The 57,671-nt window shown below is 64.4% G+C and carries 49 protein-coding genes and 1 pseudogene (1 of these 50 running past the window's edge); 15 read left to right on the plus strand and 35 right to left on the minus strand.

From position 1 onward, the window contains the following. Window positions 1-145 precede the first annotated feature (145 nt). The gene (locus PHA8399_RS02505; RefSeq protein ID WP_058284640.1) at window positions 146-1,405 is read right to left on the minus strand and encodes a urate hydroxylase PuuD; all 1,260 of its coding nucleotides are present in this window, start codon (window positions 1,403-1,405) and stop codon (window positions 146-148) included. A gap of 104 nt (window positions 1,406-1,509) precedes the next feature. On the opposite strand from PHA8399_RS02505, the gene PHA8399_RS02510 reads away from it, so the two are divergent. Then, window positions 1,510-2,418 (plus strand): LysR family transcriptional regulator, encoded by a 909-nt coding sequence (locus tag PHA8399_RS02510; protein WP_058284641.1) that lies wholly within the window; start codon window positions 1,510-1,512, stop codon window positions 2,416-2,418. Between the two features lie 79 nt (window positions 2,419-2,497). On the opposite strand, the gene uraH is transcribed toward PHA8399_RS02510, so the two are convergent. Further along, window positions 2,498-2,854, minus strand: a complete 357-nt coding sequence (uraH, locus tag PHA8399_RS02515) for a hydroxyisourate hydrolase (RefSeq protein WP_058284642.1) — start codon at window positions 2,852-2,854, stop codon at window positions 2,498-2,500. Window positions 2,855-3,003: 149 nt separating this feature from the next. Here uraH and puuE point away from each other — a divergent pair, with 149 nt between their 5' ends. From puuE to PHA8399_RS02530, 3 genes are all read left to right on the plus strand, one after another. Continuing rightward, the gene (gene puuE, locus PHA8399_RS02520) at window positions 3,004-4,419 is read left to right on the plus strand and encodes an allantoinase PuuE (RefSeq protein ID WP_058284643.1); all 1,416 of its coding nucleotides are present in this window, start codon (window positions 3,004-3,006) and stop codon (window positions 4,417-4,419) included. Further along, complete coding sequence (locus PHA8399_RS02525; protein ID WP_058284644.1) at window positions 4,416-4,907, plus strand: ureidoglycolate lyase; 492 nt, start codon at window positions 4,416-4,418, stop codon at window positions 4,905-4,907. Before puuE ends, PHA8399_RS02525 begins: the two co-directional genes overlap by 4 nt. A 69-nt stretch (window positions 4,908-4,976) precedes the next feature. Further along, window positions 4,977-6,413: a uracil-xanthine permease family protein gene (locus PHA8399_RS02530; protein ID WP_058284645.1), complete on the plus strand. Its 1,437-nt coding sequence runs from the start codon at window positions 4,977-4,979 to the stop codon at window positions 6,411-6,413. Window positions 6,414-6,470: 57 nt separating this feature from the next. Here the strand turns inward: PHA8399_RS02530 and PHA8399_RS02535 are convergent, their stop codons facing one another. From PHA8399_RS02535 to bhcA, 5 genes are all read right to left on the minus strand, one after another. Further along, on the minus strand, window positions 6,471-6,983 hold the full coding sequence (locus tag PHA8399_RS02535; protein WP_058284646.1) for an AmiS/UreI family transporter: 513 nt from the start codon (window positions 6,981-6,983) through the stop codon (window positions 6,471-6,473). 94 nt (window positions 6,984-7,077) lie between these two features. Continuing rightward, on the minus strand, window positions 7,078-8,043 hold the full coding sequence (bhcD, locus tag PHA8399_RS02540) for an iminosuccinate reductase BhcD (protein ID WP_058284647.1): 966 nt from the start codon (window positions 8,041-8,043) through the stop codon (window positions 7,078-7,080). A 72-nt stretch (window positions 8,044-8,115) separates the two neighbouring features. Further along, window positions 8,116-9,279, minus strand: a complete 1,164-nt coding sequence (gene bhcC, locus PHA8399_RS02545; RefSeq protein WP_058284648.1) for a 3-hydroxy-D-aspartate aldolase BhcC — start codon at window positions 9,277-9,279, stop codon at window positions 8,116-8,118. 16 nt (window positions 9,280-9,295) lie between these two features. After that, a complete protein-coding gene (bhcB, locus tag PHA8399_RS02550) occupies window positions 9,296-10,264 on the minus strand; it encodes a beta-hydroxyaspartate dehydratase BhcB (RefSeq protein WP_058284649.1) in 969 nt (322 codons plus the stop codon). Continuing rightward, window positions 10,264-11,454 carry an L-aspartate--glyoxylate aminotransferase BhcA gene (gene bhcA / locus PHA8399_RS02555; RefSeq protein ID WP_058284650.1) on the minus strand — a complete coding sequence of 397 codons (1,191 nt, stop codon included), beginning with the start codon at window positions 11,452-11,454 and terminating at the stop codon, window positions 10,264-10,266. The genes bhcB and bhcA overlap by 1 nt, the downstream gene beginning before the upstream one ends. Before the next feature lie 198 nt (window positions 11,455-11,652). Between bhcA and bhcR the strand changes: the two genes are divergently transcribed. Further along, the gene (gene bhcR / locus PHA8399_RS02560) at window positions 11,653-12,486 is read left to right on the plus strand and encodes an HTH-type transcriptional regulator BhcR (protein WP_058284651.1); all 834 of its coding nucleotides are present in this window, start codon (window positions 11,653-11,655) and stop codon (window positions 12,484-12,486) included. Between the two features lie 51 nt (window positions 12,487-12,537). Here the strand turns inward: bhcR and PHA8399_RS02565 are convergent, their stop codons facing one another. From PHA8399_RS02565 to PHA8399_RS02595, 7 genes are all read right to left on the minus strand, one after another. Beyond that, window positions 12,538-13,368, minus strand: coding sequence for a bifunctional allantoicase/(S)-ureidoglycine aminohydrolase (locus PHA8399_RS02565; RefSeq protein ID WP_058284652.1), 831 nt, complete (start codon window positions 13,366-13,368; stop codon window positions 12,538-12,540). A gap of 125 nt (window positions 13,369-13,493) precedes the next feature. Then, window positions 13,494-14,579: a molybdenum ABC transporter ATP-binding protein gene (gene modC / locus PHA8399_RS02570; RefSeq protein ID WP_058284718.1), complete on the minus strand. Its 1,086-nt coding sequence runs from the start codon at window positions 14,577-14,579 to the stop codon at window positions 13,494-13,496. Beyond that, complete coding sequence (gene modB, locus PHA8399_RS02575; RefSeq protein ID WP_082649442.1) at window positions 14,579-15,283, minus strand: molybdate ABC transporter permease subunit; 705 nt, start codon at window positions 15,281-15,283, stop codon at window positions 14,579-14,581. The genes modC and modB overlap by 1 nt, the downstream gene beginning before the upstream one ends. Next, window positions 15,280-15,993, minus strand: a complete 714-nt coding sequence (gene modA / locus PHA8399_RS02580; RefSeq protein ID WP_082649443.1) for a molybdate ABC transporter substrate-binding protein — start codon at window positions 15,991-15,993, stop codon at window positions 15,280-15,282. The genes modB and modA overlap by 4 nt, the downstream gene beginning before the upstream one ends. Before the next feature lie 195 nt (window positions 15,994-16,188). Next, the gene (locus PHA8399_RS02585; RefSeq protein WP_008558442.1) at window positions 16,189-16,752 is read right to left on the minus strand and encodes a chemotaxis protein CheD; all 564 of its coding nucleotides are present in this window, start codon (window positions 16,750-16,752) and stop codon (window positions 16,189-16,191) included. A gap of 26 nt (window positions 16,753-16,778) precedes the next feature. Then, window positions 16,779-17,723: a CheB methylesterase domain-containing protein gene (locus PHA8399_RS02590; protein ID WP_058284719.1), complete on the minus strand. Its 945-nt coding sequence runs from the start codon at window positions 17,721-17,723 to the stop codon at window positions 16,779-16,781. 167 nt (window positions 17,724-17,890) lie between these two features. Continuing rightward, window positions 17,891-20,272 (minus strand): methyl-accepting chemotaxis protein, encoded by a 2,382-nt coding sequence (locus tag PHA8399_RS02595; protein WP_058284655.1) that lies wholly within the window; start codon window positions 20,270-20,272, stop codon window positions 17,891-17,893. Between the two features lie 413 nt (window positions 20,273-20,685). On the opposite strand from PHA8399_RS02595, the gene PHA8399_RS02600 reads away from it, so the two are divergent. The 8 genes from PHA8399_RS02600 to PHA8399_RS02635 all read left to right on the plus strand — a co-directional run bounded on the left by PHA8399_RS02600 (window position 20,686) and on the right by PHA8399_RS02635 (window position 27,212). Next, window positions 20,686-20,973 carry an STAS domain-containing protein gene (locus PHA8399_RS02600; protein ID WP_058284656.1) on the plus strand — a complete coding sequence of 96 codons (288 nt, stop codon included), beginning with the start codon at window positions 20,686-20,688 and terminating at the stop codon, window positions 20,971-20,973. Then, window positions 20,970-21,344, plus strand: a complete 375-nt coding sequence (locus PHA8399_RS02605) for a response regulator (RefSeq protein ID WP_058284657.1) — start codon at window positions 20,970-20,972, stop codon at window positions 21,342-21,344. The genes PHA8399_RS02600 and PHA8399_RS02605 overlap by 4 nt, the downstream gene beginning before the upstream one ends. A 1-nt stretch (window position 21,345) precedes the next feature. Further along, entirely contained in the window at window positions 21,346-23,505 is a 2,160-nt protein-coding gene (locus tag PHA8399_RS02610; protein ID WP_058284658.1) for a chemotaxis protein CheA, read from the plus strand. Further along, a complete protein-coding gene (locus PHA8399_RS02615; protein ID WP_058284659.1) occupies window positions 23,495-23,977 on the plus strand; it encodes a chemotaxis protein CheW in 483 nt (160 codons plus the stop codon). The genes PHA8399_RS02610 and PHA8399_RS02615 overlap by 11 nt, the downstream gene beginning before the upstream one ends. Continuing rightward, window positions 23,974-24,837, plus strand: a complete 864-nt coding sequence (locus PHA8399_RS02620; RefSeq protein WP_058284660.1) for a CheR family methyltransferase — start codon at window positions 23,974-23,976, stop codon at window positions 24,835-24,837. Before PHA8399_RS02615 ends, PHA8399_RS02620 begins: the two co-directional genes overlap by 4 nt. Before the next feature lie 33 nt (window positions 24,838-24,870). Continuing rightward, a complete protein-coding gene (locus PHA8399_RS02625; RefSeq protein WP_058284661.1) occupies window positions 24,871-25,257 on the plus strand; it encodes a response regulator in 387 nt (128 codons plus the stop codon). 2 nt (window positions 25,258-25,259) lie between these two features. Continuing rightward, complete coding sequence (locus tag PHA8399_RS02630; RefSeq protein WP_058284662.1) at window positions 25,260-25,586, plus strand: DUF8776 family protein; 327 nt, start codon at window positions 25,260-25,262, stop codon at window positions 25,584-25,586. 126 nt (window positions 25,587-25,712) lie between these two features. Then, the gene (locus PHA8399_RS02635; protein WP_058284663.1) at window positions 25,713-27,212 is read left to right on the plus strand and encodes a caspase family protein; all 1,500 of its coding nucleotides are present in this window, start codon (window positions 25,713-25,715) and stop codon (window positions 27,210-27,212) included. Window positions 27,213-27,306: 94 nt separating this feature from the next. Here PHA8399_RS02635 and PHA8399_RS02640 read toward each other — a convergent pair whose 3' ends face one another. Then, window positions 27,307-28,149: a M15 family metallopeptidase gene (locus PHA8399_RS02640; protein ID WP_058284664.1), complete on the minus strand. Its 843-nt coding sequence runs from the start codon at window positions 28,147-28,149 to the stop codon at window positions 27,307-27,309. A 183-nt stretch (window positions 28,150-28,332) separates the two neighbouring features. On the opposite strand from PHA8399_RS02640, the gene PHA8399_RS02645 reads away from it, so the two are divergent. Both PHA8399_RS02645 and PHA8399_RS02650 read left to right on the plus strand, forming a co-directional pair. Then, window positions 28,333-28,908 (plus strand): OmpA family protein, encoded by a 576-nt coding sequence (locus PHA8399_RS02645; protein WP_058284665.1) that lies wholly within the window; start codon window positions 28,333-28,335, stop codon window positions 28,906-28,908. A gap of 44 nt (window positions 28,909-28,952) precedes the next feature. After that, window positions 28,953-31,118 (plus strand): serine/threonine protein kinase, encoded by a 2,166-nt coding sequence (locus PHA8399_RS02650; protein ID WP_058284666.1) that lies wholly within the window; start codon window positions 28,953-28,955, stop codon window positions 31,116-31,118. A gap of 36 nt (window positions 31,119-31,154) precedes the next feature. Here the strand turns inward: PHA8399_RS02650 and PHA8399_RS02655 are convergent, their stop codons facing one another. From PHA8399_RS02655 to tssC, 20 genes and pseudogenes are all read right to left on the minus strand, one after another. Continuing rightward, window positions 31,155-31,877 carry a PP2C family protein-serine/threonine phosphatase gene (locus PHA8399_RS02655; RefSeq protein WP_058284720.1) on the minus strand — a complete coding sequence of 241 codons (723 nt, stop codon included), beginning with the start codon at window positions 31,875-31,877 and terminating at the stop codon, window positions 31,155-31,157. Next, on the minus strand, window positions 31,877-32,545 hold the full coding sequence (gene tagF, locus PHA8399_RS02660; protein ID WP_058284667.1) for a type VI secretion system-associated protein TagF: 669 nt from the start codon (window positions 32,543-32,545) through the stop codon (window positions 31,877-31,879). Before tagF ends, PHA8399_RS02655 begins: the two co-directional genes overlap by 1 nt. Then, on the minus strand, window positions 32,545-36,117 hold the full coding sequence (gene tssM, locus PHA8399_RS02665) for a type VI secretion system membrane subunit TssM (protein ID WP_058284668.1): 3,573 nt from the start codon (window positions 36,115-36,117) through the stop codon (window positions 32,545-32,547). Before tssM ends, tagF begins: the two co-directional genes overlap by 1 nt. Continuing rightward, window positions 36,114-37,541 (minus strand): type VI secretion system protein TssL, long form, encoded by a 1,428-nt coding sequence (gene tssL, locus PHA8399_RS02670; protein WP_058284669.1) that lies wholly within the window; start codon window positions 37,539-37,541, stop codon window positions 36,114-36,116. Before tssL ends, tssM begins: the two co-directional genes overlap by 4 nt. 14 nt (window positions 37,542-37,555) lie before the next feature. Then, a complete protein-coding gene (tssK, locus tag PHA8399_RS02675) occupies window positions 37,556-38,896 on the minus strand; it encodes a type VI secretion system baseplate subunit TssK (protein ID WP_058284670.1) in 1,341 nt (446 codons plus the stop codon). 44 nt (window positions 38,897-38,940) lie between these two features. Beyond that, a complete protein-coding gene (gene tagH / locus PHA8399_RS02680; protein WP_058284671.1) occupies window positions 38,941-40,422 on the minus strand; it encodes a type VI secretion system-associated FHA domain protein TagH in 1,482 nt (493 codons plus the stop codon). 8 nt (window positions 40,423-40,430) lie between these two features. Further along, complete coding sequence (locus PHA8399_RS02685) at window positions 40,431-40,733, minus strand: PAAR domain-containing protein (protein WP_027233865.1); 303 nt, start codon at window positions 40,731-40,733, stop codon at window positions 40,431-40,433. A gap of 17 nt (window positions 40,734-40,750) precedes the next feature. Beyond that, a complete protein-coding gene (locus PHA8399_RS02690; protein ID WP_058284721.1) occupies window positions 40,751-41,359 on the minus strand; it encodes a DUF6931 family protein in 609 nt (202 codons plus the stop codon). A 9-nt stretch (window positions 41,360-41,368) separates the two neighbouring features. Beyond that, complete coding sequence (locus tag PHA8399_RS02695; protein ID WP_058284672.1) at window positions 41,369-43,480, minus strand: type VI secretion system Vgr family protein; 2,112 nt, start codon at window positions 43,478-43,480, stop codon at window positions 41,369-41,371. Window positions 43,481-43,544: 64 nt separating this feature from the next. Beyond that, window positions 43,545-46,976, minus strand: coding sequence for a type VI secretion system contractile sheath domain-containing protein (locus tag PHA8399_RS22905; RefSeq protein WP_342027512.1), 3,432 nt, complete (start codon window positions 46,974-46,976; stop codon window positions 43,545-43,547). 345 nt (window positions 46,977-47,321) lie between these two features. Further along, window positions 47,322-47,819, minus strand: a pseudogene (gene tssB / locus PHA8399_RS22760) (type VI secretion system contractile sheath small subunit); the annotation flags it as partial. Beyond that, window positions 47,812-48,642, minus strand: a complete 831-nt coding sequence (locus tag PHA8399_RS02705) for an ion transporter (protein ID WP_058284722.1) — start codon at window positions 48,640-48,642, stop codon at window positions 47,812-47,814. The gene PHA8399_RS02705 and the pseudogene tssB, both read right to left, overlap by 8 nt. Before the next feature lie 87 nt (window positions 48,643-48,729). After that, entirely contained in the window at window positions 48,730-49,965 is a 1,236-nt protein-coding gene (locus PHA8399_RS02710) for a hypothetical protein (RefSeq protein ID WP_058284673.1), read from the minus strand. Window positions 49,966-50,024: 59 nt separating this feature from the next. Further along, complete coding sequence (tssH, locus tag PHA8399_RS02715; RefSeq protein ID WP_058284674.1) at window positions 50,025-52,748, minus strand: type VI secretion system ATPase TssH; 2,724 nt, start codon at window positions 52,746-52,748, stop codon at window positions 50,025-50,027. Window position 52,749: 1 nt separating this feature from the next. Beyond that, on the minus strand, window positions 52,750-53,805 hold the full coding sequence (gene tssG / locus PHA8399_RS02720) for a type VI secretion system baseplate subunit TssG (RefSeq protein ID WP_058284675.1): 1,056 nt from the start codon (window positions 53,803-53,805) through the stop codon (window positions 52,750-52,752). Continuing rightward, a complete protein-coding gene (gene tssF, locus PHA8399_RS02725; RefSeq protein ID WP_058284676.1) occupies window positions 53,769-55,646 on the minus strand; it encodes a type VI secretion system baseplate subunit TssF in 1,878 nt (625 codons plus the stop codon). Before tssF ends, tssG begins: the two co-directional genes overlap by 37 nt. Before the next feature lies 1 nt (window position 55,647). Continuing rightward, window positions 55,648-56,145, minus strand: a complete 498-nt coding sequence (tssE, locus tag PHA8399_RS02730) for a type VI secretion system baseplate subunit TssE (protein WP_058284677.1) — start codon at window positions 56,143-56,145, stop codon at window positions 55,648-55,650. Then, window positions 56,138-56,941 (minus strand): type VI secretion system accessory protein TagJ, encoded by an 804-nt coding sequence (locus PHA8399_RS02735; RefSeq protein ID WP_058284678.1) that lies wholly within the window; start codon window positions 56,939-56,941, stop codon window positions 56,138-56,140. Before PHA8399_RS02735 ends, tssE begins: the two co-directional genes overlap by 8 nt. A 91-nt stretch (window positions 56,942-57,032) precedes the next feature. Continuing rightward, window positions 57,033-57,533, minus strand: coding sequence for an Hcp family type VI secretion system effector (locus PHA8399_RS02740; RefSeq protein ID WP_058284679.1), 501 nt, complete (start codon window positions 57,531-57,533; stop codon window positions 57,033-57,035). 68 nt (window positions 57,534-57,601) lie between these two features. Then, window positions 57,602-57,671 carry the final stretch of a type VI secretion system contractile sheath large subunit gene (gene tssC, locus PHA8399_RS02745; protein ID WP_058284680.1) on the minus strand. The gene runs 1,427 nt beyond the window's last position, so only the last 70 of its 1,497 coding nucleotides appear in the window; its start codon lies beyond the right edge, outside the window; its stop codon occupies window positions 57,602-57,604.

Genomic DNA, 57,671 nt, shown 5'->3' on the forward strand with positions numbered 1-57,671 from the left:
ATAACACACGGCGGCGCAGTTTGGTTCCAGCGTCTTGCAGCATCGGGGGTGCACAGGCGGTGCACGGATGGTGCACGCCGGGTGCCCGACAAAAATGGCCCCGCCACAGGGGGCGGGGCCATTGGGCTTGTCAGGCGGGTCTGCTTCAGTTCGCGGCCAGCGCGAAGGGCAGATCTTTGGAGGCGCTGCCGTACCAGCGGCGGATCAGGGCGCGCTCCTCGTTCTCCATGAAGGTGACGTTTGCGGGCGGCATCGCATGGGTGGCACCGGCCTGGAGGTAGATCTCCTTGGCGTATTTCGCCACATCCGCCGGGGTTTCCAGCAGCACGTTCTTGGGCGCGCGGCGGATGCCGTCATAGTAGGGCTCCCGCGCGTGGCACATGGCGCAGCGGCCCGGTACCACATTCATCACCTCCTCGAAGTGCTGGTTGCTGGCAAACACCTGTTCGGATTTGGTCAGTTCCCGCGCCTCGGACTCCTCAACGGTGTCCTGTTGCAGCGGCGCCTGGCTGAGGATCATGATGCCGATGAACAGGATGGCGGTCACCGGCCAGGTCCAGGTCGGGTTGCTGGTGCCTGCGTGGTTGCTGTTGAAGTAATGGCGGATGGTCACGCCCATCAGGAACACCAGCGCCGCGATCAGCCAGTTGTACTCGGTGGCGAAGGCCAGCGGGTAGTGGTTGGACAGCATCAGGAACACAACCGGCAGCGTCAGGTAGTTGTTGTGGGTCGAGCGCAGCTTGGCGATCTTGCCGTATTTTGCGTCCGGCGTGCGGCCTTCCTGCAGGTCTTTCACCACGATGCGCTGGTTCGGCATGATGATGAAAAACACGTTTGCCGTCATGATGGTCGCGGTGAAGGCGCCCAGATGCAGCATCACGGCGCGGCCGGTGAAGATCTGGTTGTAGCCCCAGCCCATGATGACCAGCAGGATGAACAGCAGCACCATCAGGAAGGTCGGCTTTTCCCCCAGCGGCGATTTGCACAAGGCATCATAGACCAGCCAGCCGATGCTGAGTGATGCGCCGGAGATCAGGATACCCTGCCACAGGGCCAGGTCAGCCTTGCTGGAGTCGATCAGGTACAGCTCTCCGCCCGCCCAGTAGACGATCATCAGCAGCCCCGCGCCTGACAGCCAGGTGGCGTAGCTCTCCCATTTGAACCAGATCAGATGATCCGGCATGTTCTCCGGCGCCACCAGGTATTTCTGGATGTGATAAAAACCGCCGCCGTGGACCTGCCATTCCTCGCCATGCGCGCCGACCGGCAGATGCGGAACCTTCCGCAGGCCAAGGTCCAGCGCGACGAAGTAGAAGGACGATCCGATCCAGGCAATGGCGGTGATGACGTGAAGCCAGCGGACCGCAAAGCCCAGCCAGTCCCACATGATCACAAGCTCTTCCATTGTTCTCTCCTCATAAGCTTTGACCCGAGACTAGAGCATGGTGTTATTTTCATGTATTAGGTAAAAAATCCAAGCTGTTTCAAAATAACACAAAGAATACGTGAATGGCCTATCTCGACAACATCCGCACCTTTGTCCGTGTCTATGAACTTGGCAACATGTCTGCCGCGGCGCGGGACATGCGGATCTCGGCCGCGGTGGCGTCGTCGCGGATTTCGCAGCTGGAGGATCACCTGAACGTGCGGCTGTTCCAGCGCACCACCCGGCTGCTCAATCCGACCGAACAGGGCAATCTGTTCTATCACGGGGCGGTCAAGATTTTGGAAGCGGTTGACGAGGCGGAGGCCGATATCAGCAGCGTCACCCAAACCCCGCGCGGAACGCTTTATGTGGCGGCGCCCTTGGGTCTGGGGCAGCACCTGATTGCGCCGGCGGTGCCGAAATTCAAGGAAGCCTATCCGCTGATCTCGATCCGGCTACGGCTGTCGGACCGCAAGCTGGACCTGGCGGCGGAGGGGCTGGATGCGGCGTTTTTCCTCGGCGTGCCGGAGGATTCAAACCTGCGCATCCGCAAGATCGCCGATTGCCCGCGGGTGCTGTGCGCGGCGCCGGAGTACATCAAGCGGCGCGGCCAGCCGAACAACAGCGAGGAGCTGAAGACGGACGCGCATGACTGCCTGAACCTGCGCTATCCCGGCGCGCCGGAGTTCCAATGGCCGCTGCGCAGCCAGGATGGGGTTAAGCGGGTGACGGTCACGGGGCCGTTTGAATCGGACCACGGCGACGTGCTGACCAGCTGGGCGCTGGACGGGCATGGGATCATCCTGAAGCCGGTGTTCGAAATATCGGAACACCTCGCCTCCGGCCGGCTGGTGCCGGTGCTGGCGGAGGAGCCGCCGATCCCGATCCAGATGGCGTGCCTTTATGTCCACCGCCGCCACCAGGACCCCAAGGTGCGGCTGTTCATGGATTTCATGGTGGATCACATTCAGGCGTCCCTCCCCCCAGAATGAAAAAGCCCGCCCCAGTTTCCTGAGGCGGGAACCGCCGGCAGATGCCAAGCGGGAGGAGAGGTTTCTTGGGGTGTGCGGCTCAGCTGCCGCGGTAGGTGGAATAGCCATAGGGCGACAGCAGCAGCGGCACGTGGTAGTGGCTGTCTGCCTCGCTCATGCCGAAACGCAGCGGCACCTCGTCCAGGAACAGCGGGTCCGCCCCAGCCTGGCCGGTGGCGCGCAGATAGCCGCCTGCGTGGAACACCAGCTCATAGGTGCCGGTGGCGAATTCGCCTTCGGGCAGGATCTGTTCGTCAGTGCGCCCGTCGTCATTGGTGGTCAGGCTGCGCAGATGGATGCGCTCTTTGCCTTCGATCCGGTACAGGTCGATCTTCAGCCCTTCCGCCGGGCAGCCGCGGGCGGTGTCCAGCACGTGGGTGGTCAGAAATCCGGCCATGACAGCCTCCTTTCAATTCCGTTTCCCTAGGTATGCTTGGTTCAGCCCGCCCCATACAGCGGGAAGAGTCAAAAAGTTCTTTCAAAAATATACTGAAAGCCGAAGCAGATTATCTGTTCTATACATAATAAAAAGACAGGAGACCTGACATGACGCGCTATCCTCGTGACCTGCGCGGATACGGTGCTGCCGCACCCGACCCGCAGTGGCCCAATGGGGCCAAAGCCGCCGTGCAATTTGTTCTGAACTATGAAGAAGGCGGCGAGAACTGCATCCTGCATGGGGATGCGGCCTCGGAAGCTTTCTTGTCCGACATTCCCGGTGCCGCGCAATGGCCGGGCCAGCGCCATTGGAACATGGAGTCGATCTATGAATACGGGAGCCGCGCCGGGTTCTGGCGGCTGCACCGGCTGTTCACCGGCGCGGGCATCCCGCTGACCATCTATGGCGTGGCGACCGCGCTGGCCCGCAGCCCTGAACAGGTGCAGGCGATGAAGGACGCGGGTTGGGAGATCGCCAGCCACGGCCTGAAGTGGGTCGAGCATAAGGACATGGCCGAGGAGGAGGAGCGCGCCGCAATTGCCGAAGCCGTGCGGCTGCATACCGAAGTGACCGGCACCCGCCCGCGCGGCTGGTACACCGGCCGCTGCAGCGCCAACACCGTGCGGCTGGTGGCCGAGGAAGGCGGGTTCGATTACATCTCCGACACCTATGACGACGACCTGCCCTATTGGCTGGAAACCGGCGGGCGCGATCAGCTGATCATCCCCTACACGCTGGAAGCCAACGACATGCGGTTCGCCAATTCGCCGGGCTGGATCACGGGCGAGCATTTCTTCCAGTATCTGAAGGATGCCTTCGACGTGATCTATGCCGAGGGCGAGGCAGGTGCTGCGAAGATGATGACCATCGGCCTGCATTGCCGTCTGGTCGGGCGTCCGGGCAAGATCGCCGGCCTTAAGCGCTTTATCGATTACATCCAGGGGTTCGAGGGCGTCTGGTGCCCGCGCCGGATCGACATTGCCGAGCATTGGGCCGAAACCCACCCGCCGGTGAAGCGCGAGCGCCCCAGCCAAATGCACCGCGAGGCGTTTGTCGCCAAGTTCGGCTCGATCTTCGAGCATTCGCCGTGGATCGCCGACCGCGCCTTTGATCTGGAGCTGGGCCCGGCGCATGACTGCGCTGCGGGCGTCCACAATGCACTGTGCCGGATCTTCCGCACCGCCAGCGAGGATGAGCGTCTGGGCGTTCTGACCGCGCACCCGGATCTGGCGGGCAAACTGGCCGCTGCGGGGCGGCTGACCGCCGAGAGCACCTCGGAACAGTCCAGTGCCGGCCTTGATATGCTGACCGATGAGGAGCGCGAGACCTTCACCCGGCTCAATACCGAGTACGTGGAGAAGCACGGCTTCCCCTTCATCATTGCGGTGCGCGACCATAACAAGGCGTCAATCATGGAGGCGTTCCACCGCCGCATCCACAACGACCGGGCGACCGAGTTCGATGAGGCCTGCCGCCAGGTTGAGCGCATTGCCCAGTTCCGCCTGCAGGACATGCTGCCGTGAGCGGCCGGCTGACAGCGAAGCCGCTGACCGCAGCGGCTTTTGCGCCCTATGGCGACGTGATCGAGGTTGCGGGCGCTCCGGACAAGATGATCAATCAGGGCATGTGCGGCCGTCACCACGACCGCGCGGTCCTGGATTTCGGCCCGGACGGCCGGGCCGGCATCAGCCTGTTTGACGCCAAGGCCCGCCACCTGCCGCATAAGGTGGACATGGTGGAGCGCCACCCCGAGGGCAGCCAGGCCTTTGTGCCAGTGAGCGGCGTGCCGATGCTGGTGGTGGTGGCGGATGACGACGGCGGTGTGCCGGTCAACCCGCAGGCTTTCATCAGCCAGCCGGGCCAGTCCATCAACCTGCACCGCGGCATCTGGCACGGGGTGCTCGCGCCCCTTGGCGCGCCCGGCCAATACATCGTTGTTGACCGGATCGGCACCTCACCCAATCTCGAAGAACACTGGTTCAAGGAGCCTTTTACCGTGGTCGCGGACTGACCACAGCCCGAAGCCGCCAGCAAAAACAAGAAGCGGCAAGATCCCCATGACCGACAGGAGATACCTTTCATGGCTGACACTTCCATCGGGACGCCGGCGCAGCTGCGCGACCCCAATTACACGCCGCCCCTGCATAAGGCGGTGCCGCTCGGCATCCAGCATGTGCTGGCGATGTTCGTCTCAAACGTGACGCCCGCCATCATCGTGGCCGGGGCCGCCGGTTTCGGTTTCGGCTCCAACTCGCCCGATTTCCCGGAACTGCTCTATCTCATTCAGATGTCGATGCTGTTTGCCGGCATCGCCACCCTGCTGCAGACCATCACCCTGGGTCCGGTTGGCGCCGCGCTGCCGATTGTGCAGGGCACCTCCTTTGCCTTTCTGCCGATCATGATCCCGCTGGTTGCGGGCAAGGGCGTGGACGGGCTGGCTGCGCTGTTCACCGGCGTCATTATTGGCGGTATCTTCCACGGGCTGCTGGGCACGGTGATCGGCAGGATCCGCTTTGCCCTGCCGCCGCTGGTGACGGGCCTGGTGGTGACGATGATCGGCCTCGCGCTGGTCAAGGTGGGCATCCAGTATGCCGCAGGCGGTGTGCCCGCCATCGGCACGCCGGAATACGGCTCCCTCCTCAACTGGTCTGCGGCGCTGGTGGTGATCCTTGTGACCCTGGGCCTCAAGTTCTTCACCCGGGGGATGCTGTCGGTTTCTGCCGTTCTGCTCGGACTGATCGCGGGCTACATCTATGCGCTGATGACCGGCATGCTGACGCTCGAGGCGGTCTCCGGCTCCTGGTCGCAAGCCGCGGGTTTTGCCCTGCCGCAGCCGTTCAAATACGGGGTGGAGTTTTCTGCCGCGGCCATCATCGGTTTCTGCCTGATGAGCTTTGTCTCTGCGGTGGAGACCGTCGGCGACGTCTCTGGCGTGACCAAGGGCGGCGCGGGCCGTGAGGCCACCGAGGAGGAGATCGCCGGTGCGACCTATGCCGATGGTATCGGCACCGCCATGGCGGGCTTTTTCGGTGCCTTCCCCAACACGTCGTTTTCCCAGAACGTCGGCCTGATCGCCATGACCGGGGTAATGAGCCGCCACGTTGTGACCTGCGGTGCCATCTTCCTGATTGTCTGCGGACTGGTGCCCAAGGTGGGCGCGGTGATCCGCACCGTGCCGATCGAGGTGCTGGGCGGCGGTGTCATCGTGATGTTCGGCATGGTGGTTGCGGCCGGTGTTTCGATGCTGTCGGATGTGGACTGGAACCGCCGCAACATGGTGATCTTTGCGATCTCCCTGTCCATCGGCCTGGGCCTGCAGCTGGAGCCCGGCGCGCTGCAGCACATGCCCGATACCGCGCGCATCCTGCTGACCAGCGGTCTGCTGCCGGCGGCCTTGATTGCCATCGTGCTGAACCTGGTGCTGCCGCAGGATCTGGCGGGAGAAGCGACCGAGGAAGTTTCTGGCGGGATGAGCGGCCACGGGCGCGGGTCGCTGCCGCATGAGGATCAAGCCTGAGGCAACCGCCTGTAGCTAAATCAACGGCCGGCCCGCAAAGGGCCGGCTTTTTTGCTCTCAGCCGGCCAGCCCGTGCAAGACCGCCAGCCCCGGAAGCCAGCCGGTGAAGATCCCGCACAGCAGTGTTGCCGCGGCAGTCAGCCGCGGGCTGCCGCGCCGGAGCGCGAGGTTCAGGAAGTAGAGGAACCACAGCCCGGACCAGGCCGCCCAGCAGCCCGCCAGCCAGACATCGAACAGACCATCCCCCTGCGCCAGCACCCGCAGCACCATGGGCGCGGCGGTCAGCGCCACAAAGCCGCTGAACCAGCCCAGCCCCGCGCCGCTGGACGCAAAGATGCGGTTATAAGCCACCCAGAGGTAGGTGGTGCCGAACAAGAGCGTCATGCCTGCATCCAGCAGGTCCGCCGGCTGCCGCGCGGCCAGCGCGATCAGCAGCACCACGGCAAAGAACACCAGCGCCGCAACGGCGTTGATCAGGATGATCTCGCGGTCCTCGATCCGGCCCATCTGCCAGACGCCGTTCAGGCACAGCACCACGCCGACCACCAGCAGGCTCAATCCCAGAAACATTCTTTCAGTCCCTCAATGAAAAACAGGAGAGAGGTACACCTCTCTCCTGCCGCTCCGCTATGCGGATATTCGCAGAATGTGTTTCTGGCTGTGCTTAGAAATCGACCTCGATGGCGATGCCCTTTTCGACTGCCACTTCCACGACGGAGGCCGCGACGGCCAGATCCTGCAGGCCGACGCCGGTGCCGTCGAACAGGGTGATCTGATCGTCCGAGGTGCGGCCAGGGTTGGTGCCGTTGATCACCGCGCCGAGCTGGGCGACATCAGACTCCTGGATCAAGCCCTGCGCCACCGCGTGCTGCGCCTCGCCGATGGTGATGGACTGCGCCACCTCGTCGGTGAACACAGTTGACTTGACCAGCAATGCGGCCTCGACCTCCTGCTTGCCCTTGGTGTCGGTGCCCATGCAGGCGACGTGGGTGCCGGGGCTGACGTGATCTGCCATCAGCGAAGGCGCAAAGGCCGAGGTGATGGAGATGATCACATCCGCGTCGCGCATGCCGGGGAGGTCCACCGCCTCAAACGGCACGCCCGCTTCCGCGGCGACCTTTTCGATGTTGGGCAGCATGTCCGGGTGGAAGTTCCAGCCGATGACCTTCTCGAAATTGCGTTGCTCCAACGCCGCGCGCAGCTGGAACTTGGCCTGGTGGCCGGCGCCGATCATGCCGATCACCTTGGCGTCCTGGCGGGCCAGATGCTTGATCGATACCGAGGAGGCCGCGGCGGTGCGCAGCGCGGTCAGCAGGTTGCCGCCCACCATCGCCTTCACCTTGCCGGTGTCCGGGTCGAACAGGAAGACGGTGGACTGGTGGTTGATCAGCCCGCGCTTTTCCAGGTTGTTCGGCCAGTAGCCGCCGGCCTTGAGGCCAAGTGTAAGACCAGCCCGGTCAAAGCCGCCCTTGAAGCCGTAGAGCGCATCCTCATGGCCGATCGCCTCGCGCACCACGGGGAAGTTGTAGGCATCCCCCGACGCCATGGCGGCAAAGACCTTCTCGACCGCATCGAACGAGGCTTCGCGGGTCACCAGGTCCGCAACCGCCTTTTCCGGAACGATATACATGTCTGTTTCTCCTCAGCAAAAAAGCCGGCGGAGGGCGGCATGCGCACCTCCGCCAGTTTGGGGATGGATCGGTTAGTAGGCTTTGCCGCGGGCCGAGACGGGCCAAACGGTTTCGACCTTGCCGTTGCGCACGCCGACGTACCAGTCATGCACGTTGGCGGTCGGGTCGCAGTGGCCCGGCACCAGGCGCAGCTTGTCGCCCACTTTCAGCGCGCCGTCAGGGTCCGAGACCACGCCGTGCTCGTCCGAGCATTTGATGTATTCCACGTCATCGCGGCCAAAGATGAAGGGCAGGCCGCTGTCGACCGACTGCGCCTTGAGGCCCGCGTCCACGATGGCCTTGTCGGCCTTGGCGTGGCTCATCACCTGGGTCAGCAGGAAGAAAGCGTTCTCCCACTCGCCCTGGTCGATCCGGTTGCCGTCCTTGTCCAGGATGCGGCCGTAGTCCGCGTCCATGAAGGCGTAGGAGCCGCACTGCAACTCGTTGTACACGCCCGAGTTCGATTCAAAGTAGTAGGAGCCGGTGCCGCCGCCGGAGACCAGCTCGCACGCGATGCCTTCGGCCTTCAGGCCTTCGACCGCATCGGCGACCTGGGCGATGGCAATGTCCAGCTTGGCCTTGCGGTCCTCGTAGCTGTCCATGTGCTGCATCGCGCCCTGATAGGCCTGAATGCCGGAGAACTTGAGGTTCTCTGCCGCGTTCACCGCCTTGGCGATCTCGACCACCGCCTCAGTCGTGGTCACGCCGCAGCGGCCGGCGCCGCAGTCGATCTCAACGAAGACTTCCAGCTCGGTGCCGTGCTTTTGCGCCGCTGCCGAAAGGTCAGCCACGTTGTCTAGGTCGTCAACGCAGACGATGGTGCGGGCACCCAGTTTGGGCAGGCGGGCCAGACGGTCGATCTTTTGCGGGTCGCGGACCTGGTTGGAGACCAAGATGTCCTTGATGCCGCCGCGGGCAAAGACCTCGGCCTCGGAGACCTTCTGGCAGCAGACGCCAACCGCGCCGCCCAGTTCTTCCTGCAGCTTCGCCACATCCACCGACTTGTGCATCTTGCCGTGCACCCGGTGGCGCATGCCATGCGCCTTGGCATAGTCGCCCATCTTCTTGATGTTGCGCTCCAGCGCGTCCAGGTCGAGGACCAGCGCCGGCGTCTGGATGTCAGCCTCGTCCATGCCCGGGACCGCCGGGACGTCATAGCCGACTTCGAGCTGATCAAAATTTGTCTGTGCGTTCATGGTTCTATTCCCCAGTTTAGCTGTTCATCCAAGGCAGTTTGTCGAGGTCGACATTGCCGCCGGTGACGATCAGGCCCACGCGTTTGCCCGCGAAGGCGTCCTTGTTTTTCAGAATGGTGGCGAGCGGCACCGCGGAGGACGGCTCCATCACGATGCGCAGGTGCTTCCAGATCAGCTTCATCGCGTCGATGATCTCGGCATCAGAGGCCGTGTAGATCTCGCTGACGTGGTTGCTGACGAAGTGCCAGGTCAGCTCCTTCAGCGGCACCAGCAGACCGTCGGCGATGGTCTTGGGCGCATCATCGGCGATGATGTAGCCTGCCTTGAAACTGCGGTAGGCGTCATCGGCCTGCTCCGGCTCTGCCGCGATCACCTTGGTTTCCGGTGCCAGTGTCGACAGCGTGAGGCAGGTGCCCGAGATCATGCCGCCGCCGCCGATCGGGGCCACGACTACGTCGAGGCCATCGGTCTGCTCCACGAATTCCTTGGCGCAGGTGCCCTGCCCCGCGATGACACGGTGGTCATTGTAGGGATGCACGAAATCGCCGCCGGTCTCGGCCTGCACCTTGGCAAAGGTCTCCTCGCGCGAACTGGTCGAGGGCTCGCATTCGGTGATCCGCCCGCCATAGCGGCGCACGGTGTCCTTCTTGGCCTGCGGCGCGGTGCGCGGCATGACCACGTTGCAGGGAATGCCGCGCAGCATTGCCGCGTAGGACAGGCAGGAGGCATGGTTGCCCGAGGAATGGGTGGCGACGCCCTTGGCGGCCTGCGCCTCGTCCAGCCCGAACACCGCGTTGGTTGCGCCGCGCACCTTGAAGGCGCCCGGCTCCTGGAAGTTCTCGCACTTGAAGAACAGCTCCGCGCCGGTCAGTTCGTTGAGATAATCCGAGGTGCGCACCGGTGTGCGGCGGATGTGGGGCCGGATGCGCTCATGCGCAGCCAGCATGTCCTCATAGGTCGGGATATACATCGCGTTATCCTTCATCAGGCGGCGGCCTTGGCGCTGCTGGCGCTGTTGCCGCGGTAGTAGTCCTGTGCCGCCGCCACGCCGGAGCCCAGTTTGATGTTCAGGCCCAGGTCGGCCATGACCATTTCGGCGGTCGCAATGCCGGACAGCGTCATCACGTCGGTCAGGCTGCCCAGATGGCCGATGCGGAACACCTTGCCCGCGACCTCACCCAGCCCGGTGCCAAAGGCGACGCCGTATTTCTCGGCCGCCAGGCTGACGAACGTGTTGGCGTCGAATCCGTCCGGCGTGCGGATCGCGCTGACGCTGTCTGAGTAGACCTCCGGCGACACCGCGCACAGCTCCAGCCCCCAGGCGCGGACCGCGGCGCGGACGCCCTCAGCAATCCGGTGGTGGCGGGCAAAGACATTCTCCAGCCCTTCGTCCAGCAGCATACCACAGGCCATGTTCAGACCGTTCAGCAGGCCAACGGAAGGCGTGTAGGGATAGGCGCTGTTGGCATAGCCATTCGCCATGTCCTTGATGTCAAAGAATGTGCGCGGCAGGGTCGCGGTCTCTGCCGCCTTCATCGCCTTGGGCGAGAAGCCAACGATGGCGAGGCCCGGCGGAAGCATGAAACCCTTTTGCGAGCCGGTGACGGCGATATCGACGCCCCACTCATCCATGCGGAAGTCCATTGATGCGATCGAGGACACGCCGTCAACAAACAGCAGCGCCGGGTGGCCTGCGGCGTCCAGCGCGCGGCGGACGGCGGCGATGTCGGATTTGACTCCGGTTGCGGTCTCGTTGTGGGTCGCCAGAACCACTTTGATTTCATGTGCGGTGTCGGCGGTCAGGATTTCCTCGTAGCGGTCCGCAGGCAGGCCTTCACCCCAGGGGGTTTCGACAATCTGGACGTCGAGCCCGTGGCGCTGGCACATGTCGATCCAGCGGTGGCTGAACATGCCGTTGCGCGCGGCCAGGATCTTGTCGCCTGCGTTCAGCGTGTTGGTGATTGCGGTCTCCCAGCCGCCGGTGCCGGTCGACGGAAAGACAAAGATCTCTGCGGTTTCGCTTTTCAGAACCTTCTTCACCCCAGCCAGTGCCGGGTGCAGGATCTGGCCGAACAGCGGCGAGCGGTGGTCCAGCGTCGGCATGTCCACCGCCTTGCGCAGCGCTTCGGGCATATTGGTCGGACCGGGGATGAAAACCGGATTTTGAAAGCTCATGTCGTGCCCTCCTGTGGCGATTTCCTTCACTCTAAGGGGGCGGCGCGCGCGGGTAAATTTTTTTGAAAAAAGATTTCACAAATGGAAGAAGCGCTGAAAAAGCACAGTTTTACAAAGGGTTTGAGTTTTTCATTGTACAGAAGTGATTTTCAGAGGTATCAATAAGCTGCTGTTTGAATTGCCTTCGGAGGCTTAAAGATGCCGCAAGCACCGCGCCGCAAGGGCCGCCCCAAGAACTTTGATTCCGCCAGCAACCCGCCCACGATCCAATCGCTCGACCGCGCGCTGGACGTGCTGGATGCGCTGGCCGGCGCCAGCGGCATGACGCTGACGGAACTCTCCACCGCGCTGGATCAGTCGGCGGCCACCATGTACCGGGTGCTGGCCACGCTGGAGGCGCGCCAGATCGTCGAGATGGAGCCGCAGTCGCAGACCTGGCACATCGGCGCCATGGCCTTCCGCCTCGGCTCTGCTTTCCTGCGCCGCTCCAGCGTGATCGAGCGGGCGCGGCCGGTGATGCGGGAGCTGATGGAGGCAACCGGCGAAACCTCGAACCTCGGTATCGAACGCGGCGGCGACGTGATGTTTGTGAGCCAGGTGGAAACCTACGAGTCGATCCGCGCCTTCTTTCCGCCCGGCACCACTTCACCGATGCACGCGTCGGGTATCGGCAAGGCGCTGCTCAGCTGTTTCGGGGAGGACCAGCTGGCCCGCTTCCTGCGCGGGAGCGCGCTGCAGGACTTCACGGAGAAAACCCTGACCTCGGCAGACGCCTTGCGCGAAGATCTGGCGCAGATCCGCCGCCGCGGCTGGTCCTTCGACGACGAGGAGAAGGCGCCGGGCATGCGCTGTGTGGCAGCGCCGGTGTTCGGAATGCAGGGCGAGGTGCTGGCCGGGATCTCTGTCTCCGGGCCCACGTCCAGGATGCCGGACGCGCGCATCAGCGAAATCGGCGCCCTGGTCAGGGGCGCCGCAGAAAAACTGTCCTATGGGCTGGGCGCGCCGGCGGCGGATCAGGCCGCGCCCGGCTGACCAGCCGGGCAGCGCCCGGGCACATTTTCGGGCCGGGCGCTCCCCCCGCCGTCAGCGCAGCGGCGCCAGCGGCATATGCCGGTTCACGTCCTTGTACAGCAGATAGCGGAACTTGCCCGGGCCGCCGGCATAGCAGGCCTGCGGGCAAAAGGCGCGCAGCCACATGTAATCGCCCGCCTCGACCTCGACCCAGTCCTGGTTCAGCCGGTAAACCGCCTTGCCCTCCAGCACATAGAGGCCATGCTCCATCACATGCGTTTCGGCAAAGGGGATCACCGCACCGGGTTCAAAGGTGACGATCGTCACATGCATGTCGTGGCGCAGGTCGTTCGGGTCGACAAAACGGCTCGTCGCCCATTTGCCCTCGGTCCCCGGCATCGGCGTCGGATCGACGCGGTTTTCGTTGGTGACAAAGGCTTCGGGCGCGTCCAGGCCTGCAACCGCCTGATACGCCTTGCGGATCCAGTGGAAGCGCACCGGCGCGCCGGAGTTGTTCCGCAGGCTCCAGCTGGCCTGCGGCGGCAGGAAGGCATAACCGCCCTCCTCCAACTCATGCGCGGTGCCGTCGATGGTCAGCGTCATGGCGCCCTGCACCACAAACAGAACCGCCTCGGTGCCGGGTTCGGTTTCCGGCTGGTCACTGCCGCCGCCGGGCTGCACCTCGGCGATATACTGGGAAAACGTCTCGGCAAAGCCCGACAGGGGCCGCGACAGCACCCAGAAGCGCGCCTTGTCCCAGAACGGCAGCAGGCTTGCCACGATATCGCTCATCGTGCCCTTGGGGATCACCGCATAGGCCTCGGTGAACATGGCCCGGTCGGTCAGCAACTGGGTCTGCGGCGGCAGCCCGCCTTCCGGTGCGTAATAGGATCGTTTGGTCATGGGCTGCCTTTCCTGCTGAACTGCTGCCCCTATTGATACCCGCGCTGCGCCCGCAACCGAACTTATTTCCGTATCAAGATTACCTGAAGGATTGTTGCGGAATTTTTGAAAGCAGGCGGGGACGCCTAGCCGCCGCTGCCGATATCCTCCGGCGCGATCGAGACGGTTTTGACCACGGCAAAGCAATTTGCCCCCGGTTCCAGCCCCAGCGCCTGCGCCGAGCGCCGGGTGACCCGGGCCAGCACCCGCCCTGCCGGCGTCCGCAGCGAGACCATGGCGCCAGGGCCGCTGCCGGTGCGGACATTCTCAACCGTGCCCGGCAGGATGTTGAGCGCTGACAGGCCTTCGGGGCGCTGGCGCGACAGGATCACCTCATGCGCCGAGATCCGCACCCGCACCTGGCTGCCCGGTGCCTTGGCGATTTGCGGCAGGAACAGCGGCACGCCGCCCGCCTCCAGCTCTGTCAGCCCGTCCGGGTGGTGGCGGGCCACCCGTGCCTCCAGCAGGGCGCCGGCGGCGCGCACGCCTGCGGGCAGGACCGCCGGATCGCCCAGCACCTCTGCCGCGCTGCCCTGGCGCTGCACCTTGCCGTCCTGCAGTACCACAACCGTGGTCGCCAGCCGGGCCACTTCAGCGGCGGAATGGCTGACATAGAGCATCGGGATGCCGATCTCGTCCCTGAGCCGCTCGAAGTATGGCAGGATCTCCGCCTTGCGCGCTTCATCCAGCGCCGACAGCGGCTCATCCGCCAGGATCATCCGCGGCGCCGACAGCAGGGCCCGGCCAATCGCCACCCGCTGTTTCTCACCGCCTGACAGCCGCCCGGGCCGCCGCTGCAGCAGGGAACCGATGCCCAGCAGCTCCACCACCCGGTCCAGGCTCTCCCGCTTGGCGCTGCGCGGCGCAAACCATTGCCCGAACAGCAGGTTCTGCCGCACGGTCAGATGCGGAAACAGCCGCCCCTCCTGAAACACATAGCCCATGCGGCGCTTGTGCGGCGGCAGCCAATGCCGCTGCGAGGTGTCAAACAGCACCTCTCCATTCAGCGTCACCCGCCCCTGATCGGGCCGCAGCAGGCCAGCAACCGCCTGGATCACCGTGGTCTTGCCGGTGCCCGACCGCCCGAACAGCACGGTGACGCCGGGCGGTGCCTCGAACTGCACATCCAGCCCGAACCCCGGCAGCGCATGTTGCAGCGAGACCGTCAGCATCAGCACCCCCCGGCCCGCTCAGCCGCGCGGCGTGCCAGTAGTTCGGAGAACAGCAGCGCGCTGAGGGCAATGGCAATCGACACCAGCGTCAGCCGCAACGCCGCCGCCTCCCCGCCTGGCACCTGCAGAAACGTGTAGATCGCCGAGGGCAGCGTCTGCGTCTGCCCTGGAATGCTTGAGACAAAGGTAATGGTCGCTCCGAATTCCCCCATCGCCTTGGCAAAGCCCAGCACGGTGCCGGCAATCAGCCCCGGCAGGATCATCGGCAGGGTGACGGTGGCAAAGCACAGCACCCGCGAAGCGCCCAGGGTCGCCGCGGCCTGTTCCAGCTTCGGATCCACCGCCTCCACCGACAGCCGGATCGCCCGCACCATCAGCGGAAAGGCCATGATGGCCGCGGCCAGCGCCGCGCCGGTCCAGCGGAAGGCAAAGACGATGCCGATTTGCTGCAACGCACCGCCGACCGGCCCCTTGGTGCCGAACACCATCAGCAAAAGGTAGCCGGTCACCACCGGCGGCAGGATCAGCGGCAGGTGCACCAGGCTGTTGACGATCTGCTTGCCGGGAAACCGCCAGCGCGCCAGCGCATAGGCCACAAAGACAGCCAGCGGCAGCGCCGCCAGCGTCGCCCAAAGAGAGACCCGCAGCGACAGCATAACCGCCTGCCATTCCTGCGGCCCCAGCCATGCCGTCTCAGCGCTCACTCCGCCAGCACCCCGAAACCGTGGCGCAGGAAGATGTCCCGTGCTTCGGGGCTGCGCAGATACTCCAGAAAAGCCAAGGCTTCTGCAGCGTTTCCGCCTGCGACGGCAGCGGCCGGATAAACGATCCGCGGGTGGCTTGCCTCCGGAAACACCGCGATCACCGAGACCTTGCTGTCCGCGCGGGCATCGGTCGCGTAGACAACGCCCATCGGCGCCTCGCCCGACGCCACCAGCGCCAGCGCTGCGCGCACATTGGCGGCCTGCGCCACCTTGGGCGCGACGGCGGTCCACTGCCCCAATGCCATAAGGGCGGCCTTGCCGTAGATGCCCGCAGGCACCGCATCGGTCAGCGCCATGGCCAGCCGGCCCTCGCCCAGCAGCCCGCCCAGATCCGCGGCTGACAGGTCCAGCGGCGCGGCGCCTTTCCCGTGCGCGATCAGCACCAGGCGGTTGGTCAGCAGGTCCAGGCGCGAGGCCGCATCCACAAGCCCCTCCTGCTGCAAAACATCCATCCAGCCGGGATTGGCGGAGAGGAACACATCCGCCGGCGCGCCCAGCTGGATCTGCCGCGCCAGCGCCGGGGAGCCGGCATAGGAAATGGTGACTGTCCGCGTGGTTGCAGACTGATAGGCGGCGGCGGCCTCATCCAGCGCTGTTTTGGTGCTGGCGGCGGCGAAGACCGTGATCTGCGCCTGCGCCATCGCTGCCATACCGCATATCAGCAGGACAGCCGCTGCCAGGACCCGCCGTAGGCCCGGCAAGATCTGAGACAGCGAAAATGAGGCCCGGTTTGTTCTCATAGCCCCTAAGGGACTACCGCTGTCGGCCAGCGCGGGCAAACGGTATTTGCCTCCGCCCGGTGCACACCGGGCGGCGCAGTCTTCTGCCTTTGCAGGGCCGGCCGGTCAGAACAGGGTCACAGCGCCCGGGCCGCCTGCCGCCGGTGCCGGTGCCGGAGCCGGGCGCGTTGCGGCACGCTGCTCCATTTCGCCGAGCTTGCGGTCGTCCTGGACATGGGTCTGCTGGGCCGCGCCGGAACAGGCGTGGAACCGCACCCTGCGGGCGGATGTGCCGCCAACGCTGGAGGAGATGCACGGGATGCCCTCATCGCGCAGGAACCGCTGCACGAAGTCGGCATTGGACGCGCCGATATCCGACAGGTTTGCCGACATCTTGGCGCCGCCGAAGACCTTGGCCTTCAGGTTGGACCGCACGGCGCCCTTCTTCATGATTCCGTTGATCAGCAGCTCCATCGCGTGGATGCCGTACCGGGCGTTGGCCGCGCCGCCCTGGCGGGCATTCGCCAGCAGGAAATGGTTCATTCCGCCCACACCGTTCTCCGGATCGTAGATACACGCCGCGATGCACGAGCCAAGCACCGTGGAGAACACGATTTTCGGATCGGTGGTCACCCGGTATTCCCCCTGAAGAACCGTTACAGATTTCGAGTTGGCGAAAACAGTGGTCAAGGCTTTGGTTCCTTCCTGCGGTATGTTCAGGCTTTGCTGGCCTGGAGTAGTGTGCTGGCCATCCGGGCCAGCGGCACCTGCTGCTGCGCGGCGCCGATATCCCAAGCCACTCTGGGCATTCCGTAAACGACCGAGGACTTTTCATCCTGGGCAAAGGTCTTGGCGCCGGCCTTGCGCAGGTCCAGCAGCCCCCGGGCGCCGTCCTGGCCCATGCCGGTCAGGATGGTGGCAACAACGTCCTTTCCATATGGCACGGCAGAGGTGAACAGAGCGTCAACAGACGGCGTGTGGCCGGAAATATCCGGCCCTTCTTTCATCCGCAGCTGCAGCGGCTTGCGGTTGCTCAGCCCCATGTGGCGGCGCTGGCCGGCGGCGATGTAGACATAGCCCGGCTCCAGCGCCATGCCGTCCTCGGCCGCCCGCACCCGCGCCGGGCAGATCCGGTCCAGCAGCGACACCAGGCCGGAGCCGAAATTCTTGCCGGTGTGCTGCACGATCAGCGTTGGCGGGCAGTCGAACGGGAAGCCAACCAGAATGCTGCGCAGGGCTTCCACCCCGCCGGTCGAAGACCCGATCAGGATCAGCTTGCGGCTGCCGCCCGCAGCCGCTGCAGGACCGCTTGCCGCGGCGCGCGCCGCCGTCCGCGGGCTGCGGCGCGGCGCGTTGACCATCATGTCGAAATACTGGGCGAACTGGCTGGGGTGATCCGCCTTCGTCAGTTCGAAGATACCCGCTCCGACGTCCAGCAGCGGTGAGGATTTCCGCGCCGGGGTCGCGCCCTGGGTGTCCATGACCGAGACCCAGCGCGTGTCGATCGCCGAAAACAGCGCCATCATCATCTCGAATTCCGGCAGCTTGGTGAACCCGTCTTCCACAAAGGCAAAAACCGGCTGCGCCGCTTCTGCCTGATTGTAGGCCATCATCAGGTTGTTCGCCAAATACACCCGCATGCCCGGGTAAGCGGATTCCATGTAGCTCTGCAGGGTCCGGGCAAAGTTGCGGTCAGTGGTAATGATCAATAAGTTTTTCGAAGACAATGGGTTCCCCAGTTAATTTGCGGTGCCATCCGAATTTCCGGCACAGGTTGCCATGGCCTGAAGGCGCCGCTGCCCTGGCAGCGGCGCCTCCGGTGAGTCGCTTAAAAGTCCTGCCAGAGATCGCGGGCGGCATTGCCGCTGGCGGCCGCAGATACCGCGGCAGGCGCGGCGCTGGCCTCAATCTCCCAGTCATCGCTGCCGTGCGCCGAAGGCGCAGGCTGGGCCGCCGCCCGAGCGGGAGCAGCCGGGGCCGCTGCGGGGGCAGGACGGGCTGCAGGGCTGACGCCTGCGACCCGGAAATGGGCGACCAGCTCGGCCAGTTTGGTCGCGTCGGTGTTCAGCATGTGGCCGGCCGCTGTGGCCTCTTCCACCATGGCTGCGTTCTGCTGGGTCACTTGGTCCAGCTGGGTGACGCCGGTGTTGATCTCATTGAGGCCGGTCGACTGTTCTGCAGCACCCTCGGCGATGCCGGAGACCAGCTGCGAGATATGGGTGACCCGTTCGACGATGCTTTGCAGTGCCTCGCCGGCCTTGCCGACCAGATCCACCCCGCGCTCCACCTGTTTGGAGCTGTCGCCGATCAGGGTCTTGATCTCCATCGCCGCGTCGGAGGAGCGCTGCGCCAGCGCCCGCACTTCGCTTGCGACCACGGCAAAGCCCTTGCCGGCCTCACCCGCCCGCGCCGCCTCGACGCCTGCGTTCAAGGCCAGAAGGTTGGTCTGGAAGGCGATGTCGTCGATCACAGAGATGATCTGGCTGATGTGGTTCGAGCTCTGCTCGATCTCGGTCATGGCCGACACCGCGCTCTGCACCACTTCGCGGTTGTTCTCCGCTTCGGTCCGCGCCTCCGCCATGGTGGCCTCAACGCTGCGGGCGCCTTCGGCGGCGGATTTCACCGACGCGGTCAGCTCATCCAGCGCCGCGGCGGTTTCTTCCAGGGTGGCCGCCTGGCTCTCGGTGCGGTGCGACAGGTCATCGGACGCCTGGCTGATTTCGGCGGCGCCGTTGCGGATACTGCCGGAGGCGTCGATCACCTGCTGAACGGTGCCGCTCAGATTGGTGACCGTGCTGTTGAAGTTCTTCCGCAGCTGTTCGTATTCCTGCGGGAACGGGCCCTTGATCTCACGCGAGAAATCACCCTCGGCAAGCTGCATCAGGCCGGTGCTCAGGCTTTCGACCACTTCCTGCTGCTGGCGCTGCATCTCGGCGCGCTCCTCTTCCGCGGCGCGGGCCAGTTTCAAGTCGTCCTGCATCGAGACCAGCGTTTTGCCGATCTTGCCGATTTCATCCGAACGGCCGGCCGCCGAGACCTCTGTGTCGAGGTTGCCGGAGGATACGGCCTCCATGTCCGCGCAGATCCTGTTGATCGGCTTGGTGATGGAGCGGGCGAAGAGCCAGCCGAGGAACGACATGGCGGCTGCGCAGGCGGCCGAGGCCAGAAGCAGCATGTTGCGCTTCTTTTCCGCCGGGGCCATCAGCTCGGCCAAGTCCTGCTCGGCGATGATCGCCCAATCTGCAAAGGCCAGCGGAAGCGGTTCCGAATAGGCCAGCACGGGATGCCCGTCGAGGCCGGGAACATTTTTCTGCACATGCGATTTGCCGTCAAAGGCTTCCACCACCTGCTTGGTCGGGGGGAGCTGCGAGAGCACTTTGAAACCCTCTTCGAATCGCGAATTCGTGCGGGCCTGCATATCCGAAGCAACCAAGTAGACTTGGGTGGTTTCGCCCATCCCCTGCTCATTGTTGATGATCGACCCGATCAGGCTGACCGGAATCTGCACTGCCAGCACACCCACGGTGAGATTGGCGTCATTCACAACCGGCGTCGCGGCAAAGCCTGCTGCCTTACCCCCGCTTGCGGCGTAAGGTTCCAAATCGGCAAAGAACACCTCGCCGCGGCTGCCTTTGAGCGATTCACGGTAGACTTTGGCAAGGCCGGAATCCTTGAACGGCCCCGTCATCATATTGGTGCCGAAATCGTTTTCCTTGAACACCGAATAAACGATATCGCCAGCCAGGTTGATCAGGAAGGCATCATAGTACCCCTTGCTTTCGATCAGCGTTCTGTAGGCGGGATGAAAGCTCTCGTGATGCATGTGATAGGGGGAGTCGCCCTCGGCACGCGCCATCAGGTGCTTTTCTCCGATCGGGTGCGGGTTGTTCTCCATATAGGCCTGGCGCAGAATTTCGCCCGGATTTCCCTCCAGGTCGTTCCACGTCATCGTCAGCCATTCAATGGCGGTTGCCGTCGACGGCACCGAGGCCAGCGTCTGCACATCCGCATGTATCCCGTCCAGCAAGGTCTGCACCGACAGCTTGCGGTCCGCCACCATGGAGCTGAGCTGGTCCTCGGCATTTGTTTCTGCGCTGCGCTGGAAGCTGAGCGTGCTGATGGTGACGAGAATCGCCGTCACAAGCACAACCAGTCCAACAACAAACAACGGCAGCTTATGTGCCAGTTTAAGCGATTTCAGGGCTTTCATTCCGTCCTCCTAAGAGCATCGCGGTCTAGGCCACCGCTAATGATGATGCCGCTCAGGATGGCGCGGATACGTTAATTTGCGGCTTACGGGAGGGAAGGCGGACCGCTGTCAACTGCAAAAATGAGCCGGAATCCGCAGCGCATCGGCGTCACTCCGTTAAGGTCCGGTAAACATACCGCCGCTGGCTGTGCGCAACCCGCTGAGCACAGCCGAAAACGCGGCCAGGTGATTCCCCGGCCCGGCCGGCCACTGTTAAAAATTGACGGGAATTTCCGCGCGGAATTGCCGTGCGTCTCCTTATGAATCCCCTGCTGAGCGCACGCGGCGGCAATCAAATGTTAAGGCCCCGCGCCTATGAATTGCTTCATCGAACTCGAATTGATCGCCGACAACGGGGGTGCGAATCGCCGAAAATGACCACGGAAACGCAAAAGCACATTCTGGATCTGCCGAATGCCTTCGCGGAGCTGGATCCTCTGATCGCCTTCCTGCAAGGGGCCCGCTCCCGGGCGGTCGAAATTGACTGCAGCAGCGTCGCTCTGATGCCTTCGCGCTGCCTGCAGGTTCTGCTTGGAGCAGAACAGCAGTGGCGGTCCGAGGGGGTAGGCTTCTCAGTCACCAACATCACCGAATCCTGCCGCAAGTCCCTGACCCTTCTGGGGCTGGAGCCCAACCGTTTTGAAGACGAGGAAACAGCATGAAGACCAAAGTTCTGGCAATCGACGATTCCCGCACGATCCGGAATCTTCTGGCCGCAACCCTGGAAGAGGCCGGTTTTGAATACCACTGTGCGGTTGACGGCCGCGAAGGCGTGGACATGTATCCCGACGTCGATCCCGACGTCGTGATCACCGACATCAACATGCCCAACCTCGACGGCTTCGGCGTGATTGAGGAGCTGCGCGGCGAAGGCATCAACTCCAAGGTGCCGATCCTGGTGCTGACCACCGAGAGCGCGCCTGAGCTGAAGGCCCGTGCCCGCGGCGCCGGCGCCACCGGCTGGATCACCAAACCGTTTGACGATGCCTCGCTGATCTTCGCGCTCAAGCGTGTGACCGGAGCCGCGGCCTAAGATGTCGGGCTCGATTCAGGACACCTTCTTTGAGGAGTGCGAAGAGCTCCTCGAAGCAACGGATGAGGGGCTGACCGCTATCGAAGGAGGCGATCACAACCCCGAGGTTGTCAATGCGATCTTCCGCGCCGTGCACTCTATCAAGGGCGGCGCCGGAGCCTTTGGCCTGGATGACCTGGTGGCGTTTGCCCACCGGTTCGAGACCGTGTTTGACGAAGTGCGCTCCAACCGGCTGGAGCTGGACGAAAAGCTGGTTCAGCTGCTGCTGCGCTCCAGCGACCACCTGTCGGCGCTGGTCGAGGCTGCCCGCGACGGCGGCCAGATCGACGAGGCGCACCACGACACCCTGCTGGCGGCGCTGGACGAATACACACCCGATGAGGAGGAGGACCTCACCTTCGAGCCGATGGGCCTTGGCGGCCCGGCGCCGATGATGGACCTTGGCGATCTGGGTGCCGCTCCGGCAGCACCGCAGGAGGAAACCTACCGGATCCGCTTCCAGCCGCTGAAGGAAATGTACGGCACCGGCAACGAGCCGTTCTTCCTGTTCCAGGCGCTCAGGGACATGGGGGATCTGGCGGTGACGCTCGACGAGAACGAGCTGCCCGGGTTCGACACCATGGACATGGACGAAAGCTACCTGGCGTGGGACCTGGTCCTGGTGACCAAGGAACCGCGGTCGGTGGTCGAGGCGGTCTTTGAGTTTGTCGAAGGACTGTGCGAGCTGTCGATTGCCGGGGATGGCGATGCCGAAGCGGAGGCAAATGCCCTGGCGGCCCTGGATGCGATGTTCACCGCCCCGCCTGCCGCCGGCAGCGCAGACGGCGAGGCAGCTGCCGCCCCTTTTGAACCGCCGGTCCCCGCACCTGAACCCGAAGCCAAGCCGGCAGCTGCCGAAGAAAAGGCATCGGCCCCGAAAGCCGAGAGCGGCAAGCAGGAGCAGCGCGGCGGTCCCAAGCCGACGCTTCGCGTCGAGCTCGAGCGGGTGGACCGGCTGATCAATGCTGTCGGGGAGCTTATCATCAACCATTCGATGCTGGCGCAGCAGATCGCCAACCTCAACGTCTCCGACACGCGGGACGTCGAGACGGAGCTGGAAGGCTTCAAGAATCTGGCCCGCGACATCCAGGAAGGGGTGATGGCCATCCGTGCGCAGCCGGTCAAGCCGCTGTTCCAGCGCATGGCCCGCATCGTGCGCGAAGCGTCGGCTGCCACCGGCAAGACCTGCAAACTGGTCACCGAGGGCGAAAATACCGAAGTCGACAAGACGGTCATCGAACGGCTGTCCGACCCGCTGACGCACATTCTGCGTAACGCGGTCGACCATGGCGTGGAAAAGCCCGAGGACCGGACCGCGGCCGGCAAGCAGACCACCGGCGAAATCCGCCTGTCTGCCTCGCACCGCTCCGGCAGCGTCTGCATCGAGATCAGGGACGACGGCGCCGGTGTGAACCGTCCGCGGGTCAAACAGATCGCGATCGAGAAGGGGCTGATCCCGGAAAACGCCGAGCTGACCGATGGCGAGATTGACAACCTGCTGTTCGCACCGGGTTTCTCAACGGCCAAGGAAATCTCCAACCTCTCCGGCCGCGGGGTTGGCATGGACGTGGTGAAGAATGCGGTGACCGGCCTGGGCGGGCGCATCAACATCTCCTCCGCCCCGGGCAAAGGGTCCACATTCACCATCATTCTTCCGCTGACACTGGCGGTGATGGACGGCATGGTGGTGTCGGTTGCCGATCAAACCATGGTGGTGCCGATCACTTCGATCGTCGAAACCATGCGCGGCAGCGACGACATGATCAACAGCCTCGGCGCCGACGGCACCCTGCTGTCGATCCGCGGCAACTTCGTGCCGATCTGCGATGTTGCCCGCGCGCTGGGTCTCTATCGCGAAAGCGACCGGCAGGCCGGCGTCTACCTGCTGGTGGAGACCGAAACCGGCCAGCGCTGCGCCTTGGCGGTGGATGACATCCACGATCAGCGCCAGGTGGTGATCAAGAGCCTCGACGGCGTCTGCGGGGAAATTCCCGGCGTCGCCGCTGCAACCATCCTGGGCGATGGCAAAATCGCCATGATCCTGGACCCTGAAAGCATCATTGCGGCTTCGCCCACGGCAGCCGCCTTTGACACCGAGCGGAGATTGAGCAATGCAAGCTGAAGTGAAGCAAAACGATCAGGAAGTGAAGCACGCTGAACACAGCGAGTTCGTCAGCTTCACCGTGGCAGGCCAGGCCTTTTGCCTGAAGATCACCCAGATCCGCGAGATCCGGCGCTGGTCGCCGGTGACCATCCTGCCGCATGCGCCGGCCGATGTGCTGGGGGTGATGAACCTGCGCGGCGCAGTGATCCCGATCTATGACCTGTCAGCCCGCTTTGGCCTGCAGCAGACCGAAGCCAGCGAGCGCAATGTGGTCATCGTGGTTTCGGTGCATGGCAAACCGGTCGGGCTGCTGGCGGAATCGGTCTCGGAAATCATCTCGATCAACCCGGATGATATCCAGGACACCCCGCCGGTCGACAGCCGCAACACGATGGAATACATCCAGGGCATCATCTCGCATGATGACACCATGGTGCGCATCATCAATCTGGATGCGGTGATCTCAGCTCCGGAGCAGGTGATGCCGTGAGCGCAGAAGGTTCCATCACTCCCGCAGCTGAAAGCTTTACGCTCTCGGACCAGGAGTTCGAAGCCATCGCGCAGTTTGCGCACAAGCACTTCGGCCTGGCCCTGGCGGCAAGCAAGAAGCCGCTGGTGTCCTCGCGGCTGGCGCGCAAGCTGCGCCAGCGCAATTTCACCAGCTTCAAGGAATATCTGGCTTGCCTGGACGGCCCCAGTTCCGAACAGGAGCGCAGCGGCCTGCTGTCGCTGCTGACCACCAACGTGACCCATTTCTTCCGGGAGCCGCACCATTTCGAAACCCTGCGCAACGATGTGCTGCCGCCGCTGATCGAACAGGCGCGGCGCGGCGGCCGGGTGCGGCTGTGGTCGGCGGGCTGCTCCAACGGGCAAGAACCCTATTCGATTGCGATGACCGTTCTGGATCTGTGCCCGGACGCGGCCAAGCTGGATTTCAAGATCCTGGGCACCGATATCGACCCGGTTGTGGTGCGGCACGCCAAGGCGGCGAAATACCCCGAGGACGAACTGGCCCAGATTGACGCGAAATACCGCAAGCTGGTGCCGGCCCGGGACGCCGAGGGGCGGCTGCCGGACAGTCTGCGCAAGCTGATCACCTTCGGAGTGCTGAACCTGATCGAGCCGTTTCCGTTCCGCGGCAGGTTCGACGCCATCTTTTGCCGCAATGTGGCAATCTATTTCGACAACCCGACTCAGCAGAAGGTGTGGCAGGCCTTCCAGAATGCCCTGAACCCGGGCGGCTATCTCTTCATCGGGCACTCAGAGCGCATGTCCGGCCCGGCAGCGCAGCACCTGAAGACGGCCGGGATCACAACCTATGTCAACTCACCCGCTGGCAGGACTTCCTGACCACGGCTGCAAGCAGAGCAGAAGGAAAGAAAAATGAGCTTGAAAGACTCTCTCCGCGTTATGGTCGTTGACGATATGTCAACCAGCCGGGGGATCATCACACAAAGCCTGGATGAGATCGGCATCAAGAACTACATGGTCGAAAACTCCGGCCAGGGCGCCTACCAGAAACTGATCCAGACACCGGTTCACATGGTTCTGTCCGACTACAACATGCCGGGCATGGACGGTTTGGGTCTGCTGAAGGCCCTGCGCGGCCACCAGGTCACACAGCGGGTCGGGTTCATTCTGGTCACCGGCAAGCCGACGCCGGAGATGATCCAGGTCGGCAAGCAGATCGGCCTGAACAACATTGTCCGCAAGCCGTTCACGGTCGCCACGATGAAGCAGGCCATCGAACAGGTCGTCGGGCGGCTGTAACCATGGAGCGTCCCGGCAAAGCCCTGAGCGAACTTTGCGCCGCCTCGGCGTGGGAAATGGAGCAGCTGCGCAGTCAGATGCAGGCGCTGGAAGACGTCGTGCTGGACGTGCTGGAACGGGGCACGCCCCCGACCAGCCAGGAACTGCGCTCTTTGCAGGACTTTGATCTGGTGATCCAGACCCTGGCCGGGCTCTCCGGTTTCTACAAGCGCGTGCAGGCGCAAGTTGATGAGTCCGGCCCTGCCGATCTGCCGGCCGCAGCGGCAGGGGTCACTCTCGAAAAACTGCGCGACCGGCTGCGCTCTGCCAGCAGCCTGGCAGACACCTGAACGCCCCGGCTCCGCCCAGACCCGGGCGGAGCTGCGCTGCAGACCCGCGGCCGCGAATTTCCTTTTTCATTGCGGCCGCCGCGGACTACATTGGGCCTAGCTGAAACAGCCAGCCCGGGTGTCCGTATGTCTTTGCTTTTCAAACCGTTGATTTTCACCGCCTGCCTGCTGATGGCGGCAGGGGCGCAGGCTGCAAGCGACCGCATCGCCTTGGTCATCGGCGTGGCTGACTACCAGTACCTGCCGCCGCTGGAAAACACCCGCAACGATGCCGCCGCAATGGCGGACACGCTGGAGGGCATCGGCTTTGACGTCAGCCTGGCGCTGGATCCGGGCGCCGCGGAAATGGAGCAGCTGCTGCAGGATTTCGCCTTCCGCTCCGAAGTTGCCGATCTGGCGCTGGTCTATTTTGCAGGCCACGGGATCGAGGTTCAGGGCGAGAATTTCCTGATCCCGGCAGACGCCAAGGTGGCCGGGAACCGGGATGTGCAGCGCCAGTCGCTTTCGCTGAAACAGCTGCTGGCGGCCGTGGACCGGGCCCGCAAGATGCGCATCGTGATCCTCGACAGCTGCCGCGACAACCCGCTGGGCGACTCGATTGCGCTGGAGCAAGGCGGCACCCAGGCCGCTGAAACCGCTGCCGCCACCCGCGGCGGCGGCGGCATGGCGCCGGCCGATCCGGACCGCGGCACGCTGGTGGCCTTTGCCGCCAAGGACGGCCAGGTGGCGCTGGACGGCAGCGGCAGCAACTCGCCTTACGCCACGGCGCTGATGGAGAAGATGGTGCAGCCGGGGCTGGAGATCAGCCTGATGTTCCGCCAGGTGCGCGACCGGGTGCTGGAAACCACCGGCAACCTGCAGGAACCCCATACCTACGGCTCGCTGACCGGCGTGCCGTTCTATCTGGCCGGCCCGGGCGCAAATGACGCCCCGGTTTCCGTAGCCGATGCCTCTGCCGCCTGGGCCGCGCTGAAACCCGACCAGGAGGAGCAGCTGCTGGCGCTGGCCGACCTTGGCGATACCCGGTCGATGCTGGGACTGGCCTATATCCGTCTGAACCCGAATGAGGGCCGGTTCGATCCCAAGGCGGCCGTGGATTTCCTGCAGCGCGCCGCGGATGCGGGCTCCCCGGAAGCGCAGTTTGAGCTGGCCAAGCTGTATGAGCGCGGCACCGGCGTCGACGCCGATCCGGCCAGGGCATTGGAGCTGTATCAGGCGGCGGCGGCCCAGGATTTTGCCGATGCGATCAACGATCTTGGCTTTTTGCATTACCAGGGCGGGCTTGGCCTGCGCGCCAACCCGAAGAAAGCGCTGACGTTCTTTGAGCGCGCTGCCGACCTGCGCCATCCGCAGGCCCAGTTCAATTTCGCCGCCCTGATCGATGACGGGCTGATCCCGTCAAAAGGCCCCGAGGATTCAGCCCATTACCTTTATGCGGCGCTGCGCAGCGGCAGTTCTGATGTGCTCAACCTGCTGAGCGAACGCCCCAAGATGTTCACCGCAGAGACCCGGCGCGCGCTGCAGCGAAAGCTGAAAGACAATAATTTCTATGCGGGCGCGATTGACGGCGATTTCGGGCCGGGCACCCAAAGGGGGATCCGCCAGGCCTACGGGCTGGAAGGGTAAGCGCCCGGGTTCCCGCGGATGCCTCCGCTTCATGGATTGTTCGTCCTTGCGCGCGTCTTTTCCTGAACAGGCCCTTGCGCAGAGAAGCCGGCCCTTACAGCTGCCCTTCGGCCAGCCATTGATCCAGCTGGCGGCGGCTGATTTCGAAATGCATGCTGTCCTCGCGGCGGAACCCCGCGCCCCAGACCCAGCCCTGGTCGTAAAAGAAATCCGCCATGATGGTCAGCCCCAGCTGGGTCTTGCCATCGGTGAAATTGTCCAGCTTGCCGTCGATGTTCAGGTCGACAGCCAGGCCATAGCTGTGGGTGGAGAGCGCGCTGAGCGTGCCGCGGATCCGGCGCACGCAGAGCGCTCCGGCCGTATTGATCCGGGCATAAAGATCGGGATCCGCCTGACGGATGTTCTCGAACACAACCTTCAGGCTTTCGATGGCCGGGCGCAGCATGCTGACCCGGATCGGCCCGACCTGCTCTGTTACCAGCTTCTCCTTGAGGTCCGGATTGGTCATCGGCTGGCAGGTGTCGTTCAGATCTTCCCGCGGGCGGCCTAGCTTTTCCGTCAGATAGCTGCCGCCCGTCACCTTCAGCCCGCGGTTCACGTTCAGCCGGTCGGCGATCAGCACCACCTGCGCATAATCGAGATCCGCGCCGCCGGTCTGGTTCCAGATCGCGGCCTCGCCGGCCGCATCATCTGTGAAAGGGGTTCCGGTGCCTGCCCCTCCCGCGGGCAGGCTGGCAAGCTCGTTCTGCAGGTCGGTCATCCGGGCCTGCAGATCCTCGACCTGCTGGCGCAGCATCTCGATCTCGATCCGCGCGGTGGAATCCACCCCGCCGGCCCCCTGGTAATCTTCTTCGCTCAGCAGCCAGCTGAGCCCGAACCAGACAGCCGGAGCCAGCACCAGGCCAATGGCGATTATGACGGCTGGCAGAACCCGCATATACCCTCCCGGTTCACCTGCGCCCATTTCAATCTTTCAGTGCGCGGCAAGTAAACCCCCTGTTTACAACTTGCCGGAAACACCGTGTTTTTTTCCGCCGCAGGCCTTTGCCCGGCATTGGCAGGCAGCAGGTGCTGGTATAAGCTGCCAGCGAAGTTGCAACGGTAGGAAAGGGCGCTGAGCATGATCCCCCTGAAAGGAATTTTCGCAAGCGTTCTGGGCGCCGGCCTCATTTTCGCACCGCTGGCGCAGGCGCAGTCGAACGGCGGTGAACTGTCGGTTGAGGAAATCACCGAGGCCTTCAAAAAGCAGAAGACCCGCGGCTTGGTGATCGTGCCCAGCAGCACGGACCAGACCCAGGACACGGCGCAGGAAACCGCGACCGTGGCGGCCGCCGCCGAGGAATACAATCCGGTGGACCAGCAGGCCCAGATCAATGTCCAGATCTCCTTTGACTTTGACAGCGCGGCGCTGCGGGCGGACCAGGCGCCCAAGCTGGCCAATATGTGCGAGTCGATGAAACTGATGGACGGCACCGTGTTCCAGATCATCGGCCATACCGACAGCTCCGGCTCCGCTGCTTATAATGAGCGGCTGTCGCTGCTGCGCGCGCAGGAAGTGCGCCGCCACCTGATCAGCGCCTGCGGCGTGCCCGAAGATATGCTGAAGGCAATCGGCATGGGCGAGACCGCGCCTTTCAATCAGGACAACCCGCGTGCGGATGAAAACCGCCGCGTCGAATTCCAGGCCCTGGGCTAAGCCCGGCTTGGACTCGCGGCGGACTGCAGGCCAGGGAGAACTACATGCTTGAATCGCGCCCTGGCGACTTGTTCCAGCCGGGTGATCTGCTGAACAATACCTACCGGATCGAAGGATTGCTGGGGCGCGGCGGCACCTCGGATGTCTACAAGGCGCGCTCGGAAATCTCCGGCAACCTGGTGGCCCTGAAGGTGCTGAAGCAGGAGCTTGCCGCCAACGAGGACTTTACCGTCCTGATGGCGCGCGAGGAGAATATCCGCGAAATCCGCCATGCCGCGGTGGTGCGCTATTCGGAAAACCACCGCACGCCGGACGGCCATATCTACCTGCTGATGGATTACATCGACGGCCCCGGCCTCGACAAGCGGCTGAAACAGGGGCCGATGGCGGCCGAAGATCTGCTGGTGATCTGCCGCCGCGTGGCCGAAGGGCTGCAGGCGGCGCATGCCCGCAATATCGTCCACCGCGACCTGAGCCCGGACAACATCATCCTGCGGGGCGGCGACCCGGCAGAGGCGGTGATCATCGACTTTGGCATTGCCAAGGACACCAACCCGGGCGCCCAGACCATTGTCGGCAATGAATTTGCGGGCAAGTATTCCTATGCCGCGCCGGAGCAGATGAGCGGCCAGACCGACGCGCGCTCGGACATCTATTCGCTGGGCGCGCTGCTGCTTGCCAACTTCCGCGGCGCCGCGCCCAAGCTCGGCGCCAACCCGATGGAAGTGGTTGAGAACAAGCAGAAACCGCTGGATACCAGCGGTGTGCCGGAACCCCTAAGGACGCTGATCGGCCGGATGTGCGCCCCGGACCCGGATGACCGGTTCCAAAGCGCGGGCGAGGTGCTGGCGTTTCTCGACAATCCCGACGGCGGCAGCCTGGCGGACGTGCTGGACGGACCCGCAGCCGAAGATGCCACCATCATCGTGCCGCAAACCCGCCAGCCGGCGCCGCTTCCCCCGCCGGACCCGGCGCGCGAAACCGCGCAGGGGAAAAAGAGTGGGCGCGGCGGCCTGTGGGCGGCGCTGGCGGTTCTGCTGCTGCGCGGCGGCGGCGGCGCGGGGGCCTATTTCTCCGGCATGCTCGACAGCTTCATGGGGCCGTCTTATCCGGTTGTCCGCCCCTATTCGCTGATTGCGGAAAAACCGGCGGACGGGCCGGTGCAGATCGTTGGCAACGTGCCCTCGGAAGCCACCCGCGACGCCCTGCTGGCGCTGGCTGAGGACGCGGATCTGACCCTGGCCTCCGGCGCAATCGCCGAGACCTGGGGCGCCGATCTGCTGGACACGGTAAGGCCGCTTGAGGGCCTGCGCGAATGGCGGCTGGTGGTCAGCAACAACAAGGCCCGCCTGACCGGCACGACCAGCGACACCAACGTTGCCGAAATGCTGAACGAACGCTTCCGCAACGGCCTGCCCGGGGCGCTGGAAGGCAAGGCGGAAATCCGGTTCGAACTGCCGATGCTGCCGGTGGCAGAGGTCAAGGCGATCATGGACACCTTTGCTGATTGCGGCCCGCTGGTTCGCGACGGGAACGGCCATTATGACGGTTATGCGCCGGCCGACCCGATCCTGATCAGCGGCCGCGTCGCCAGCACCGCCACCCGGCTGGAGCTGTTCGACGCGCTGCGCGCCCTGGCCCATGAGCGCCAGGTGGTGCTGGATGTCGAAGTGCTGAACGACTCTCTGTGTGTGGTGGAGCAGCACCTGCCCAAAGCCCCCTCCGGCGGTGCCGAAGTGGAATTCGCGGTGGGCGGCTCGACGGTGGAGCCCAACCCCTCCGGCCGGTTCTTTGTCGGGGAAAACCCGGTAATCGACGTGGTGCTGCCGGGGGATGTGACCGACGGCTACCTGACGGTGTCGGTTCTGGATGTCTCTGGCAATGTGTTCCACCTGCTGCCCAATATCGCGCGCCCGGACAATGCGGTGGCCAGCCTGCGCGGCGGGGCTGCGGGCGACGTGCCGGTGCGGGTGGCCTACAGCCTGGAGGAATCCGCATCCGGCGGCGGCATCGCCTTTAAGGTGGATGATAGCACCCTGGGCAAAAGCAAGGTGCTGGTGCTGCATTCGTCGGAGCCGCTGTTTGACGGGATGCGCCCGACCTCGGAAAGCGCCGTCGGCTTTGCCGAAGCCCTGCAGGCCAGTTACGAGGCCGATTCCAGCCGCATCCGCTCGCTTGACAGCCGCGTTCTTGTCACCGCCAAACCCTGACCCGGCAGGCGGACCCCTGTAAAAGCAGCGGCTTGGCTACAGGACATCTATCACGACGGCGGTGATGTTGTCCGCGCCGCCGCCGTCCAGCGCGATCTGGATCAGCCGGTCGCCAACCGTTTCCAGCGGCGTGCTGCCAAGAACATCCGCGAGGATCGCAAAGGTGGCGTATTTGGTCAGCCCGTCAGAACAGATCAGGAAGCGGTCGCCGGGCACCGTGCCGCCGCGCACCTTGTCGATTTCCAGCTCTTCACCGACCCCGACGGCGCGGGTGATCGCGTTGGATTGCGGATGCTGGTCGGCCTCGTCCCAGGTCATCGTGCCCGCCAGAACAAACTCCGCCACCGCCGAATGATCTTCGGTCAGCATCTCGATCCGGCCATTGCGCAGCCGGTAGATCCGGCTGTCCCCGGCCCAGAGGCCGACGAAATGCTGGTTCGCCATGATCAGCGCGGCAACGGTTGAACCGATGGTGCCGCCGCCGCGGGAGGCGGCTTCGGCCCGGATGGCCTGGTGCGCGGTCTGGATCGCGTCCCGCAGCGCATGCATCCGCGCCGCCGGGTCCAGCCCCTGCGGGATCGTCGCAACCGCATCGGCAATCAGGCGGCTGGCGAAGTCGCCGGCCTGGTGTCCGCCCATGCCATCGGCCACCAGCCAGATGTCATGCTCCGGCAGCGCCAGAACGGCATCTTCGTTGATCTTGCGCTTCAGCCCCACGTGGGTCTGCGCGGTATAGCGGTATTTGCGCATCGGGTTCATCATGAGACCCCGGCCCCCGCCCAGACCGGCGCGCCCAGGTCAAACAGTCCCAGCGCCACAGCGCCTTGCGGCAGACCCCTGCAGGCCAGCGTTCGCGGCACACCGTCCAGAACCGCGGTCCACAGGCTGCAATCCGCCAGCCGGGCGCCATCCGATGCGGCTGTCAGCCTCTCCGCGCCCTGGGCCCCGGCCAGAACCACCGTCATCCCCGCTGCGGCCTCGGCGCCAGCGGCCGGTGCCGCCGGCGCCGGTATCTCTGCGAGTGTCGCCGCCAGGCGGTCCTTGGTCATCGTGTCCTCCAATGCATCCAGCGCCACATCCTCCAGCCGTTCAAATAATGCGGCCTCGCCGAAATGGTACGGCCCCGCCGCCCCCTGCCCCGGCACACCCGCCATCAGCGTCAGCGGAAACCGGCGCCCCACGCGGTCGACCGACGGCATCATAACGCCCATCACCGTCCCCGCGCCGGCCAGTCCGGCAGGCAAGGTGAACCGCCAGATTGGCGCGGTCATGTAATGCGCGTCAAACCCGGCGCCATACGCGGCCCTGCCGTCCAGCATGATCTTCTGCAGCCAGGCGTCCCACACCCGCACAAAACCGCCCGGCGTGTTCAGCCGGAAGAAGTCCCCGGCTGACGGCATCTTACCGAAGGCCCCGAACCCCGCCATCACATCGACTTCGGGCAGCTGAACTTTGCCATCGCCGGCAGGGCGAAGGGGTTGATGACCGAGCCGGACTGCAGCTCAAACAGCGCCAGCCGGCCGCCCACGCGGAAGTTCACCCGCCGCCGGTCGGACACATTGGTGCGCCGCACCTCTGCCGCGTCCAGCAGCCGGAACCAGGCCCAGGGCCCGTCGCGCGACAGCACGTTCTCGGCATCGCGCTTTTGCGGCAGCAGCGTCAGCCGCGCCAGCCCGACCGAGCCGGGCCAGGTCACCGCCACCGGCGTCGGCGCGCCGGAGCGGTGATTGTAGGCCACCTTGGTGCCGTCGATTTCCAGCAGCACCTCCTTGGCCTTGGGATCCAGCGCGTTGACGGTGATCTGGAAGTTCACCGTCGGCTGCGGCCCGTCCGCAAAAAACGCCTCCTTGATCTCGGCCGCATATTGCATCTGCTGCAGCACCGCCGGGCTGATGCCCAGGTCGACGTCATTGACGCGCTTCCAGGTCCAGGGCCGGCTGCGGGTATCGACGTATTTCATCAGATGCTCGTTGAAGAAACTGTCGATCATCCCCTCCGGCGCAAACAGCTTGGCAAAATCCGCCATTGCCACATCGGCCCGCGCCGAGCGGTTGAACGGATAGCGGTTCGCCAGCGCCTGTTCGCAGAACGGCAGCACCGCCGATTGCCAGCGCGCGTTGATGGAGGCGCGGGTGCCCTCGGATGTGATCCCCGATGAGCCCGCCGAGATCTGCGTTGCCCAGCGGGGCAGCGGCCCGCCCATGCGGCTGGCGGTCTGCTGGAACTGCAGCAGGGCCTGGCCGCTCTGGCCGCCGGCCGCCACGCCGGAAAAGGACATCTTGTTCAGCTCCTGATAGACCAGTTGCAGCTGCCCCATCAGGTCATCCAGCTGCGACGGCTGCCCCTCGGGCCGGTTGACCAGATCATAAAGCCACTGGAACCGCTCCTGCACATAGGCCCCCGGCGGCTTGGCTGTCTCTCCCGGCGCATTGGCGGCGGAATTGACCAGCGCCTCCAGCAGGATCTGCCCCTGGATCGACAGGTTCGACCGGGATTCAATCGCCGCAACCTGCTGCGCACCCGCTGCCAGAGACCCCGCGTCCAGCACCGATTTGTCTTCGTTCAGCCGGGTTTCGTTGCTGACTTCGGTCAGGATGTTGACGATGGGAGAGGTCGGCCCGGACAGCACATTGGTGACTTCCACCGCATGGGACAGCGATTCCAGCGGGATAATGTCGATGTCGCCCAGCATCTGGTCATAGCGGCTGATGTAGTCGTTGTAATAGAGGTCCAGCACATCGCGGCTGAGCTTCAGAAGCACCGCCTCATTCTGGGCTGCCTCGCTCTGTTCCCCCAGCACCCAGGCCTCGCGGTGGACGCGTTCGGCGACGCTGACCGCCTCTGGCAGGAACACGTTGTGGAAGCCGTCATAGGTGAAGATGCCTTCAATCCCATCATTCAGCGGCTTGCCGGAACTGCGCACCAGCACCCGCTTGACCGACGGCCCGCCCACATCGGTGATCCGCCATTTCGGCAGCGCGGTGGCCTGCTGCGAATTCAGGATGCCGTTATAGACCCGCTGCGCCAGCGGCATTTCCGACAGGATGTTCTGCGCCTGGGCGATCAGCGGGCCGTTGAGCGCAATCTCCTCCATCGGCTGCGACAGAAGCGCGGTCAGGTGATCCATCAGATCGGCGCGCAGCTGGGTGCGGGCAATGCCGGGATAGGCAATGTTTTCCCAGTCCAGCCGCATCCATTCCTTGACCAGATCGGGATTCATCGGCCCCTGCAGCCCCAGCATCAGGTAGATCTTCAGCGCCTCATACAGCGTGTCGGGGTTGTTCATGTTGCCCTCGATCTGCTGCTCCAGCCGCACCAGCAGCCGCGGCAGCAGCCGCTGGTTCAGCGCCGCACGATAGGTCTGTGCGGCCTGGGTGCCGATCACCTCGCCCTGGTACAGGCCATAGGTCATCGCGCGCTCGGGCTCCGGGTCCGACAGCACCGGATTGCCCGGCATGTCGCGCAGGTTGTTCAGCGCCGCCACCACCGGAACCAGGTCGGTGTCGCCCACCGGGCTGGGCGGCAGCTCTGCCGCTGCGGCCTGGTAGGCCGACACTTGACCCTCGGCCTGGGCGATCAGATCGCTGTTCTTGAGATAGGACCGCACCCACAGCGTGCCCATTGCGATAGCCACCAGCACGGTGGCCGCAATCGCAATCCGCCGGGTCCAGCGGTAGCGGCGTTCGACCTTGTCGTCGGCCGACACCAGCCCCGCCTCCGGGAACATCACACCCTCGAACAGCCGGGTCAGGAAGAAACTGCGCCCGGTGCCCTGCCCCGAACCAATCGCCTGCCGCCCGATGCCGAAGGTCTGCGCCATGCCAAGCATCAGCCGGTCAATCGGTGTGCCTTCCTGGGTGCCGGAGGTGAAATAGACCCCGCGCAGCATCTGCCGCTGCGCATAACGGCTGTCCTGAAACACCTCGGTCAGGAAGTCGCGCGCCACCGCGCGCATTGACGCCACCTGCGACGGGAAGCCGGCAATCAGCGCCCGGCGCTGATGATCGGTCTCGGTCTGCATCTTCTCCAACAGCTGCGCGTTGATTTGCCCCAGCAGCAGGCCGAACTCCTGGTCAAACGCGGCAATCGGCGGCTCTTCCTTCTTGCCCTTGGGCAGCGGCAGGGTGAACCCCCAGACCTGCTCGCGGTCCTCCTTGCCCAAGGAGTCATGGAATTCCTGGAAGCCGGCAATCAGGTCTGCTTTGGTGAACAGCACATAGACCGGGAAGCGCACACCCAGCTTCTGGCGCAGTTCCTCCAGGCGGTGGCGCACGGCAGCGGCGTGGCTTTTCTGGGTGATCTCATCCTGCAAGCTGAGGTCGGACAGCGAGATCGCGACGATGGCACCGTTGATCGGCTGCCGCTTGCGGTACTTTTTCAAGAGCCCCAGGAAGCCCAGCCAGGCCGCATTGTCTGCCTCGGCATCGCTTTCCTGCGTGGTATAGCGCCCGGCGGTATCGATCAGCACCGCCTCATTGGTGAACCACCAGTCGCAGTTGCGGGTGCCCCCCACGCCGCCAATCGCCGCCTTGCCCAGCTTCTCGGCCAGCGGGAACTGCAGGCCGGAATTCACAATCGCCGTGGTCTTGCCCGCGCCCGGCGGGCCGATCATGATGTACCACGGCAGGTCATTCAGGTGGCGCCGCCCGCCCTTGGACTTGCGCAGCTCCTTCATCGCGTCCTTGAACTTGCCGCGCAGCTCGCCGATTTCCTCGGACAAGACATCATCTTCCGAGGTATCGGCCGCCTCGGCCATCTCCTCGGTCATATCCTTATCCTTGCGGCGGCGGCGCCAGAAGATGAGGCCGATGATGATGAAATACAGCAGGAAGATCACGCCGATGGCGATCAGCCGCGCCATCACCCCGTCAAACGGGCGCCAGTCGGCGCTGCCGATGAACGGCGCAAAGAACCACACGCAGGCCGACAGCACCGCGGCCAGGATCAGCAGGACGGTGTAGATCGACCGGAACAGGGGAATGATATAGCGGCGGATCATCCTTGAACCTCCTGAACCAGCAGGATTTCGATCCTGCGGTTCTTGGCCCGCCCGGCGCGGGTGCTGTTGTCTGCAATCGGTTCCTTGTCGGCGCGGCCCTCGGCCGACAGCCGGTCCGGATCCGTCATCACCTTGGCCATTCCGGCCATCACCGATTTCGCCCGCGCCAGCGACAGTGCCATGTTGGACGGGAACCGCGAGGAGCGGATCGGCACGTTGTCGGAATGCCCTGCCACGATGAGCTTGCCCTTTTCGTCATTCAGCGCCTCGGCCACCCGGTTCACCGGATTGCGGAACGCCTTGCTCAGTTGATCCGAGCCGGAGCCGAACATGCCAGAACCGGTCAGCCGGATGATCAGCGTATTGCCCTTCTGGAACACCTGCACGATGCCTTCCTTGATTTCCGGCTCCAGGAAGCCGGACACCTTGGCGACCTGCTCTTCGGTGGTCGGGGCCAGCGGCGGCGGCGGGGGCGGCGGCGCGCGCCGTTCCAGCTGTGCCTTGGGACCGGCGTCAACAATCGACAGCTGCCCCACCACATTCTCGGTCTTGTTCGACAGCATCCAGCTGAGGCCGATGAACTGCAGCGCCAGCACCGCAGCGGTGGCCGCCAGGGTGATCCACACCAGCCGCCAAACCGACAGCGCCTTGAACGGCTTGATGATGCCTTCCCAATGCGGCGACAGATCGCGCTCGACGGGGCCGCGCTGGTTGCGGATGATCCGGGCCAGCGCGCCGCGGATCTGCAAATGCTTTTCCGAACCGCCCTGCTCCACCCGCAGGCGGCCCTCAAACCCCAGCGACAGGCACATATAGAGGAATTCGAGCATGTCGATATTGGCGCCCGGCTCCTTCTCCAGCCGCGCCAGCAGATCATAGAACCGGTCGCCGCCCACCACCTCGCGGTGGAAGGTCGCGACCATCGACTGCAGCCCCCAGGAGGACTGCCCGCCCCAGGGCGTGTTCAGCACCACATCGTCCAGTGTCGCGCACAGCGCATAGCGCGCGACCTTCACGGTCTGCGCCGGAATGCCTGCCTGCAGCGCGCGGTTTTCGAACGCGCGCACCTCCGCCACCACGCTTTTGCGCAGCGCGTCCGGGTCCATGTGCTGCGCCCGGTTGCGGATGCGGGAAATCAGCGCAAACAGGGTTGCGGCGCAGGCGGTCAGCTGGTTCATCCCCGTCAGCGCCATCTTCGGCGCCTTGGCCCCGCCGGCCGCGGCCTGCGGCCTCGGCGCTGCCGCCTGCGGCACGCCATAGGCATCCAGATCCGGGTCAGCGGGCTGCTGCGGCACCGGCTGGCTCTGCGGCGGCGTCTCTGGCTGCTGCATCGGCGTGGCGCTGCGCCGCCCGCCCGGGTTCGGCTTGATCACCGTCTTGTCGGTATCCCCCGGTTCGGCAAAGGGATCGTCATAATCAGCCATCTCAGCGCCTTCCCTTATGCATTACGGATCGCCCAAAGCTCCATCTTGAGCCCCGGATACTGGCCCGACACATGCACCGCGATCCCGCCGGAAGTGGTCATCTTGCGCCAATAGGGGCTGTCCGCGTCCATCTCGAAATAGACCACGCCGGAATGATAGGGGATCTGCCGCGGCGCCACTGGAAGCGGGCGCAGGGTGATCCCCGGCAGCGCCGAATTCACCAGCTGGCGGATTTCCTCGACGGGTCCGATCTTGGCCTGACCCGAGAAATGCTTGCGCACGTCCTCGGCCGGGATGTCGGCACTGACCGCCAGCACAAAACCGGCATTGCCCAGCAGTTTGCGGTCGGCAATGACGCCCACCGAGATGCCGTATTTGCGCGCTTCCAGCTTGATCGGGATCGCGTTCTGCTCCAGCACTGAGCTCAGATACTGCCGCAGCACCCGGATCACCGGCGCAAAACACGCGACCAGGTTGTCATGGGTATAGGGCGGAAACTCCGGCGCCTGTTTGTCCGCCGACATGAACACCGACAGCTCCCCGGCCAGCCCGGCGCACAGGGTGAACAGGCGTTCGGGGTGCAGGTTCTCGATATTGCGCAGATGGCGCACCTGCGGCAACAGCCGGTTCACCACCGTCAGCAGCATGAAGTCCGACACATCCGCCACACCCCGGGCGCCGCCCGCATCTGACAGGCGGCCTGCCAGCGCTTCCATCCGGTGCGCCAGCAAGCCCTCCAGCTCCCGCAGGAAACCGTTCAGCGCAGGCGCCGCGCGCACATCCAGGCAGGACGGGATAAAGGCCTGATCCAGCACGATCTCCTTGTCCGGGCGCACCTCGATGATGCGCGCGACCGGGATCGCCAGCAGGTCGGCCAGATCATCCACCTCCAGCGCGAACTGGAGGCGCATCTTGCCCACGTCCAGCTGCACCGGCTTGCGCTCGGAGGAGGTCACGTCGGTCACTTCCTGCTTGTCCGGGCGCAAGCGGCTGGCGGAGCGTTCGGCGCCGCTCAGGTCGACCTCGACCGCCCCCTGGCGCCGCTGCGGGACGGTCAGGTAGACGATGCAGTCCTTGACGGTGGACGGCACCTCCAGCGCCGGCGGATGCGGATCCGCCATCGGCACCCGGAACACCGTGCCGTCATGGGTCAGACCCTCGTAGGACTTGACCGCAAACTGGCCGATCTTCAGCGCCTCGTGGTCAATCTCCAGCCCGTTCACGCCCCAGGCATAAGGGCTGAGCCGCCGCGCCAGACCGGCCACCAGCGCCTCGTTGTAACGGTCGGACTGCTGGAAGTGATGCGGCTGCAAAAACAGCCCCTCCGTCCAAAGTACCTTGCTGTCCCAGGACACCGGGATCTCCTCTTCCTTGCAGACGCGCGCCAGCGGCGCGGCGCTTATCCGTCCTTCAGCCTGTCCAGCTGCTGCTTGTAAGCCCGCGCGAATTCGCGGCTGAACAGGTCGTGAAAATCATTCTCAGCCTGGTCGGAAATCTCCGCATAAAGCTGCTCGTAAACGTCCCAGTAACGGGCCTTCTTGCCGCGCAGGAGGCCGCTGAGGCCGCCCTTGTCCTCGATCTGCGCCTCCAGCGCCTTGGGGTCGAGGCGTTTCAGAACGCCCTTCAGCGCCGCCTCCATACCGGTGACCATCGCCACCTCATGCGCCTTGATGTCTTTCAGCGCCTCCTCGGCGGCGGTTTCCGGGCTGAGATAGCCCTTGGTCGCCGGGCGCACCATCGCCTCGACCGCCTGCTCCGGCGTGATCGAGAACTTCAGCGGATTGTTTCCGCCGGCCGAAATCATCGTCTGCTCGATGCGGAATTCCGACTTGATCGAGGTCCGCGTCATCAGGATTTCCCGCAACCCCGCGACCAGCGTCCGCATCACCCGGCCCATGCGCGCCATGGTGCTGATATGATCTTCCGGGCCGATGCTGATCTCGGCGCCCGCCCCGCTGAGGAAAGCTTCAATCGCCTCCTGTGCTCCGGCAGAGGGCAGCGCCCGGCTGCCCCCGTCCTGAGAGGGCGGAATTTCCGTTGGCGGCGCAGGCGGAACCTCCTGCGGCGGTGCCGGAGGCGGGGTTTCCTGGGGCGGCGCTTCTTGCGGCGGCTGCGAAGGCGGCACCTCCTGCGGCGGCGGCGGAACCTCACGCGGCGGCTCGGGTTGCGGTTCCGGCTCATCCGGTCCGCCGATGCCGGACAGGAACTCGTCGTCCCAATCGTCCGGGATCATGCTCGAATGCGCGGCAGGCGCGGCAAACCCGTCCGAGGCGGTGGGGTTGTGGTTGGCGAGGCTGGCCCCCGCGCCTTCGCGCCCGTCGCTGGTTTTCTGGAAGAACGGATCCTCGTCCTCGCCCAGCGGCGGCAGCAGCTCGTCAATCGGGTCGACCGGGTTCAGCTGCGCGGGCCCCTTCGGCCCCTCGCCCAGCAGGTCATCCAGGAAATCGCCGCCCGGGCCGCTATCCTCAAACAGTTGCAGGGGATCGGGCGCATTGGCGGCGTTGCCGGGCGACACGGGCGCCTGCGCCGCGGGCGCCGCGATCAGGTCCCCGAGGTCCATCAGGTCGTCGCGGATTTCCACCACCAGCTCATAATTGCCGATGCACAGCACATCGCCATTGTTCAGCGGTGTCGGCGTCCGGCCCAGCGGGATCTTGGAATAATTCAGAAAGGTGCCGTTGGAGCTGAGGTCCACCACCACCACATTGCCGTTGTGATCCTCGATCACGCAGTGATTGCGCGACAGCATCTGGTCCGGATCGGGCAGCACCAGATCGCAGCTGGCCCCGCGCCCCACCGTCAGGCTTGGCCCCCGCATCGGAACAGGGGCCGCATCGCCGGGCATCGCGCCCGAGCTTTGAAACTTCAGCGTCACTCCCATGATTGGGCCTAACCTCCCACCAGAACGGTGAATTCACCCTTGACGACCATGCCGCCGCAGGCGGTGTTGTCCAGGATCCGCGCGGCCGGCATATTGTTGATCAGCACCGTCGCCGAGCCCTTGATGATCGGGTGCGGCGACGGTGCCGCCGTGCACATGTCCCCCAGGCGCGCGGCCGGCAAGTTGGCAACCAGCACGGTCACTGCGCAGGGCGGCAGGATCGGCGTCGGCACCGGCAGCACCGGCGGCGGCGGGGTGGAGGGCAGCATGCAGGCATGCAGATCCGTCACCCGGGCCTGTGGCATTCCCATCTGTTACATCCTCCCTGTCAGTCCTGCGCCGCGTGCTGGGGAACTTCGATCACCTGTCCCTTGCCCCCGCGCGCGATATCCAGCGCGCGTTCCACCAGAACGCCGCCGTGTTCTTCAAACTTATCAGACAACTGACCCAAGGCCACCATATTCATGGCAAAGGCGGCCGCCTCAGAGGCCCCTGCGGGGGCAGGATATTGATTCAATTCTCCGGGTCCGAGCGTTCCAGCGGCATAGAGCACCGCCAGCGCGCAATTCACCGTGTCATCATCGACATAGGCATGATCCAGGGTGATCCGCGCCTTGTCGCGGTTTTCCTCGGTGGGCTCGAACACCCAGGCCTCGGACGCCTTCAGCGCGGCCGGGTCCTTGTCCGACCGCGGCCCGATATAGTCCCGTGCGGCGAGGCAGGCCCACCACACCCGTTCCCGCGGCGGCAGCAGCACCGCCAGCACCCGCAACAGATCGACCAGCGCGCCCTTGCGGTCCAGCTCCTCCAGCACCGCCCCGGCCTGCGCCGTCGGCGGCGCCTCCAGCGGCGTCTTCAGGATCACATTTGCCCGCGACAGCAGCTTGGCCACCGGATCGGCGGGCATCTTGACCAGCTTTTCAAATCTTCCCGGCATCTGCACCACCTAGTTGATCATCGTGAGGCCGCCCTTCAGGGTCAGCATGGCCTCGCCCTTCACGGTGGTCATCGGTGCCTTTGCTTCGACCATGCCGGTGCCTTCGATCTTGATCATCGGCCCCTTGATGGTGACGCCGGAATTGTCGATCTTGACCTCTGAGGCCCCCACGGTCAGCTTGATTTCCTGGCCTGCGCTCATCGCGATCTTGCCCGCGGTCACATCGACGGTCAGATTGCCCAGCGACACGGTCTCCGTATGGTTGCCCTGGGCAATCGTTTCGGTCAGGTTGCCGGTGTCGATGTCCAGGGTCATGTTGCCGGTCTGGATGGTCTCCGACTTGTCGCCGGTCTCCACCACTTCGGTGCGGTCGCCCTGGTGCACGGTTTCCGTCATGTGCTGCTGGACGGTGAACACATAGCTCTTTTCATCCGCAGACGTAACCTCCGGATCGGGCGCATCCAGGCCAACCGTCACCGTCGAGCGGTCCTTGACCAGCATCTGGTGATCCTTTTGCGCCTGCACCCGCATCAGTTCGCTGTCCTTCTTGTCGTCGAACATCAGCTCGTTATAGCCGCCGCCGCCTTTGGAGGAGTTGGTCTTGATCCCCAGCTGGGTCTGATCGTCCGGGTAGGTATAGGGCGGCATCGTTTCGGCATTGTAAAGCATGCCCGTGCAGATCGGCCGGTCCGGGTTGCCATCCTCGAACTGGATTACAACCTCCTGCCCCATCCGCGGGATGGCCACCATGCCCCAGTTCTTGCCGGACCAGGGCGTCATCACCCGCACAAAGCAGGACGACGTCTCGTTCTTCTTGCCCTCCCGGTCCCAGTGGAACTGGATCTTGATGCGCCCGTGCTCATCGGTCCAGATCTCCTCGCCGCTCTGGCCGACCACAGTTGCGGTCTGCAGCCCCTGCACCTCAGGCCAGGGGGTCACCAGCGGCGCCCGGAACTGTTCGGATTTCAGGATCGCACCGAAGGTCGAGGCATAAACGTCGTGCTCCATCTCCGCCGGCACATCCATGTTCTTCGCCTTCAGATCGCGGCGCATTGCGCCTTTGGTGGCGACCTCCTTCCGCTTCTGGCTTTCCCGCTCGCCGTAATCCCAGGCCACTTTGATGTGATGCTCCGCATCAATCACCAGGTATTCCTTGTTATTCTCGCTCACCGGGTGCTCCTTCATGGTGAAGGTGCAGCCGGTGACCAGCGTCGGCACGCTGGAGGCGCCGCGCCAGCGGATGTGCCTGATCGCTTCCGCTTCCATCCGCACCCGCGCCAGTTTGGTGCCGAGGGTGGAATCCTTCCGGTAATGGCCCTGGTAGTCGTAGACTTCATAGTCCTTGTAGGAATGCTTGCCCTTGGCAATTGCCGAGGTGGCCTTGAGATCCGCCGAAGGGGTCAGGAAATCAAAATCGTTCAGCGTGACCTTGCCGCGGGTCACGCGCTCATCCTTGGTCCACTCGGAGATATGCTCCTCGCGCCGCCGGTCGCTGTCGTCGCGGGCGTGGAACTCGACGGTCGCGCCGCCGTTGATCGGGGAATGGCCGCTGACCCCGTCGCACAATATCAGCTTTTCGCGCGTGGTTTCGCCAACCGGGCTCTCGAAATAGTAATAGATCCCCTCTTCCTCCATCAGGCGGCACAGGAAATTAAAGTCGCTCTCGCGGTACTGCAGGCAGTATTCGCGTGTGGTATAGCTGTCGCTCAGCTTGTCCGTGAAATCACTGAAACCGTATTCGCTGAACAGCTGCTTGATGATCTCGACCGTGGTCTTGTCCTGATACACCCGCAGATCGCAGGTCCGCGTCAGCATCCAGAACCAGGGGCGCACTTCGGCCACGAACATCTCATAGCCGTTGCGGAACCCCAGATGCTCGACCGAGACGCAGATACCGTTGAACTGATGCTCCGTCTGCTGGCGCATCACATGCACGTTCATCTGCTTGCCGACCAGGTCCTCCAGCTTGGGCTGGGCCTTGGTGGCGGCAAATTCGATGGTGGTCTCGGTCAGCTTGCTCAGCCCCTCGCGCACGATGGCCCGGCTCATCATCAGGCCGTCGGTGGCATAAGTCCCCGACATCCAGACGAGGTCGTTTTCATGGCCCTTGCTTACAACCATGTCTCCTCCTTTCCGCGACGGGAACCGGTCCGGTAATCGCCGGCAGTGTTCTCAAACATACGCATCACAAATCATCCAAAAGCGCGGCGAGCTCTGCATCCATTTCCTCGCCGCCGTCATCGTCATCCTCATCGCCGTCATCCCCAAACGACGACAAAAGGTCATCCAGATCATCTAGGCCGCCGTCCTCAGCGTCGAAATCCAGGCCGCTCAGATCCAGGCCGTCGTCATCTTCCCCGAGGTCCAGATCATCCAGGCCGAAATCGCCGCCGTCATCGCTGCCTAGGTCCAAATCTTCCTCATCGCCGCCGCCTGCAGGAACCGGCGGTTCCGGCCGCCCGCGCGGGTCCGGCGGCGAAGGCTCAGGCGCCGGCAGTCCGGTCCAGGGCCCCAGGATCTGGCTGCCCTTCAAGGAGTTGAAGGAGGTCAGCCGCACCTCGTCCCGTCCCTTGACCGCGCTCACCGCCATGAACCCGCGCTCCTGCGCCATCGCAATCTTGTTCAGGTCGATATTGCGCTCCGTGCAGGGCAGCGCCACCTGGTCGCCAAACCTGTCGCTCACATAATGATAGGGCATTCCCCCCAAAGACATGATCTTGCCCAGTTGCAGCGACGGGCCGAACTCCTTGAAGGACCGGCCCAGTAGGATCGCCACCAGCACCACCGGATTGGCCCAAAGCATACCCTTCAGGCCTTCCGTTTCGGTAAACTCCTCAAAATCAAACTCATAGCAGGGTTCGGTTTTCTCACCATAGGGGCGCCGCAGCAAGAACCGCGGGCTGACCAGCCCCAGATGCCCAGCCTCCACCATGCCCTGCAGCGTGTCCCAGGCCTCCGCCACCAGCTTGGTCCGCTCCGCCTTGGGCGTTTTCAGGAACTCCGGCGAAATGGACGCAAAGAACGGCGCATCCACATGCGCCGCCACCCGCGCGATCCGGCCCAAAAGCTCTGCATGCGGCGGGGTTTCCTCGAACTGATACATGCCGATCAGCGCCGAATAGCCGCCGCGCCCGTTTTCCTCGTCCAGCGGCTCCTCCGTCAGCAGCCGCACCAAGCCGGTCCTGGACAGATCGTCCTCCGCCGCCAGATCCGCCGCCAGCTCCTCTGCCGAGATGTCATAGAGCACCACATCCAGCGTATCGTCCGCCTCGATCGAGCGCGCCATCAGATCCAGCGAGCGCCACTGCGCTTCGACCGACTGGAACTCCGGATGATGCAGCACCAGCCGCATCGCATCAGACAAGGCCTCATCCACCGCCTTCTGCATCGCCGCCAGGTCCGGGTCTGGCAGCGCCCGGATATGAGGGCCGACAACCCGCGCCAGCAGGTCCTCCACCGGCGAGGCCGCACGCGGGGTGATACCGGTATCTTTGATCAGCTGCTGAAAGGCGCTCAGCCGCTTGTCCGCAGGCACCGCATTCCCTGCCGAGGTCCGCTTGGGCGCCCGCGCCTTGGTGCCGTATTTCTCCGCCCAGGCCTTCAGCGTTTTTGCGGCGTGATCCGCCGTCGCGCCGCTCTGCAGCTGCTTGCGCAGGCCCGCCAGCTCGGAAAACAGCTCCACATTCTCATAGAGTTCATCCGGATGCAGACCATCCAGATCCTCCAGTTTCACCGCAATCCCGGCGCCCTGTTTGCCAATCGGCAGCACCAGTTCGGTGGCAAAGCGCTCAATCACATCCTCAACCGTATCCGGGTCCAAGAGGATCGCCTTGCGCGCCGCCAGCGCATCGCCGGTCTCCAGCTGCCCCTTGGCCGCTCGCCCCGAAAAATCGCCCAGAACGGCCATCCGGAACCGCTTGCGCGCCAGCTTCTGCGCGGCAGGCCGCTCCGCGCTCATGGTGCCATAAGCAAACTCCGGTTCGTCCGAGAGTTCCGCCCCGGCAGTCTCTGCCGCTGGCGCGTTGCCGCCGTCGTCCAGATCCCCCAACAGCGCATCCAGATCATCGCTGCCATCCCCGGCGGTGTCCTCATCGTCATCGCCAAGACCGCCGAGCAGATCATCCAGGTCCACGTCCCCGTCATCGCCCATCAGGCTGTCCAGATCCGCATCCGCGTCCCCCAGCCCGCCCAGCAGCGCATCGAGGTCATCTTCGGCGCTTTCCGCGCCGTCCGCCTCTTCAGCGTCCGCTTCTTCACCAAGACCGGCCAGAAGGCTGTCCAGATCGCCGTCGTCGTCCTCATCGCTGCCAAGGCCGCCCAGCAGGTCATCCAGGCTGGCATCCTCCCCGGCCTCATCCTCATCCAGCCCGCCCAGCAGCGCGTCCAGATCATCACCGTCAGCGTCGCCGGACTCTTCGCCGCCATCGTCATCCAGACCGCCCAGCAGATCATCAAGACCGCTGTCCCCGGCATCCTCCCCGGCGTCCTCTACCGTCTCGCCCAATCCGCCCAGCAAGGCGTCCAGATCATCACCGCCGTCTTCTTCGGCGGCCTCATCATCAGCCAGAAGCGCGTCCAGATCGGCGCTGTCCTCCTCTTCCCCCGCGTCCAAGCCGCTGAGAAGATCATCCAAACCGCTATCCTCTGCCGCGTCCTCTGCAACCGCTTCGTCCGCCGCATCGCCCAACAGTGTATCTGGATCGCTCTCCGTGTCTTCCTCCGCACCCAGACTGCCCAGCAGACTGTCCAGATCGTCATCCTCATCCAGCCCGCCAGACAAAAGCGCATCCAGATCCGCATCACCGCTGTCTGTGTCCTCCGCCTCGTCTGCCCCTGCGAGTTCCGCCAGCACATCAGCGGTGTCTTCCTCGGCCTTGTCTTCCAGCACGCCGCTGCCGAGGTCCGCGAGCAGATCATCCAAGCCGCTGTCTTCACCCTCCTCGTCTTCCGGCGCCTCCAGCGTGTCGAGCGCTGCAGTCAGGCCGACTTCACCGGTCTCTTCATCCGGCGCGTCAAGGCCGCCCAGGATATCGTCCAGATCCGTCTCATCCTCCGGATCGCCTTCCGGCAGATCAACCGCCAAACCAGCCAGAACATCCCCGGCGGCGTCCGCTTCTTCGGTCTCTTCCGGTGTTTCCAGGCTGTCCAGAACGGCGCTCAGATCATCTTCTTCGGGCGCGTCGTCCGGCGCGGCATCCAGCAATCCCTCAAGAATGTCCTCCGCTTCAGCGTCTTCCGCGTCCTCAATCCCGCCAGCGGCCAGACTTTCCAGCGCATCCTCTGTTTCGCTGGCGGCGTCTTCCTCTTCGGCTGCATCCGCCAGGCTCTCCAAGGCCGCCGCCCCTGCAGCGTCTTCAGCCTCGTCCTCCACCTCGGCCGGGGCGAGCCCCTGCAGTACCGCAGAATGATCCTCCTCCACAGCGGCCTCCGGCACATCCAGATCCGCCAGCGCGTCCAGCACGCCCGAAGCGTCCTCCGCCGCGGTCTCAGCAATCTCAACCGCCGCAAGGCTCTCCAGCGCCGCGCCAGCGGCATCCTCCGCGGCGGGCTCCTCAGGTTCTTGCGCCGCCAGCCCGGCGAGCACAGCGCCGGACGTATCCTCTTCCGCATCGGGCATTTCTACCTGCGCCAAGCCTTCCAGCACGGCGCCCGTCTGCTCACTCTCTCCGGCGTCCGGAAGCTCCGCAGCAGCCAGCGAGGCCAGCGCCTCCCCGGCTTCATCGCCCTGGTCTTCGTCTTCTGGTGCCGCCGCACTCAGGCCGGCCAGCACATCCGCTGCACCATCATCTGCTTCCGGCTCCTCGGGCGCTGCCGCCCGCAGCCCTGCCAGAACGCCGCCCGCAGCATCCTCTGCCTCAGCGTCCTCCGGGGCCTGTGCGGCAAGCCCCGCCAGCACGTCACCCGTGGTGTCCGCCCGCGCCTCCGGAAGCTCCAGAGTGCGCAAGGAGTCGAGCGCCGCCGCGCTCTGAGCATCCGCCGCCGGCGCCGACACCGCGGCCAGCAGCGACGGGTCGTTAAGGATAGTCTCGATCAGCGCCTCGGCCCCGGTCTTGCCGTCCATATAGGCCATCAGGTTCTGCAACTGAGTGCGCGCCTCCAGCAGCGGCCGCAGCGCATCGACCTTGGCGGCAATGGCACCGGGCGAGAAATCGGCGAGGCTCTCAAACGTCAGATCAACCGAAAGATTGCCGTCGCCGGTCAGCGTGTTGGGCACGGTGAAGGCGGCGCGCGGCGCCAGCCCCTTCATCCGCTCATCGAAGTTGTCGGCGTCAATTTCCAGGAATTTGCGGTCTGCGATCGCGGGCTGCTCGACCTTGGATTTCCCAATTAGATCGCTCATCACCCCAATCACAAAGGGCAGCTGCACCTTCTTCTCGGCGCCATAGAGCTCCACTTCATATTCGATCTGAACGCGCGGCGCCCGGTTGCGGGCGATGAATTTCTGCGAGCTGTCAGCCATTGCCCTGCCCTTTCATTTCCGCGATCTCAGCCCTCAGCGCCTTGATCTGCTCATGCAGCTCCAGGACATGGGCATCGACCACGTCCGTTTCCGATTTCACCAGATCCCGCAGCTTCTCGAACTCCGCTTCGGCCTCAGCCTCCACCGCCGACTGCATGGTGTTGACCAGAAGGCCGATGAACAGGTTCAGGACGGAAAAGGCGGTGATCACGATGAAGGGCACAAAGAACGACCAGGCAAAGGGGAACTCCTCCATCACCGGGCGCACGATGCCCATCGACCAGCTTTCCAGCGTCATGATCTGGAACAGCGAATAGAGCGACCGGCCCAGCGTGCCGAACCATTCGTCAAAGGCCTGCCCGTACATCATCGTCGCCATTACGCCGAAGACATAAAACACGATGGAGATCATCACGATCACCGCGCCCATGCCCGGCAAGGCATCCAGCAGCGCCTGCACCACCGCGCGCATCTGCGGGATGACCGACAGCAGGCGCAGGGCGCGCACCACCCGCAGGCCGCGCAAGGCCGACAGGCCCTGACTGTCCGGCAGCAGCCCGAAAGAGACCACAACCAGGTCAAAGATGTTCCAGGCAGAGGAGAAGAACCGCAACCCATAGGCAAACAGCTTCAGCGCCAGCTCCAGCACAAAGATGGTCAGAACCGCGGTGTCGATCACATCCAGCAGCCCGCCCGCATGCGCCCGCACCGCCGCAGAGGTGCCAAGGCCCAGGGTGATGGCGTTAAAGATGATGATGCCAAGAATGGTATTCGTCACCCAGGGGCGCTCGACGAATTCGCGGGCGCGGTCCCGAAGCGTCATGCCGGTGCTGGCCTGGGTTTCCACTGGTCTTCTCCCTGTCTGCGGCCCGGCCGGCTTTGGGCCGGGCCATTGCTTTGCCGGTCCGGATCAGGCGACCGCCTTGCTGACGTTGTCCACCAAGGTCTTGACGGTTTTGATTGCGCCCATCAGCGTGGCCGCTTCCGAGGCAATCGACTTCTTGTCCAGCTCCTTAAGCTTTTGGATCGTCGTCTGGTCGTCGATCTTCATGCCGTTGCCCTCCATCAGGGCCTGCATTTCCTCCAGATAGGCTTCGCGCTCCTTCAGCTTGGCGGCCAGTTCGCTGGCGGCGCGTTTCAGCGTCATGCATTCCGCGCCCAGCTTCACGCCTTCTTTCAGGGTTTTCGACGCGCGCACCTTCTTCATCAGCTTGTCCGCAGAAACGCCCAGGCTGTCGGTCTTGCCGCGCGTCTTGGTGGTGTGCTCGCGGTAGGCTTTGCGCGCTTTCTCAGCGTCATTCACCTTGGCCGAGATCCCCTTGACGGTGGCATCCAGCAGGTTCTTGGCGATGGATTTGGCGTCCTTGCCCTTGGTCACCTCTTCGCCCATCGCCAGCGCCTTGGCGGTCAGCTTCTTGATCGCTTCAATCGGCTTTTTCACCGAAATCCCCGACGTGTCAGTGATCCCCTGCCGCTCCGCCGCCTGCATCAGAACGGTGCCGCGCAGGGTGATATAGGCCTGGATCCCGGTATACAGATCCTTGCGCAGCTTGGCCTCGTTCTTGAGCTGCTGATTGATCTCCAGCCCCAGCTTCACAACCTCCGTCACGATGGTCTTGTAAGAGGTCACATCCGCCCCGGAGGTCGCCACCAGCTTGGCCACGGAGCCTGCGATCTTGATCGTGCCCAGCCCCACCTTGAGGGTGGTCTTGACCCGCGCCTCCTTCAGCAGCTTGTCGCCCTGGGCTTCCTTTTTGAGCCGCGCTTCGATGGCCTTCTGGGCGGCCCCTTCCGCCGAATCCATCGCGTTCTTGATCGAGGCGTTGGTCGCCTGGATCATCTTTTCCGCTTCTTTCTGCGCCGCCGCCCCGGGCGTCTCCATCAGCTTGCCGACCTTGGCGTCCAGCTTCACCGCCTCTTCGGTGATCACCTTCTCATAGCGCTCCAGCTCGGCCATGCCGGCTTCTTCCAGGCGCTTCAGTTTGGTCGAGGGCGCCGGATCAGGCTTTTTCAGCGTGCCCGTGGTGGTGACTTCAAGCTCCACATCGACCCGGTATTTCGGGATTTCGATGTATTGCAGCTTGGGCTTGGACCGCACCAGATCAACGACATAGAACTTATGCTTAACGGTTGTTGTCTTGGCCATCAGATCTCTCCCTTGTGACTGTTTAATTTCAATGCGCAGGCCGGCTGCCTGGCACCGCGTTACTCGAAAGCGTAGGAAAACTCGCCGTCCGTGACGCCGATATCGACCTTCTTGACCTCCGTGCCCTCAATCAGGCGGCGCAGGAATTCGTTGGAGATATCCGGCAGCATCGAATTGGTGACAATGGCGTCGATCATCCGGCCGCCGGACTCCAGCTCCTGGCAGCGCTCGACAATCTTGTCGACCACGGCATCCGAATACACCAGCGGCACCCCGTGCGCCTCCTCGACCCGCTTCTGGATGCGGCCCAGCTGCAGCCTGGTAATCTCGGCGATCATGTCCGGCGACAGCGGGTAATAGGGGATCGTCACCAGACGCCCCAGCAGCGCTGGCGGGAACACCTTCAGCAGCGGATCGCGCAGCGCCTTGGCCATGCCCTCCGGCTCCGGCATCAGATCGGGATCGGAGCACAGGTCCATGATCGTCTCGGTGCCGACGTTGGAGGTCAGCAGGATCAGCGTGTTCTTGAAGTCGATCACGCGGCCCTCGCCGTCTTCCATCACGCCCTTGTCGAACACCTGAAAGAAGATCTCATGCACATCCGGGTGCGCTTTCTCGACCTCATCCAGCAGCACGACTGAGTAAGGCTTGCGCCGCACTGCCTCGGTCAGCACCCCGCCCTCTCCATAGCCGACATAACCCGGCGGCGCGCCTTTCAAGCTGCTGACCGTATGAGCCTCCTGGTATTCCGACATGTTGATGGTGATGACATTCTGTTCCCCGCCATACAGCACCTCGGCCAGCGCCAGCGCGGTTTCGGTCTTGCCGACACCGGACGTGCCGGCCAGCATGAACACACCAATCGGCTTGTTCGGGTTGTCGAGGCCTGCCCGGCTGGTCTGGATCCGCTTGGCGATCATCTTCATCGCGTGGTCCTGGCCGATCACCCGTTTGGCCAGATGCTCCTCCAGGTTCAGGATGGTCTGGATCTCGTCCTTGACCATCCGGCCCACCGGGATGCCGGTCCAGTCGCCCACCACCGAGGCCACCGCCTGATGGTCGACAATCGGCAGGATCAGCGCGCTGTCGCCCTGCAGCGCCTCCAGCTCCGCGTTCTTGTCCTTCAGCGCCTGCATCAGCTCCGCGCGCTCATCCTCCGTCAGCGGACTATCGGCAGCGCCCTCCGCCGCGTCGTCCCCGGCATCAGCCGGAGCGTCCACGGGCGCGGCCCCCTCCCGGAGCTTGGCGCGCAGCTCCAGAATGCCTTCGACCACCGCCTTTTCCTTGTTCCAGCGCTCGGTCAGCCCGGCCAGCCGCTCCTCCTCGGCAGCCTTGGCGGCCTGCACCGCCTCGCGCCGGTCGGCAACCTCGTAACCGGCAGTCTCGTCGCGGCCGATGATCTCCAGCTCGGTGGTCAGCGCCTCGATCCGGCGCTGGCTGTCGTCGACCTCGGCAGGCACGGCGTGCTGGCTCACCGCCACGCGGGCGCAGGCGGTATCAAGCAGGCTCACCGATTTATCCGGCAGCTGCCGCGCCGGGATATAGCGGGCCGACAGGCTGACGGCAGCCTCGATCCCCTCGTCCAGCACTTGCACCCGGTGGTGCTGTTCCAGCATCGAGGCGATGCCCCGCATCATCAGAACCGCCTTCGGGATACCCGGCTCCTCGACCTTGACCACCTGGAAGCGGCGGGTCAGCGCGGGGTCTTTCTCGATGTATTTCTTGTACTCGGCCCAGGTCGTCGCGCCGATGGTGCGCAGGGTGCCGCGCGCCAAGGCCGGTTTCAGCAGGTTGGCCGCATCGCCGGTGCCCGCCGCGCCCCCTGCCCCCACCAGCGTGTGGGTCTCATCCACGAACATCACAATCGGCACCGGGCTGGCCTGCACCTCGTCGATCACCTGGCGCAGGCGGTTCTCGAACTCGCCCTTCATGCTGGCACCGGCCTGCAGCAGCCCCACGTCCAGGGCCAGCAGACGCACATCGTGCAGGGCCGGCGGCACATCACCGCGCGCAATCCTCAGCGCAAAGCCCTCGACCACCGCGGTCTTGCCCACCCCGGCCTCGCCGGTCAGGATCGGGTTGTTCTGCCGCCGCCGCATCAGAATGTCGACGATTTGGCGGATTTCCTCGTCCCGCCCCACGATCGGGTCGATCTCGCCATTGCGGGCCTGCTCGGTCAGGTCGGTGCAGAACTGTTCCAGCGCCTCGCCCTTGCCCATCGCACCCGGCGCCATCGCGCCGGACGCCTCGCCCGGCTCCGCCCCGCCGCCGGTGACGTTGGAGCCGTCCTGCGCCCCCAGCCGTTCCTCCGGCGATCCATCGGTGGCCTCATGGAAGTTATCCGCCAGATCATCGGCGCCGATCTTCGCCAGCTCCGGCGACATGGTGGACAGAATATTGCGCAGGGCCGGCGTCTTCAAAATCCCCAACAGCAGATGCCCGCTGCGCACCTGGCCCGAGGAGTAGAGCAGCGAGCCCCAGACCCAGCCCCTCTCCATCGCGTCCATCAGGTGGTCCGACAGGTCGGAGATCGTCGACGCCCCGCGCGGCAGCATGTCCAGGGCGCGGGTCAGCTCGGCGGCAATCTTGCCCGTGTCCAGATCGTAATGCTGAATGATCCGGTGCAGATCGCTGTCCTGCTGCGCCAGCAGCTGATGCATCCAATGCACCAGTTCGACATAGGGGTTTCCGCGCATTTTGCAGAACACGGTTGCGCTTTCTACGGCCTGGTACCCCAGCTTGTTCAGCTTGCCAAACAGCGCCACGCGGCTGATCTCGGTCATCTTAAATCCCTCCCTCTACTCGCTCTTCAGCCCCGGCGCCAAATCCCGGGTACAGGTACAAATCATTCACGTCCGGCTGGTCCGCATCCGGATCGGGGCGCGAGCGGATCCAGCTGGTGTGCCCCAGCCGGGTGGTGCCGCCCAGGGATGCGCGCGGCACCTCATCGCCCGCCAAGACCAGGTTCACGTCCCAATCCAGCACATCGCCAACATAAGAGCGCACAATTGCGCGCAGCCGTTTCAGCGCTTCACCGCCCGGCAGCAGCCGCCCGTAATCCTTCAGCGTCAGCGGCCCGATGCGGATGCGGAACTTGGCGGTGCGGCTCCACACCTTTTCGCCGATGCTGGTGCTTTGCCCCAGCCCGCCATAGCCCAGGCCCCAGCGGTCGTCCGGCTCCAGCTCCAGCCAGCTGCCGACATATTCCTCCAGGCTGACCGGCACCTCGAAAAACGCTGCCAGGATCGACACCAGCCCGTCCGGGTTCTTCGCGCCGCGGGCCAGGTGGCCGGCAAAATGCAGCTTGGCCAGGTCGGGCATCTCGTCCCGGCCGGTGAACTTGAAGCCATTATAACCGATCAGAGACGCCACCTTGCGCGCCATCGGATCATCGGCCCGGTCAAAGCTGACCGCGGGCGAACCTTGCGTCCAGGCGCGGAACAGCAGGCTCATCAGCCGGTGCGTCAGCATGTCGGCAAAGGCCACCATCGTCGGATCGCGGTGGTTCCTTTTGCGGTCGCGGGCGTATTCGGTCAGGTGCAGCGGCAACGGTCCTTGCGGCCCGAACAGGCCGAAGAAGCGGTTGGTCAGCACCGCGGGTTTATCACCCTCCGCCGGTTGGAAGGCGGCAATCGTCGAGGGCGGGAAGGCCAGTTCCGCCTCCTGCCCCAGCCGCAGCCTGTCCTGGCGCGGGCGGCGGCTTTCGCCAAGGCGGGGGGCGTCGCCGAAATGCGCCTCCAACACCCTCAGGGCCTGAAAAACGTGGTGTTTCTCAGGCTCCGCAGCCAGCCGGCCATAGAGGCTCAGATCATCCGGCCAAGGCCCTTTTCCGGTCGCCATCTGGCAATTTCCCCGCGTTTTTCAGTCTTCAGGACTGTCTCCGTGAATGAGTTGATGCTGGCATAACCGCGGAAGAACCGTTCCAGCACGGCCCCCAGCGCATAGATGTTGCTGCCCTCGAAAAAACTCTCGTCAAAGCCCAGGGTGATCTCCAGGCCGCGCACCGCGGTCGACAGCACCTCGTCGCTCATCCGCCGCACGATGGGCCGGGCGCCAACGGACAGGATGCCCTCCAGCTGCTTTTCCGTCACCCGGTCGCCCAGCGGCGCATACAGCCCGACCAGCTCGCGCAGCGCCTCCGCCGACTGGCCCTTGCCGGTTTCGGCAATCGACACGTAGTTCAGGCTGAGGTGCGAGATCAGCCGCCAGGCGGTGTCCCCCTGCGCCAGCGTCGGGTGCGGGCGGGTGGGCGACACCGGCAGCGTCACCTTCTTGACCGGCCCGCCCTCGGGCAGGTGGAACACATCGTCATTGCCGGTGGCCAGCAGCATCGGCAGGTCGCGGTTGGTGCACAGCGCGGTGACCGCCAGCTGCTCCAGCCCCGGCGAATAGGGCACCTGCGCCCGGTCCACCAGCGTCAGGAACACCTCCGATCCCAGGTAAGAACTGCGCACCCCGCGCAAACGCTCCTTCTCAGAGCGCTGCCGCATCCGCCGTTTGACGGTGTAATAGGCCGGGTGGCTTTCGCCCGCCGCGGTGAAGTCATTGGCGGAATAGAACGGGCGGAACACCACGTCGTCCTCGCCCTCGCCGCTGATCCCGACCACGCTTTGCAGCGCATAAACCTCGAAATCGAGGCCCGCGGTGCGGTTCGGGATCACGTGATGCTCGGTATCAATCGGCGCAATACGCACCCGGTCGCAGCGCTTCTCGAACAGGTTCACGGCGGGCACCGCGTTCAGCTGGAACACCTCCGGCACCACGATCGGGGCCACCTCGGGCATGCCTTCGCGCAGCAGGATATAGAGATCCACCTCGCTGTCGGCGGATTTCTCCAGCCCCGCCCGCAGCCCCTGCAGCTCGACAAAGCGGAACCGCTCCGGCATCGCGAAATATTCCTGCAGCAGCCGGTAGCCGTCATAGACCCGGCGCGGCAGCGGCAGCAGCGCCTCCTCGGGGCTGAACCCCTTTTGCACCACCTTGGCGCCGCGCAGCGGCAGCTGCCAGTCCGCCCGCCGGTCGGTTGAGCGCGCCACGATCCCCTGCACCTGGGTGCACAGCAGCTCCAGCAGCGGCCAGCTGTTGCCCGCGGAGCCGGACAGGTACAGCGACAGCTTGTCCATCTCCAGCTTTCTGATCGGATCGCCATCAATCCGCTTGATGCGCAGCCGGATGCCCGCCCGCGCGTCATAGCCGGTGGCCACGCCCGCCGCGACCAGCCCGCCGCGCCCGTCAATATACTGCGCCTCGGTGATCTGGATCGGCCACATCGTCAGATCGGCGGCGGTGCGGAATTCGCAGGGCGTCTGCTCGCCCTCGGTCAGCCGCGACCTGAGGGTGGCGCCGCGCTTCAGCACATAGCCGCTTTTCACCGCCGAGTTCGCCGCATCCGGCTCAAACGCCGCGATCATCATCGACGGCGTCGGCGCCAGGTAATGCGGATAGATGATTTCCAGAAGGTTCGAGGTGAAGTTCGGATACTGCAGCTCCAGCTCCAGCTGCACCCGCGCGGTCAGAAAGGCGGCGCCCTCCAGCAGCCGCTCCACATAAGGGTCGAGCACCTCGACCCCCTCCATCCCCAGCCGGGCGGCGATCTTGGGATAGGCAGCAGCAAACTCCGCGCCCATGTCGCGCAGGTAATTCAGCTCGTTTTCGTAATGGGTCAGCAGCCGTGTATCCATGTCACAGCGCCCTTTCCATTTCCACTTCGCCGGTGGTCAGATCGACCTTGCTGCGCAGATACAGCTCCAGCGGCATCGGCTGCGCCCACATGTCGGCGCGGATCTCCAGGCCGACGGTCATCTCGGTGGCGTCGGTCCCCTCCTGCAGCCGCACATCGACAGAGCCGTCGATGATCCGCGGCTCATAGGTGGCAATCGCCTTTTTGATTGACCGCCGGATCGCTTCCGCCTTCTCAGAGGTCGAGGCTTCGCCCGCCACCTCCACGAGCCCGTAGTTCAGCACCGAGGCCGACACCGACGGGTATTTCTCCGCGTCGAAATGGCTTTCGACATTCTGGGTATTCAACAGCCACGACAGATCGCGCTGGATGATTTCCCTGAGCCGCACCAAGTCGATCACCCGGCTCTCGCGGGTTTCCTTCTGATCGCCTGGCGCATTGTCGGTCAGCCGGTCCAGCAGCGAGGGCTGCAGGCGCTCGGCCAGTGTCTTGTCAGCCATTCTCTTCGCCGTGCCCATCCATCCGGAGTGTGCGCACGTCCATGATGGCAATGTCCTCATCGCCGATCGCCAGCAGCCGCTGGCCCAGACCGGTATAGGTTTCCCCGCCGGCATCCTGCCACACGGTGGCGCGCGCCAGCATCGACAGCCCGTCCGCCTTCTCGCTGCCGGGATAGCGGGTCGGGATCATCGCCGCCACCGAACCGCCTCCCGCCAGCGTCAGGGTTCCGGCTGTCCAGACCGCATCGCGCAGGTCGCTCGGCTCTTCTGCCTCGAACGAGACGATCTTGGAAAACGGCAGCCAGTAATACTTGCCGTTCACAATCGCCTCCAGCACCGGCCCCAGCCGCATGTCAGCGTCCGCGATCCATTCAAACCGCTTGCCGTTCACCTCGCCCGGGCTGGCCGGTGCCGCATCGAACGCCTTGGCGCGCAGCTCCGCGGCCTCCTTGGGATTGCCGGCTGCCAGCAGCTTCTGCGCTTCGATCAGATGCGCCAGCCATTCCTCCGGCTCGCCCAGGATCAGCGGCGATTTCTCCCCGGCAAAGACCTTCTCGCGGTAGACCTCGCAGATGATCGCCTCCCGGTAGGCCTGCGCCATCACCGTGGCGCCTTCATCCAGCCCCGCCGCCGCCTTCAGCTGGGCAATCGCACGCTTCCAGTCGCCCAGCACGCACAGCAGCTGAAACAGGAAAACCCGCAGCTTGGCGTTGCTCGCGTCCGCGCGGATCTTGGCTTGCAGCGCCTCCAGCGCCGCCCTGGGATCACCGGCCTTCAGATGCTCTTCGGGTGTCATGGGGCTCTACTCCGCAACGTGGATGGATGCTGCAAATGCTTCAGAAAAAACGGACCCCGGGCGCCGATACGCCCGGGGCCAGCGCAAAGCTTTACTCGACCTTGCCGGTCTGCACGTTCCACTTGAAGGTGCCTTCAGTGGTGAGTTTACCGGTTTTCTGGTTGGTCGACTTGTACTCATGCTCAAGCGACGCATAGGCCAGCGACCAGGTCTCTTCCGGGATGCCGTCTTCGCTGGCAGAGATGGAATAGCTGTCCACCACCACATCCTTGAACTTCCAGGTCGAATAGACCAGCAGGCCCTGGCTGGCGCTGTCACCCGAACGGCACCAGTGCATGACGATTTCCGGGCGCACGGTACCGTTGGCCACCGACAGGGCCAGACCGTTGGACGCCTTGCCCATCTGCGAGGTCAGCTCGACCTTGCCGAAGTTGGAGTTCGCATGCATCCGCTGGGTCGAACCCAGATCGGTCATTTCCACGGCACGCTCGACGTTCCAGCTCGCGGACTGAACGACGATCCATTTCTTGTGCTGTTCCTCGGTGGCGTCGCCTTCGATGTCCGAGATTTGCACGAACATATTTGCAGCCATTTTTCTATCCTTTCAAAAACTAAGAACTCTACTGCAGTATGATGGGAGTGAGGCTGGAGAGTGGGAAATCAGCCTCCTTTTTCCGAGGGCAGTTTCGATACCAGCCGCAGCGAGACGGAAAGCCCCTCAAGCTGGTAA

This window comes from Leisingera aquaemixtae (genome assembly GCF_001458395.1).
Lineage (GTDB): Bacteria > Pseudomonadota > Alphaproteobacteria > Rhodobacterales > Rhodobacteraceae > Leisingera > Leisingera aquaemixtae.

Coding starts and splice junctions, on each gene's coding strand:
- PHA8399_RS02505 (WP_058284640.1), bottom strand. CDS start 1,405: ATGGAAGAGCTTGTGATCATGTGGGACTGGCTGGGCTTTGCGGTCCGC.
- PHA8399_RS02510 (WP_058284641.1), top strand. CDS start 1,510: ATGGCCTATCTCGACAACATCCGCACCTTTGTCCGTGTCTATGAACTT.
- uraH (WP_058284642.1), bottom strand. CDS start 2,854: ATGGCCGGATTTCTGACCACCCACGTGCTGGACACCGCCCGCGGCTGC.
- puuE (WP_058284643.1), top strand. CDS start 3,004: ATGACGCGCTATCCTCGTGACCTGCGCGGATACGGTGCTGCCGCACCC.
- PHA8399_RS02530 (WP_058284645.1), top strand. CDS start 4,977: ATGGCTGACACTTCCATCGGGACGCCGGCGCAGCTGCGCGACCCCAAT.
- PHA8399_RS02535 (WP_058284646.1), bottom strand. CDS start 6,983: ATGTTTCTGGGATTGAGCCTGCTGGTGGTCGGCGTGGTGCTGTGCCTG.
- bhcD (WP_058284647.1), bottom strand. CDS start 8,043: ATGTATATCGTTCCGGAAAAGGCGGTTGCGGACCTGGTGACCCGCGAA.
- bhcC (WP_058284648.1), bottom strand. CDS start 9,279: ATGAACGCACAGACAAATTTTGATCAGCTCGAAGTCGGCTATGACGTC.
- bhcB (WP_058284649.1), bottom strand. CDS start 10,264: ATGAAGGATAACGCGATGTATATCCCGACCTATGAGGACATGCTGGCT.
- bhcA (WP_058284650.1), bottom strand. CDS start 11,454: ATGAGCTTTCAAAATCCGGTTTTCATCCCCGGTCCGACCAATATGCCC.
- bhcR (WP_058284651.1), top strand. CDS start 11,653: ATGCCGCAAGCACCGCGCCGCAAGGGCCGCCCCAAGAACTTTGATTCC.
- PHA8399_RS02565 (WP_058284652.1), bottom strand. CDS start 13,368: ATGACCAAACGATCCTATTACGCACCGGAAGGCGGGCTGCCGCCGCAG.
- modC (WP_058284718.1), bottom strand. CDS start 14,579: ATGCTGACGGTCTCGCTGCAACATGCGCTGCCGGGGTTCGGGCTGGAT.
- modA (WP_082649443.1), bottom strand. CDS start 15,993: ATGGCAGCGATGGCGCAGGCGCAGATCACGGTCTTCGCCGCCGCCAGC.
- PHA8399_RS02590 (WP_058284719.1), bottom strand. CDS start 17,723: ATGGAATCCGCTTACCCGGGCATGCGGGTGTATTTGGCGAACAACCTG.
- PHA8399_RS02595 (WP_058284655.1), bottom strand. CDS start 20,272: ATGAAAGCCCTGAAATCGCTTAAACTGGCACATAAGCTGCCGTTGTTT.
- PHA8399_RS02600 (WP_058284656.1), top strand. CDS start 20,686: ATGACCACGGAAACGCAAAAGCACATTCTGGATCTGCCGAATGCCTTC.
- PHA8399_RS02605 (WP_058284657.1), top strand. CDS start 20,970: ATGAAGACCAAAGTTCTGGCAATCGACGATTCCCGCACGATCCGGAAT.
- PHA8399_RS02610 (WP_058284658.1), top strand. CDS start 21,346: ATGTCGGGCTCGATTCAGGACACCTTCTTTGAGGAGTGCGAAGAGCTC.
- PHA8399_RS02615 (WP_058284659.1), top strand. CDS start 23,495: ATGCAAGCTGAAGTGAAGCAAAACGATCAGGAAGTGAAGCACGCTGAA.
- PHA8399_RS02625 (WP_058284661.1), top strand. CDS start 24,871: ATGAGCTTGAAAGACTCTCTCCGCGTTATGGTCGTTGACGATATGTCA.
- PHA8399_RS02630 (WP_058284662.1), top strand. CDS start 25,260: ATGGAGCGTCCCGGCAAAGCCCTGAGCGAACTTTGCGCCGCCTCGGCG.
- PHA8399_RS02635 (WP_058284663.1), top strand. CDS start 25,713: ATGTCTTTGCTTTTCAAACCGTTGATTTTCACCGCCTGCCTGCTGATG.
- PHA8399_RS02640 (WP_058284664.1), bottom strand. CDS start 28,149: ATGCGGGTTCTGCCAGCCGTCATAATCGCCATTGGCCTGGTGCTGGCT.
- PHA8399_RS02645 (WP_058284665.1), top strand. CDS start 28,333: ATGATCCCCCTGAAAGGAATTTTCGCAAGCGTTCTGGGCGCCGGCCTC.
- PHA8399_RS02650 (WP_058284666.1), top strand. CDS start 28,953: ATGCTTGAATCGCGCCCTGGCGACTTGTTCCAGCCGGGTGATCTGCTG.
- PHA8399_RS02655 (WP_058284720.1), bottom strand. CDS start 31,877: ATGAACCCGATGCGCAAATACCGCTATACCGCGCAGACCCACGTGGGG.
- tagF (WP_058284667.1), bottom strand. CDS start 32,545: ATGGCGGGGTTCGGGGCCTTCGGTAAGATGCCGTCAGCCGGGGACTTC.
- tssM (WP_058284668.1), bottom strand. CDS start 36,117: ATGATCCGCCGCTATATCATTCCCCTGTTCCGGTCGATCTACACCGTC.
- tssL (WP_058284669.1), bottom strand. CDS start 37,541: ATGGCTGATTATGACGATCCCTTTGCCGAACCGGGGGATACCGACAAG.
- tagH (WP_058284671.1), bottom strand. CDS start 40,422: ATGGGAGTGACGCTGAAGTTTCAAAGCTCGGGCGCGATGCCCGGCGAT.
- PHA8399_RS02685 (WP_027233865.1), bottom strand. CDS start 40,733: ATGGGAATGCCACAGGCCCGGGTGACGGATCTGCATGCCTGCATGCTG.
- PHA8399_RS02690 (WP_058284721.1), bottom strand. CDS start 41,359: ATGCCGGGAAGATTTGAAAAGCTGGTCAAGATGCCCGCCGATCCGGTG.
- PHA8399_RS02695 (WP_058284672.1), bottom strand. CDS start 43,480: ATGGTTGTAAGCAAGGGCCATGAAAACGACCTCGTCTGGATGTCGGGG.
- PHA8399_RS22905 (WP_342027512.1), bottom strand. CDS start 46,976: ATGCCCGATGCGGAAGAGGATACGTCCGGCGCTGTGCTCGCCGGGCTG.
- PHA8399_RS02705 (WP_058284722.1), bottom strand. CDS start 48,642: ATGACGCTTCGGGACCGCGCCCGCGAATTCGTCGAGCGCCCCTGGGTG.
- PHA8399_RS02710 (WP_058284673.1), bottom strand. CDS start 49,965: ATGGCCAAGACAACAACCGTTAAGCATAAGTTCTATGTCGTTGATCTG.
- tssH (WP_058284674.1), bottom strand. CDS start 52,748: ATGACCGAGATCAGCCGCGTGGCGCTGTTTGGCAAGCTGAACAAGCTG.
- tssG (WP_058284675.1), bottom strand. CDS start 53,805: ATGGCGACCGGAAAAGGGCCTTGGCCGGATGATCTGAGCCTCTATGGC.
- tssF (WP_058284676.1), bottom strand. CDS start 55,646: ATGGATACACGGCTGCTGACCCATTACGAAAACGAGCTGAATTACCTG.
- tssE (WP_058284677.1), bottom strand. CDS start 56,145: ATGGCTGACAAGACACTGGCCGAGCGCCTGCAGCCCTCGCTGCTGGAC.
- PHA8399_RS02735 (WP_058284678.1), bottom strand. CDS start 56,941: ATGACACCCGAAGAGCATCTGAAGGCCGGTGATCCCAGGGCGGCGCTG.
- PHA8399_RS02740 (WP_058284679.1), bottom strand. CDS start 57,533: ATGGCTGCAAATATGTTCGTGCAAATCTCGGACATCGAAGGCGACGCC.